This is a genomic window from Vibrio sp. AND4 (assembly GCF_000171815.1).
Lineage (GTDB): Bacteria > Pseudomonadota > Gammaproteobacteria > Enterobacterales > Vibrionaceae > Vibrio.
On record NZ_ABGR01000016.1, the window covers coordinates 1 to 57671 of the forward strand.

50 protein-coding genes, 4 tRNA genes and 1 other annotated feature (1 of these 55 running past the window's edge) are annotated in these 57671 nt (G+C 44.4%); of the genes, 25 read left to right on the plus strand and 29 right to left on the minus strand.

The window, feature by feature from the left end; translation table 11 throughout:
- The 3 genes from AND4_RS14045 to AND4_RS14055 all read left to right on the plus strand — a co-directional run.
- Positions 1–884, plus strand: an 884-nt coding sequence (locus tag AND4_RS14045) for an FtsX-like permease family protein (RefSeq protein ID WP_009843638.1), incomplete at its 5' end; no start/stop codon positions are given.
- A 2-nt stretch (positions 885–886) separates the two neighbouring features.
- Complete coding sequence (locus AND4_RS14050; protein WP_009843639.1) at positions 887–2170, plus strand: ABC transporter permease; 1284 nt, start codon at positions 887–889, stop codon at positions 2168–2170.
- Between the two features lie 19 nt (positions 2171–2189).
- A complete protein-coding gene (locus tag AND4_RS14055; protein WP_043991689.1) occupies positions 2190–2882 on the plus strand; it encodes an ABC transporter ATP-binding protein in 693 nt (230 codons plus the stop codon).
- 80 nt (positions 2883–2962) lie between these two features.
- Here AND4_RS14055 and AND4_RS14060 read toward each other — a convergent pair whose 3' ends face one another.
- Together AND4_RS14060 and AND4_RS14065 are read right to left on the minus strand one after the other, a co-directional pair.
- Positions 2963–3592, minus strand: coding sequence for a 3'-5' exonuclease (locus tag AND4_RS14060; protein WP_009843641.1), 630 nt, complete (start codon positions 3590–3592; stop codon positions 2963–2965).
- Between the two features lie 175 nt (positions 3593–3767).
- Positions 3768–5366 (minus strand): trypsin-like serine protease, encoded by a 1599-nt coding sequence (locus tag AND4_RS14065; RefSeq protein ID WP_009843642.1) that lies wholly within the window; start codon positions 5364–5366, stop codon positions 3768–3770.
- Positions 5367–5944: 578 nt separating this feature from the next.
- Between AND4_RS14065 and AND4_RS14070 the strand changes: the two genes are divergently transcribed.
- The 3 genes from AND4_RS14070 to AND4_RS14080 all read left to right on the plus strand — a co-directional run bounded on the left by AND4_RS14070 (position 5945) and on the right by AND4_RS14080 (position 8526).
- On the plus strand, positions 5945–6286 hold the full coding sequence (locus tag AND4_RS14070) for a DUF1971 domain-containing protein (RefSeq protein ID WP_009843643.1): 342 nt from the start codon (positions 5945–5947) through the stop codon (positions 6284–6286).
- Between the two features lie 206 nt (positions 6287–6492).
- Positions 6493–7467, plus strand: a complete 975-nt coding sequence (locus AND4_RS14075; RefSeq protein WP_009843644.1) for a DUF1852 domain-containing protein — start codon at positions 6493–6495, stop codon at positions 7465–7467.
- Positions 7468–7497: 30 nt separating this feature from the next.
- On the plus strand, positions 7498–8526 hold the full coding sequence (locus AND4_RS14080) for a methionine synthase (RefSeq protein WP_009843645.1): 1029 nt from the start codon (positions 7498–7500) through the stop codon (positions 8524–8526).
- Positions 8527–8770: 244 nt separating this feature from the next.
- Here the strand turns inward: AND4_RS14080 and AND4_RS14085 are convergent, their stop codons facing one another.
- Together AND4_RS14085 and AND4_RS14090 are read right to left on the minus strand one after the other, a co-directional pair.
- Positions 8771–9790, minus strand: coding sequence for a DUF2955 domain-containing protein (locus AND4_RS14085; protein ID WP_009843646.1), 1020 nt, complete (start codon positions 9788–9790; stop codon positions 8771–8773).
- 9 nt (positions 9791–9799) lie between these two features.
- Positions 9800–10864 (minus strand): HlyD family secretion protein, encoded by a 1065-nt coding sequence (locus AND4_RS14090; protein ID WP_009843647.1) that lies wholly within the window; start codon positions 10862–10864, stop codon positions 9800–9802.
- Between the two features lie 113 nt (positions 10865–10977).
- Here AND4_RS14090 and AND4_RS14095 point away from each other — a divergent pair, with 113 nt between their 5' ends.
- Together AND4_RS14095 and AND4_RS14100 are read left to right on the plus strand one after the other, a co-directional pair.
- Positions 10978–11838: a LysR family transcriptional regulator gene (locus AND4_RS14095; protein ID WP_009843648.1), complete on the plus strand. Its 861-nt coding sequence runs from the start codon at positions 10978–10980 to the stop codon at positions 11836–11838.
- Between the two features lie 117 nt (positions 11839–11955).
- Positions 11956–12498: a hydrolase gene (locus tag AND4_RS14100; protein WP_009843649.1), complete on the plus strand. Its 543-nt coding sequence runs from the start codon at positions 11956–11958 to the stop codon at positions 12496–12498.
- Between the two features lie 43 nt (positions 12499–12541).
- Here AND4_RS14100 and AND4_RS14105 read toward each other — a convergent pair whose 3' ends face one another.
- Complete coding sequence (locus AND4_RS14105) at positions 12542–13438, minus strand: 1-aminocyclopropane-1-carboxylate deaminase/D-cysteine desulfhydrase (protein WP_009843650.1); 897 nt, start codon at positions 13436–13438, stop codon at positions 12542–12544.
- A 248-nt stretch (positions 13439–13686) separates the two neighbouring features.
- Here AND4_RS14105 and AND4_RS14110 point away from each other — a divergent pair, with 248 nt between their 5' ends.
- Complete coding sequence (locus AND4_RS14110; RefSeq protein WP_009843651.1) at positions 13687–14919, plus strand: leucine-rich repeat-containing protein kinase family protein; 1233 nt, start codon at positions 13687–13689, stop codon at positions 14917–14919.
- 4 nt (positions 14920–14923) lie between these two features.
- On the opposite strand, the gene AND4_RS14115 is transcribed toward AND4_RS14110, so the two are convergent.
- Together AND4_RS14115 and AND4_RS14120 are read right to left on the minus strand one after the other, a co-directional pair.
- The gene (locus AND4_RS14115) at positions 14924–16201 is read right to left on the minus strand and encodes a HAMP domain-containing sensor histidine kinase (protein ID WP_009843652.1); all 1278 of its coding nucleotides are present in this window, start codon (positions 16199–16201) and stop codon (positions 14924–14926) included.
- The gene (locus AND4_RS14120; protein ID WP_009843653.1) at positions 16198–16875 is read right to left on the minus strand and encodes a response regulator transcription factor; all 678 of its coding nucleotides are present in this window, start codon (positions 16873–16875) and stop codon (positions 16198–16200) included. The genes AND4_RS14115 and AND4_RS14120 overlap by 4 nt, the downstream gene beginning before the upstream one ends.
- 647 nt (positions 16876–17522) lie before the next feature.
- Here AND4_RS14120 and AND4_RS14125 point away from each other — a divergent pair.
- Positions 17523–19619 carry a methyl-accepting chemotaxis protein gene (locus AND4_RS14125; protein WP_009843655.1) on the plus strand — a complete coding sequence of 699 codons (2097 nt, stop codon included), beginning with the start codon at positions 17523–17525 and terminating at the stop codon, positions 19617–19619.
- Between the two features lie 228 nt (positions 19620–19847).
- Positions 19848–20663 (plus strand): TauD/TfdA family dioxygenase, encoded by an 816-nt coding sequence (locus tag AND4_RS14130; protein ID WP_009843656.1) that lies wholly within the window; start codon positions 19848–19850, stop codon positions 20661–20663.
- 162 nt (positions 20664–20825) lie between these two features.
- On the opposite strand, the gene AND4_RS14135 is transcribed toward AND4_RS14130, so the two are convergent.
- The 3 genes from AND4_RS14135 to AND4_RS14145 all read right to left on the minus strand — a co-directional run bounded on the left by AND4_RS14135 (position 20826) and on the right by AND4_RS14145 (position 26653).
- Positions 20826–22685 carry a M4 family metallopeptidase gene (locus AND4_RS14135; RefSeq protein ID WP_009843657.1) on the minus strand — a complete coding sequence of 620 codons (1860 nt, stop codon included), beginning with the start codon at positions 22683–22685 and terminating at the stop codon, positions 20826–20828.
- An 866-nt stretch (positions 22686–23551) separates the two neighbouring features.
- Positions 23552–24034, minus strand: a complete 483-nt coding sequence (locus AND4_RS14140) for a hypothetical protein (protein ID WP_009843658.1) — start codon at positions 24032–24034, stop codon at positions 23552–23554.
- A gap of 303 nt (positions 24035–24337) precedes the next feature.
- On the minus strand, positions 24338–26653 hold the full coding sequence (locus AND4_RS14145; protein ID WP_009843659.1) for a YgiQ family radical SAM protein: 2316 nt from the start codon (positions 26651–26653) through the stop codon (positions 24338–24340).
- 449 nt (positions 26654–27102) lie between these two features.
- Between AND4_RS14145 and AND4_RS14150 the strand changes: the two genes are divergently transcribed.
- Together AND4_RS14150 and AND4_RS14155 are read left to right on the plus strand one after the other, a co-directional pair.
- Complete coding sequence (locus tag AND4_RS14150; protein WP_009843660.1) at positions 27103–27807, plus strand: hypothetical protein; 705 nt, start codon at positions 27103–27105, stop codon at positions 27805–27807.
- A 179-nt stretch (positions 27808–27986) separates the two neighbouring features.
- The gene (locus AND4_RS14155) at positions 27987–28187 is read left to right on the plus strand and encodes a DUF4250 domain-containing protein (protein WP_009843661.1); all 201 of its coding nucleotides are present in this window, start codon (positions 27987–27989) and stop codon (positions 28185–28187) included.
- 22 nt (positions 28188–28209) lie between these two features.
- Here AND4_RS14155 and AND4_RS14160 read toward each other — a convergent pair whose 3' ends face one another.
- From AND4_RS14160 to AND4_RS14230, 15 genes are all read right to left on the minus strand, one after another.
- Positions 28210–29121: a LysR substrate-binding domain-containing protein gene (locus AND4_RS14160; RefSeq protein ID WP_009843662.1), complete on the minus strand. Its 912-nt coding sequence runs from the start codon at positions 29119–29121 to the stop codon at positions 28210–28212.
- Positions 29122–29571: 450 nt separating this feature from the next.
- A complete protein-coding gene (locus AND4_RS14165; RefSeq protein WP_009843663.1) occupies positions 29572–29973 on the minus strand; it encodes a GspS/AspS pilotin family protein in 402 nt (133 codons plus the stop codon).
- Between the two features lie 3 nt (positions 29974–29976).
- Positions 29977–30273 carry a YciI family protein gene (locus tag AND4_RS14170; protein WP_009843664.1) on the minus strand — a complete coding sequence of 99 codons (297 nt, stop codon included), beginning with the start codon at positions 30271–30273 and terminating at the stop codon, positions 29977–29979.
- Positions 30274–30378: 105 nt separating this feature from the next.
- Positions 30379–30789 carry an acyl-CoA thioester hydrolase YciA gene (gene yciA, locus AND4_RS14175; RefSeq protein ID WP_009843665.1) on the minus strand — a complete coding sequence of 137 codons (411 nt, stop codon included), beginning with the start codon at positions 30787–30789 and terminating at the stop codon, positions 30379–30381.
- A gap of 143 nt (positions 30790–30932) precedes the next feature.
- Positions 30933–31505, minus strand: a complete 573-nt coding sequence (locus tag AND4_RS14180; protein WP_009843666.1) for a septation protein A — start codon at positions 31503–31505, stop codon at positions 30933–30935.
- A 243-nt stretch (positions 31506–31748) separates the two neighbouring features.
- Complete coding sequence (locus AND4_RS14185) at positions 31749–31991, minus strand: hypothetical protein (protein WP_043991691.1); 243 nt, start codon at positions 31989–31991, stop codon at positions 31749–31751.
- Positions 31992–32083: 92 nt separating this feature from the next.
- Entirely contained in the window at positions 32084–34633 is a 2550-nt protein-coding gene (locus AND4_RS14190; protein ID WP_043991692.1) for a response regulator, read from the minus strand.
- On the minus strand, positions 34626–35825 hold the full coding sequence (locus tag AND4_RS14195; protein ID WP_009843669.1) for an acyl-homoserine-lactone synthase: 1200 nt from the start codon (positions 35823–35825) through the stop codon (positions 34626–34628). The genes AND4_RS14190 and AND4_RS14195 overlap by 8 nt, the downstream gene beginning before the upstream one ends.
- Before the next feature lie 468 nt (positions 35826–36293).
- A complete protein-coding gene (trpA, locus tag AND4_RS14200; RefSeq protein ID WP_009843670.1) occupies positions 36294–37100 on the minus strand; it encodes a tryptophan synthase subunit alpha in 807 nt (268 codons plus the stop codon).
- On the minus strand, positions 37100–38290 hold the full coding sequence (gene trpB / locus AND4_RS14205; RefSeq protein ID WP_009843671.1) for a tryptophan synthase subunit beta: 1191 nt from the start codon (positions 38288–38290) through the stop codon (positions 37100–37102). The genes trpA and trpB overlap by 1 nt, the downstream gene beginning before the upstream one ends.
- 64 nt (positions 38291–38354) lie before the next feature.
- Positions 38355–39794: a bifunctional indole-3-glycerol-phosphate synthase TrpC/phosphoribosylanthranilate isomerase TrpF gene (trpCF, locus tag AND4_RS14210; RefSeq protein WP_043991696.1), complete on the minus strand. Its 1440-nt coding sequence runs from the start codon at positions 39792–39794 to the stop codon at positions 38355–38357.
- 13 nt (positions 39795–39807) lie between these two features.
- On the minus strand, positions 39808–40818 hold the full coding sequence (gene trpD / locus AND4_RS14215) for an anthranilate phosphoribosyltransferase (RefSeq protein WP_009843673.1): 1011 nt from the start codon (positions 40816–40818) through the stop codon (positions 39808–39810).
- Positions 40819–40853: 35 nt separating this feature from the next.
- A complete protein-coding gene (locus AND4_RS14220) occupies positions 40854–41462 on the minus strand; it encodes an aminodeoxychorismate/anthranilate synthase component II (RefSeq protein ID WP_009843674.1) in 609 nt (202 codons plus the stop codon).
- A 16-nt stretch (positions 41463–41478) separates the two neighbouring features.
- On the minus strand, positions 41479–43044 hold the full coding sequence (locus AND4_RS14225; protein ID WP_009843675.1) for an anthranilate synthase component 1: 1566 nt from the start codon (positions 43042–43044) through the stop codon (positions 41479–41481).
- A 125-nt stretch (positions 43045–43169) separates the two neighbouring features.
- Positions 43170–43273, minus strand: a sequence feature (Trp leader region).
- On the minus strand, positions 43220–43345 hold the full coding sequence (locus AND4_RS14230) for a trp operon leader peptide (protein ID WP_043991694.1): 126 nt from the start codon (positions 43343–43345) through the stop codon (positions 43220–43222). Its footprint overlaps the feature before it by 54 nt.
- Positions 43346–43439: 94 nt before the next feature.
- Here AND4_RS14230 and AND4_RS14235 point away from each other — a divergent pair, with 94 nt between their 5' ends.
- Together AND4_RS14235 and AND4_RS14240 are read left to right on the plus strand one after the other, a co-directional pair.
- Positions 43440–44297, plus strand: coding sequence for a PHP domain-containing protein (locus tag AND4_RS14235; protein WP_009843676.1), 858 nt, complete (start codon positions 43440–43442; stop codon positions 44295–44297).
- 59 nt (positions 44298–44356) lie between these two features.
- Positions 44357–44977 carry an L-threonylcarbamoyladenylate synthase gene (locus AND4_RS14240; protein ID WP_009843677.1) on the plus strand — a complete coding sequence of 207 codons (621 nt, stop codon included), beginning with the start codon at positions 44357–44359 and terminating at the stop codon, positions 44975–44977.
- Positions 44978–45208: 231 nt separating this feature from the next.
- Here AND4_RS14240 and AND4_RS14245 read toward each other — a convergent pair whose 3' ends face one another.
- Positions 45209–45919 (minus strand): calcium-binding protein, encoded by a 711-nt coding sequence (locus AND4_RS14245; RefSeq protein ID WP_009843678.1) that lies wholly within the window; start codon positions 45917–45919, stop codon positions 45209–45211.
- A 342-nt stretch (positions 45920–46261) separates the two neighbouring features.
- Here AND4_RS14245 and rluB point away from each other — a divergent pair, with 342 nt between their 5' ends.
- Entirely contained in the window at positions 46262–47200 is a 939-nt protein-coding gene (gene rluB, locus AND4_RS14250) for a 23S rRNA pseudouridine(2605) synthase RluB (RefSeq protein WP_009843679.1), read from the plus strand.
- A gap of 166 nt (positions 47201–47366) precedes the next feature.
- On the opposite strand, the gene AND4_RS14255 is transcribed toward rluB, so the two are convergent.
- Positions 47367–47687, minus strand: a complete 321-nt coding sequence (locus AND4_RS14255) for an HI1450 family dsDNA-mimic protein (protein ID WP_009843680.1) — start codon at positions 47685–47687, stop codon at positions 47367–47369.
- 2 nt (positions 47688–47689) lie between these two features.
- Positions 47690–48256, minus strand: a complete 567-nt coding sequence (gene yeiP, locus AND4_RS14260; RefSeq protein WP_005445063.1) for an elongation factor P-like protein YeiP — start codon at positions 48254–48256, stop codon at positions 47690–47692.
- 185 nt (positions 48257–48441) lie between these two features.
- Here yeiP and AND4_RS14265 point away from each other — a divergent pair, with 185 nt between their 5' ends.
- The gene (locus AND4_RS14265) at positions 48442–49209 is read left to right on the plus strand and encodes a nucleotidyltransferase domain-containing protein (protein WP_009843681.1); all 768 of its coding nucleotides are present in this window, start codon (positions 48442–48444) and stop codon (positions 49207–49209) included.
- Positions 49210–49247: 38 nt separating this feature from the next.
- Here AND4_RS14265 and AND4_RS14270 read toward each other — a convergent pair whose 3' ends face one another.
- A complete protein-coding gene (locus tag AND4_RS14270) occupies positions 49248–51611 on the minus strand; it encodes a DNA polymerase II (RefSeq protein WP_009843682.1) in 2364 nt (787 codons plus the stop codon).
- A gap of 430 nt (positions 51612–52041) precedes the next feature.
- On the opposite strand from AND4_RS14270, the gene uvrY reads away from it, so the two are divergent.
- The 8 genes from uvrY to AND4_RS14310 all read left to right on the plus strand — a co-directional run.
- Positions 52042–52686, plus strand: coding sequence for a UvrY/SirA/GacA family response regulator transcription factor (gene uvrY, locus AND4_RS14275; RefSeq protein WP_009843683.1), 645 nt, complete (start codon positions 52042–52044; stop codon positions 52684–52686).
- Position 52687: 1 nt separating this feature from the next.
- Entirely contained in the window at positions 52688–54520 is a 1833-nt protein-coding gene (uvrC, locus tag AND4_RS14280) for an excinuclease ABC subunit UvrC (RefSeq protein ID WP_083796293.1), read from the plus strand.
- Between the two features lie 46 nt (positions 54521–54566).
- Complete coding sequence (gene pgsA, locus AND4_RS14285) at positions 54567–55124, plus strand: CDP-diacylglycerol--glycerol-3-phosphate 3-phosphatidyltransferase (RefSeq protein ID WP_005530466.1); 558 nt, start codon at positions 54567–54569, stop codon at positions 55122–55124.
- Positions 55125–55523: 399 nt separating this feature from the next.
- Positions 55524–55597 (plus strand) — tRNA-Cys (locus AND4_RS14290).
- A gap of 36 nt (positions 55598–55633) precedes the next feature.
- Positions 55634–55709: transfer RNA gene (locus AND4_RS14295), tRNA-Gly, on the plus strand.
- Between the two features lie 78 nt (positions 55710–55787).
- Positions 55788–55874: transfer RNA gene (locus tag AND4_RS14300), tRNA-Leu, on the plus strand.
- Between the two features lie 11 nt (positions 55875–55885).
- A tRNA-Gly gene (locus AND4_RS14305) sits at positions 55886–55961 on the plus strand.
- A 664-nt stretch (positions 55962–56625) separates the two neighbouring features.
- On the plus strand, positions 56626–57671 hold the 5' end (the start) of the coding sequence (locus AND4_RS14310) for a pyridoxal phosphate-dependent class III aminotransferase (RefSeq protein ID WP_009843686.1). Its footprint extends 1846 nt past the window's final position; the window shows 1046 of its 2892 coding nt (coding positions 1–1046); the start codon lies at positions 56626–56628; its stop codon lies off the right edge, out of view.

Here is a 57671-nt window from a genome sequence, read left to right on the forward strand (position 1 = left end):
ATGAAAAGGGGCAAAACCTGACCCGTTTCGTCAGTGGCATTGATTCCCACTACCTCTCTTTGGTTAAGCGAAAGCTAGAGCAAGGGTCGCGAGATCTATCGCCCAGTGATATTGCCAACCATACGCGAGTGGTGATCTTAGGAGAGCAAATCGCCAAGATGGGGGAGATCCATGTAGGTCAAATGACCAAAATTAATGGTATACCATTTTTGGTGGTAGGGGTTATGACAGACGAAGATGCTGGCTTGTCGTTTGGTGACAGCCGTAAAGTCTTTATTCCTTATACGACTTACCTTGATATGTGGGATGCTAAGCCGTGGCTGCTGATACTTAACCCTGTCGACGGCATGGATGGCAAAGCCTTCCGACAAGCCATTGCTAATTTTTATGCCAAGCAATTGCACTTTGATCCGATGGACAAAGAAGCTATCCGCTTACCGGACTACAGTGAGGGGGCGGCGGTGATTACAGGGATCTTCCGTGGTATTCAAATTTTCCTTGGTGCAAGCGGGGCGATGACCATGGCCGTGGGTGCTCTCGGTGTGGCAAATATCATGTTCCTATCAGTGACAGAACGAACGCGAGAAATTGGCGTGCGCTTGGCGGTTGGTGCAACGCAAAAGTCCATACTCAGCCAATTTATCCTCGAAGGACTCTTTTTGGTGGCCGTCGGTACCGCATTTGGTTTAATGACGGCTTACTTGGTGGTTACACTGCTCAGTTCGATTAGTTTGCCGGATTGGTTAGGTTTCCCTGTGATTACGTCGGACTCTATTGCTTGGTCGTTATTCGTGACGCTGGTTTTGGCGCTGTTGGCGTCTTACTTTCCGGCAAGGCGAGCATCACGTCTTACCCCCGTGATTGCATTGAGTGCGAGGGCATAAATATGTTGTTACCAATGAGACAAATCTTTCAGGAAATGGCAGCAGAAAAATTGCGTTTGGGTTTGACCATTCTTGCTGTGGCATGGGCGACCTTGTGTATCGCTGCAATGTTGGCCGTGGGCGAGGGCATTCGTCAGGGCGTATTGAGAACCGCACAGAATGGTAACGGTAATCTGATTTACTTAACTGGAGGCATGGCGAGTGTCGATCACGGTGCGTTTCATCAAGGTAAGTTCTTAACTTTAAATGCAGATGATACCGAGGTGATTAAAGTCTTACCTGAGGTGAAAAGTGTCGCGCCAACCGCTGTGTGGGATGAGCGGATTACGGTTGGTGATCGAGGTTCATGGCAAGAACCACTTGCTGTCACGACAGACTTTGCCGCCATGACTAGATTAACCCCGATGGACGGAGGTCGTTGGCTAAACCCCCTGGACCAAAAAGAGATGCGTAAGGTCGTCGTGCTTGGCTACTTGCTTGCGGCGGACTTGTTTAATCCTAATAAAGACTTCAGTTGGTTTACGCCAGTGACACTGAAAACCAATCCTGTAGGGAAAAAAGTGAAGATTGGCAGCGAAGTGTTCACCGTAGTCGGTGTGTTGGAAAAAAACAGTGCTGAAGTTGAGCAAGGTGATCAAATTAATTACGCCAGTTTTGTACCCTTAGCCACGTGGCAACGCTTTCATACCAATGGCGATATCGGAGGTATCAATGTCGAGCCACAAGCTCATGCAGATCGTGAAACACTGGCAAAGACCATTCGTCAGGTGATCGCGCGTAAACACGGCGCCAGTGTGAGTGATAAGCAAGTTGTTCAAGTCAAAGATATGTTCCTTAAACAGAAAAGCATGCAGCAGTTTTTGGTTGGTTTACAAAGCTTTCTCGGCATCATTGGGTTTGTCACGCTTGCCGTAGCGGGCGTGGGGATTGCGAATGTCATGTACGCGACCGTAAAGCGCTCTACTCGAGACATTGGCGTGCGCATGGCGGTGGGTGCTACGCCCACAGCAATTCGTCTTCACTATTTAATACAGTCACTGATGACCATGATGCTTGGTGGCGCTTTGGGTTTGGGAGTCACTTATGCGCTGGTATCAGCAATCCGTGCTATTAACCTAGAAGGCAACACACTCTATGAGCGCCTAGGTAAACCGATCCCTGAGCTATCTTGGGCCGTTATTGCGATTGTGATTTCCACTTTGGTGATCATCGGCGTTGCATCTGCATGGCTGCCTGCAAACCGAGCCGCAAAAGTGAGCCCGTTGGAGGCACTACAAAGTGAATAAGAAGCACCCTGGAGAAAAGATGTCGAACACCCCACTGGTTGATCTGACCAATATTTGCAAATACTACTCAAGCGGAGAGGCAGAAGTACGCGCGCTAGACGGTGTAGACTTAACCATCAATCAAGGCGAGTTTCTTTCGATTCTTGGTCCGTCAGGCTCGGGTAAGTCCACTCTGATGAACATGCTCGGCTGCTTAGATAAGCCAACCAATGGGAAATACCAACTGGGTGGACAAAATGTGGCAAACTTAAGTCCGAACGAGCTAGCGGGTATCCGCAATCAAAAGATAGGCTTTGTCTTTCAAAGCTTTAACTTGTTGGAATACGCGACGGCACTGGATAACGTTGCGCTGCCGCTAGTTTATTCAGGCATCAAAGCCAAAGATCGTCGCCAACGTGCCGCTAAGCTACTTGAACAAGTTGGGCTAGGGGATCGCCTAGACCATAAGCCTAATCAACTCTCAGGCGGTCAAAAGCAGAGAGTCGCGATTGCAAGAGCCTTGGTTAACGATCCGCAGATTATCTTAGCGGATGAACCAACGGGAGCGTTGGATTCGAAATCCGGCGCAGAGATTGAAGCCTTGTTCAATCAACTCCACGCCGAAGGCAGAACCTTGATCATAGTGACGCACGATAACGCCCTAGCAGAGCGCACCAAACGCATCATTACCATTAAAGATGGCAAGGTGATTTCGGATAGAGAGCCGGAATAGACATTTAGGTGGGGTGTTTGAAAATGGCTGACGAACTTGAGTACATATGCTCGTTGAGGAACTACTAGTAACGCCCGGCGTTACTCGAGTGTGATTTGATCGCGGCTTTTAGCGAGCAACTGCTCCACTTTTGCTTTTGGTGTTTTGCTGATCGTCTGCATAAACTTAAAACTTGGCGCGGTAATACCAAGTTGCTCAAGCTCTTCTACCATCAGCAACCACAGCCTTGCGGTGACCTGTGCATCGGCTAACGCGCGGTGGAATACACCGTCGTTTTCGATGTTCTTGTAACGAACCAACTCACCCAACTTATGTGAAGGCGCATCTTGAATCAGACGTCTTGCTACCAATAAAGAACACGCAAACTCGCCTGAATAACCTAAGTTGATTCGTTCCAGTTCCGCATCCAGAAAGCGCTTATCGAACGAGGCGTTGTGCGCGATAAGATTTTCACCTGCGATAAATTCACTGAACGATGCCATCACTTCATCGCAACTCGGCGCAGTGCGCAGCATATTATTAGTAATCCCTGTGTAGCCTTCAATAAATGAGCTTACACGAAAGCCAGGATTCATAAGTTGCTGAAAACTATCGACCACCTCACCATCAACGATCTTAACCGCACCAATTTCAATCGCGCGATCACCCATATTCGGAGACAGACCAGTGGTTTCAAAGTCGAGTACGACAACGGAGTTAGCTTGAGGCATGGAGTTTTCCAACTGAACAATAAGGCGCAAGAGTATCGTTGAAAGTGGTGGAAAAGGGAAGGTGTGTTACCGCTCTAAGAGCGAACATTCCCGATTGTGGTTTGGGGCCTTGTGATGACCCCATGCTTAGATCTATGCCCAAACATCTCAAGGTGATCTGGGTATAGATATTAACTTAACCATTCTCGGAGGGCACATTTAGACGAATGCTAGCACCTGTCATTCTTGGCCCGTAATAGCCCTCCCAGTTTTCGCTATCTTGTCCGCCATCTTCGAAACGAATATATTTTGTACCTTCAATATAGGGGATCTCAAACCTTGCTTCTTGCCAATCTAAATTCCAATTACAGCTTCCATCTAGATATTTATTTCCCGTAGAAACTTTTTTAATTATTTCTTTATTCTCATCGAGAAGAGTGGCACTCATAAAATATCTATCCCCACCACAATAGGTCCGAGTAAATAATTCTGAAACGATGATGTTTGGTTTTAATTTTGCTAGCTCTTTTATTGATAACTCTGTTTTAGCAGACAAGTCAATATCTTGATAGCGTTTGGCGGGCAAATAAGAAGTTGCAAAGAAGCTAGGAACCTTTGGGATTTCCTTTATATCAGCCTGAATTAAGTTCCCATATGGATATTTGTTAATAAGATTTTGTATTTCTTCTGGGACATTTTCGGCTAAAGGTCCTCCGGGTAAAAATTGCTGAATAGCAAGGGTTATCGTGTACTTATGTAGAAAGCTCCATCTTGAGTACTCTTGGTCTGATAAGTAAAAATTGCTTATCTCATTAAATGTCCAGCCTTCACCGTTTACTTTGTCGTTAAACGGATTTTCAATAAGGTTTTTGTGTTTTTTTAGATTAGTATCTCCCGATAAAATACTATTCACAAAGTACCGATATTGGTTTGCTGAGGTGTAGAGATTTGGAGTGTTCTGATGACTACTTTCGTGAGCACATGCAATAGATGCCCCACTCGTTAGCACTCCTAGTACGCTTGGTTTTCCGTCATTAATTTGAATTAATGGAGAACCGCTGTCTCCTTTGCAAACACTTGAAAAAGGTTTTGTACCAATAGTGCAGTAGGAGTTTACAGAGGATGCTAAAGGTGATACGCCAATAGATCTCTTGTCCACACTTGTAATTGCTGAGTTTGCCGCAGAAGCGTGCTGTTTACACTCATCAACATCGATAATGTCAAAAGCAACTTTGGCAAGAGTGTTCCCCTCTTCCTGGGTAGTAATATCTCCTCTAACCCCATACCCAGCACCATAAAATGCTAGGCTATCTTTATTGTAGCTACTGATGTCGATTGGAGTAATACCTTCTACTTCACTCGTAAGTTGTATTAGACCTATGTCGTGGGTAACGTAACTTTGTATATCATAGGTTTGGTATTCTTCCCCATCCTCATCGATACCCGTTGTTTCGAATACCTTTGTGCTAGCAGCATTATATGATGGGTGAACATAAACAGCACTGACAGTGAAAACGTCATTTTGGTTTGAAGCGTTTGGGAAGGTAATTTCAAAATCAGCCAAGGAATTTTGTTTTCCAACTAAGCAGTGCGCAGCCGTGAGGATTTTATTATTACTGATTAGTGTGCCACTACAACTATTTTGTATAGGAGGGGATTCAATTGTTCTGGGAGCATGCGTTATTTTTACTAGCCAAGGGAATTCATCCGGTTGAGCATTTTCACCATTTACAACAGCATAGGCAGGACTTAAAGGTATTGATAATAAGCTAAGTAATATTATTCTTTTCTTCATATTTTTATTCTTCTTCTTAATAATCACTTCTTGAATGAGAATTAATCGTACCAATCAATTAAATTCAAAACAACTAGAAATTTTATAAATCCTTTTAGTGTGACTAATTGATTAAATACTGACTGTTGTCAGTATTAGCTATTTATTGATTTTGCGTAAACACAAATGATTTTTTATAAGAATCGAAGTTAATGCCTGTCATTGAATATTACCTTATTTGTTCCTGTAAAAATGGAGAAGCTTTGTTGCTTAATCTTGAAAGAAGTTATGCTACCCCGAACGCGCTCAACTGTTAAATGACATATTCAGTTTATAGCTTCCCAAGATCTCTAAGCTTTTCCGCGTGGTGCGCTGGATGCTGATTTTATAAATTATATCGTTAGGGTACTAGTAATGGATGAGTTGTTGAGTCGTTGTGCTCGCATAGAAAATGGCTACTTGCTGGAATTTTCCGTTGAGTAAACATGAAGCAATAGCCTAAAAAGGAAAGATTTTAAGCCTATAAATTTTACTTGTAATTGCTTTTGAACGGCGTATGTTGATGAGTGAAGATAGTACGTTTTACAGTGAGGTGTCATATGTCTGCAATTCCGGAAAACTTTGTTAATTATAAATCAACGCCAACTTTCACTCCCGATAATATCCCTAAAATGTTCCTTCATTTGCACAACACACGGGAAGGTGTTTTTGGGAAGATTATCGTCATTAGTGGATCTTTAAAGTTCTATGGATTTAGTGGAAGACGCGGCGAGGTTGAGCAAGAGATCATAATTAATAAAGAAGAATTTGCTGTTTCTCCCCCTGAGTACTGGCACAAGGTTGAATTTTTGTCTGAAGATACAAAGTTCAGAGTGGATTTTTACGCTCACAAAGATTCTGATATCGTGGCTGAAAATCGCTCAGAGCGCAATGACCCTTAGCATCAAGGTATTTATTTTTGAAGCACTTTAGTCGTATAGGTGCTTCCAGTGCTGCTTATTTCCTCCTTTATTCTCCCTTTCAAAATTATGAATTTTCTTCATGCCCTACCTGAAGTAATACCAATGTTATTCAACTATCAAAACAGGTATAAAAAAAAGAGTTAGGAGCAATTCAGCATTTACCTGAAGGAAAGGATACCACTCATATGAAGAACAATTTTAACTTTGCTATTAAGAGCATTCGTTTTGATGAGAACTACCAACCATCAGACAGCACGCGCATCACGACCAACTTTGCCAACCTAGCTCGTGGTGAAAGCCGCCAAAATAACCTTCGTAATGCACTGCGCATGATCGACAATCGTTTTAATGCCTTGGCGCATTGGGATAACCCAAATGGTGATCGTTACAGTGTCGAGTTGGACATCATCTCGGTGGATATGGATATCCAAGGCGGTGGTGAAGCATTCCCTTCCATCGAAGTGCTTAAAACCAATATTGTTGACCGCAAAACTAATGAACGAATCGAAGGCATTGTTGGCAACAACTTCTCTTCTTACGTGCGTGATTATGACTTTAGTGTTCTGCTGTTAGACCACAACAAAGGCCAGTCTCAATTTAGCATTCCAGCTGACTTTGGTGAGTTGCACGGCAAGCTGTTTAAAGCGTTCGTGAAGTCAGAATCGTACCAACAACATTTCCAAAAGCCGCCAGTGATTTGCTTGAGTGTGTCGGACAACAAGGTTTACCGCCGTACTGAAAACCAGCATCCAGTGTTGGGTTTCGAATACCAACCAAACGAATCGTCATTGACCGAACAGTACTTTAAAAAGATGGGCTTACAAGTACGCTACTTTTTGCCGCCAAACAGTGTCGCTCCACTGGCGTTCTACTTCTTCGGTGACTTGTTAAATGATTACTCGAACTTAGAGCTGATCAGCACCATCAGTACCATGGAGACGTTCCAAAAGATTTATCGCCCAGAGATTTACAACGCGAACGCGGTAGCAGGGCAGTGTTACCAACCGAGCTTGAAGAATCTCGATCACTCGTTAACTCAAATCGTTTATGACCGCGAAGAGCGCAGCCAGCTTGCGAAAGAGCAAGGAAAGTTTGCTGAGGAGCATTTCATCAAACCATATCAAACCATCCTTGAGCAATGGTCTGCAAATTACGCGTAATCGAAAACGAGAATCTAGAAGGGAATGACGATGAAAACACTATTACCGACTTCAACGGCGGGCAGCCTACCTAAGCCTTCTTGGCTGGCTCAACCAGAGACGCTGTGGTCACCATGGAAACTGCAAGGTGATGAACTGATTGATGGCAAGCGCGATGCGCTGCGTGTTTCTTTGCAACAACAAGAATTGGCAGGGGTCGATATTGTCAGTGACGGTGAACAAACTCGTCAGCACTTTGTGACGACCTTTATTGAACACCTTAGCGGCGTAGACTTCGAGAACCGCAAAACCGTGACCATTCGTAATCGCTATGACGCCAGTGTGCCAACGGTCGTTGGCCCAGTAAGCCGAACCAGACCTGTGTTTGTGGAAGATGCAAAGTTCTTGCGTCAGCAAACCAAACAACCGATCAAATGGGCGCTGCCGGGGCCAATGACGATGATCGATACGCTGTATGATGATCACTACGGTAGCCGAGAAAAACTGGCTTGGGAATTCGCCAAGATCCTTAACCAAGAAGCAAAAGAGCTTGAAGCGGTAGGCATCGATATCATTCAGTTTGATGAGCCCGCATTTAATGTGTTTTTTGATGATGTGAACGAGTGGGGCATTGCCTGTTTAGAGCGCGCTATCGAAGGGCTAAAGTGCGAAACCGCAGTGCATATCTGCTATGGCTACGGCATCAAAGCCAACACGGATTGGAAGAAAACATTGGGGTCTGAATGGCGGCAATACGAAGAGGTATTTCCAAAACTGCAAAAATCCAACATCGATATCATCTCGCTCGAGTGTCATAACTCGCGTGTGCCTATTGAACTACTAGAACTGATCCGCGGCAAGAAGGTGATGGTGGGCGCAATTGATGTGGCAACCAAAGAGATTGAAACCGCAGAAGAAGTCGCAGAGACACTTCGTGAAGCGCTTAAGTACGTCGATGCCGATAAGCTTTATCCATGCACCAACTGCGGTATGGCGCCGCTGTCTCGTGAAGTGTCAACGGCGAAGCTCAATGCACTCAGCGCAGGCGCAGAGATCATTCGTAAAGAGTTGGCGGGTTGATATCAGAACTTAGGTTCGACGCAACTAACTCAAGTTGGGTCATTCCAGCGAGTCTAGACGAGACTAGGAATCTACTAACCACTCGTTGGGGAAGTGGCGATAACCTCATAACTTCACTGCACTGGGTGGGTAGATCCGAATCACCTCGTTTCTATCTGTTTATATTGACCTTTTCTCAATAAAAATGGCGCTCGCAATAAAGTGAGCGCCATCATCTGTTTCCTGTTTCCCGCCTCAGCAAGAATTAATGTAATTCCACGTTCTTCATCTCAGGATGCTTCAATAACATCATACGAATCCAGTGGTGAACGACCCACATCACCATAGCGGTGAGCATTACTGCCACGAATATCGAACTGAATCGGTATAAAATAGAAAAGAACGCGTCTTTTTGCTCTGGCACTAATGACGTCGTCAGTGGCACGGAAAGCGCAGACATGGCTGAGAACGCGATGGCGGCTTTAACTTGCCCCTTAGTAAGCCATAGACAGAATGGCCCCATAGCAATGGTAAACGCCAGCCAAAAAAGGATCCCGTGGCTAAACCAACTTCCCAAAATTAACTGAACTGCCATCCCAGCAAAACAGCCCAGTGCCGTGCCGATGATACGGATCTTCGCCATGGCCATTGAACCTGCTAATGTCATTGGCGTTAGAATGATAAGTATCGAAGCTTGTGCAGAGAGTGAATCGTATAAATCACCCACTTGAAACACTAAAAAAGCGACCATGGCGACCACCCAGCCCATTGCCACTTGGCTAATGTAATCGATATCGCTTTTCACTGGCGTAGTCATTTCAGTTTGCTGCTTCTTCGAGCTGGGTTCTGGAAACAGCCAATAGGCAAGGGCACAAACAAAAATATTGCTGAACGAAATCACCCAAAGGTTGACGTTGAACTCTTCAATATCTATGAAATTATAGCTTGCGAAGTTAAGCACAATGGAGCCGACCAACAACCCCATGTAGCCAAACAGGTAGGTTTTTGGGTTCATCATCGCGATGCATTTAAACAGCATCATGATACCGACTGCTGCGAACATGAGAGTGGGGTGGAACTGCAAATATTCAAGAATAAAGGTGGCTTGAATCGTAGTCCAAACCGCCGAAAACAGTACCATCAATACCAGTGGCAGACTGAAGTAGTCAATGCGGCTGAGTACGAAAAGAGGCAGCATGACAGCGAAGAAACCGTAAGACCAGCCAAAGATCATGCTCAACGCTATACCTAGTGAACAGCCAAACCAAATACGCAAGGTTTTCATCGTTGCCGCCTAGTAAACAAAGTGGAACCAGCTAGCCAAATAGATTTGAACTTGTGCCATCAGTGTCCAAAACGGACTGTTGTCTGGATAGAGGACGATGGTGGCGCGAGAGCCAACGAACAAAGCGGGGGGCAGTGCATCTTTGCTGGTTAGGTTGACACGCGTTCGCTGTGCATCACGCACCCATCGGTTGTTGACTTCGACTTTGGTTAGCGCACCATTCGGAGTTTGTTGCGCGGCGGCAACGCCATAATCTCGACTAGAGAGGTTGAAATCGTACACAGAACCCGGGTTGGCATCGAATGCTACCAATGCGTGGTAGTCTTGATTCACACCAGCAACGGACTTTTCGCGGAAATCTGCTGCTATCCACATCGAGCCTGTGGGAACAAAGGTAAGTAAAGGCATATTGGTGTTGGCCATTGTGCCAACTTCCAATTGTAGGTTAGTTACAACGCCATCGCTCGGGGCAAGGACTGTCGTATTGGTTAGATCGAGTTGTGCTTTCTCGATGCCATTTTTTGCAATTCTTACCGCTGTGCTTTGACCCTTTTTGTCGCCGAGCTGTGCTTCAATTACTTTTAAATTTTGTTGTTCTGCTTTGAGGGTTGCCTGTGATACTTGGTTTTGTGCGTAAGCGTTGTCTAAGTTGGATTGGGAAATTACTTTTTGTTTCAACAGCTTTTGTAGACGTGAATACTCACTGTGTGCATTGTTGTAAGTTGCTTGAGCGCGTGCAATGTTTGCAAGCGCAGCTTCACGTTGTGAATACAGTGTTGCCTCTTTTTCGTAGGCAGATTGCAGAGAGAGTTCGGCTTGTTCTAGCGCGATCTTGTATTTGCGGTTGTCAATTTTGAATAGCATATCGCCTTTGTGCACCGCTTGGTTATTTCCAATAACTACATCAACCACTTTGCCAGACACTTCTGGAGCGACTTGTACTACATAGCCTTGTACGCGACCCTCGGTGGTGAGTGGTGCATGACGGTCAGCGATGATGATATAGAAAAATAGAACTACGAACAGGACAATAAGTGTTCGCATCCAGTGTTTAAATTTATGATCTGCCGTCATTGGATATTCCCGATTTTTAGCGTTATTGAGCAAAAAAGACAACGAATTATAGAGAAGCTGATCACAATTTAGTAGACTGATTACAACATCATATATGACCTAAAAGTAGGACAATGAACGTAAGTCTTGATGATCTTCATCTATTTAACCAAACCGTAGTGCATGGGGGCATCAGTGCTGCGGCAGAAGCGAACCAGCTGCAGCGTTCTAAAATAAGTCGACGTTTGCAGGAACTGGAGAAAGCGTTGGGTTGCCAATTGTTGATTCGAACGACACGGACGATTGAGCTTACCGAGCACGGGAAGCGTTTGTTTGAGTTGGTAGGGCAACCCATAGAGCACATCCAGCAAGGTTTGAATGTGATGCAAGAGTATCAACAAGAGTTGGCCGGTAAAGTGCGTGTCGCCATTCCCTCTGCCCTAATGAGTTCTCCTGCGTTCAACTGGATCATCAATGAGTACACTACCCGGTACCCAGAGATGTCGGTAGAGATAGAGAACCACCAAGAGAGTGTGGATCTTAAGCGTCAAGCGTTCGATCTCCAGCTCCTCCCAAGTGTTGCCAAAATCTCGGATGACAGCTATGTACAATTCAGCTTGTTGCCTTATCGCAGCCATTTTGTTGCTTCTAAGGCTTACCTCGATGCACATTCGCCGTTAAAAAGCTTGGATGATCTGAGACATCATCGCTTATTGACTAACCGATACAACGCGGGGCTATTGGATCCAGACTTAAACGTAGCGGTAAGGTCGGACGATTTAAATTTACTGCGTTTAATGGCCGTTGCCGGAAATGGCATTGCATTCATTCCGCAAGTGCATTCCAAGCCTGCTTTGGAGGACGGGCAGCTGGTGGAGGTTCTGTCTGAGTTCACCCACCCTAAACAGCATCTGACTTTGATTTATCCATCTAACCTGTTCTTACCGAACAAGGTCAAAGCCTTAATCGAGCTGTTTCGGGAAAAATTCCAATAGCGTGAGCAGAGCATAATTTTGTGAATTTGCTCATCTGAATCATTGGCAGTTCTGATACATTCTCTTTATTCAAACACTTGAGTATACTCACGTTCAAGCCACTCATAGGAGATAAAAATGTTATCGAAAAATTCCACTGGCCTGATTGTTGTCGATGTGCAAGGTAAGTTGGCAACACTTATGCATGAAAGCGAAGCACTGATTGAAAGTACCACCAAATTAATCAAAGGAGCGAAAGCACTTAATTTACCTATCCTATGGTTAGAACAAAACCCACAAGGTTTAGGGCCAACGGTTGAACCGATTCGTCAAGTGTTAGCGAAAGACCATCTACCGATCGCCAAACACACGTTCGATGGTTGCAAGGAGCCGACTTTCAAACTTGCGGTGGAAAACGCCAAGGTAGACACTTGGTTAGTTTGTGGTATCGAAGCGCATATCTGCGTCTTTCAAACGGCAGTATCTCTTCGTCAAATGGGCTATCGAGTGGAACTGGTGACCGATTGTATTTCTTCTCGAACGCCAGCCAATAAAGCCTTAGCGCTGGCGAAACTGACGGCGAATGGTGTTGGTCTGACAGGCACCGAGATGTGTTTGTATGAAATGGTTGAAGATTGCCGAGCACCAGAGTTTAGAGACATCTTGGGATTGATTAAATAACTGATAACCCGCGCTGTCTTCATGCTATAAGAAAAGAGTGAGCTTACTCAAACTCTCGCTGGTATCGTGGCAGCATAGATTCGTTACCTAGTAATCCACCTTGATGGATGTAAATGAGAGTCTTGTCTTTATTTTCTGCCAGCCAAGGTTGTAAGCATTGCCACATGTAGGGATCATAAAGTAGATCAAATTCGAGGTTGGTTTGATCACAGAGTGCATTCCACGTTTCGTAATCGCTTTGGTATAAACGTCCAAAATGATGCTTATCGCGCACCGAGAGAATAGTCGGGTGGTTTTCGGTTTCGAGTGTGTTGAATTGCTCAATCAGGTAATCGGCATTGCCCACACATGCGCAGGTGATGACTTCGATTCCGTGTGGCTTTAGGTGTTTACTCAAATAAAGTGCGGTTGTCCCTGTTCCCGATGGCAAAGCCACAACAAACTGCTTTTTGCCTTCAAGGCGCGTCCAATCTAGCAGCTCTCGGGCCAATTGTTTAACACCGGCTTCGGCAATCCTTGCTTTTCCGCCTTCTGGGACAACCAGAGTTGTATCGTCTAAGCCACGCACTTGTTCAATGTATTCAGTGGGATGAAGAGGGGACTCGATATCTTGCATTGCCGTGATGTTCATCCCTAAGTCCAGCGCGCCTCGGTAGTTGCCGATCGGGGTGTCTTTAAGCCAAGATGGGATATGTTGAACGTAAAACTCAAATTTCCAGCCTTTGATTTGCGCCAGAGCGGAAAGGGAGTACATCGCATTGGATTGAGCAGAGCCATAGCTGATCAGGGTTTTGATTGCGCTATTTTGCGATTCCATCAACGCCATAAACTTACGCGCTTTGTTCCCGGAGAAGTGAGAATGCAGCATGTCATCACGTTTAAGAAAAAAGGTGTGACCGTTAAAACTGTGCTGAGTAATTGGGCTTTCGGAGAATTTCATGCGACTACTGACGTGTGCAATCACGCGACCTTGTCGTTAAAAGGGCGCGTAGTGTAACGCTAATAAACCCAGATAAAAAGTCCATATAACATTCTACTTTTCGATTAGATGCCCACCTTTTTTAAGAACCTCTTTATTTATTCTCTTCCTAACAGTTTTTCTCTGTGAGCACTTTAATGTTCCTCGCCTTTTAAAATTAAGACACGTACACTACGCGGCTTATTTTCGGTGATTTAGAAGGCTTGGTTTTGCAGACTCTGGAACAATTAAAAACAGGACAATTAATTGGAATCAAAAAATTAAAGTTGGCGGAAGGGCTTACGGAGTTTCCGATGGAAATTCTAGATCTTGCCCAAACGCTAGAAGTGTTGGATTTATCCGGCAACGCACTGTCAGATTTGCCACCAGAGTTGGAACAACTGACCAAGCTAAAAATTATCTTTGCTTCAAATAATCAGTTTACTCATTTGCCAGAGGTATTAGGTAAGCTCCCAAACCTTGAAATGATCGGATTTAAAACCAATAAGATCAACCTTGTAAGTGAAATTTCGCTACCACGCCAATTGCGTTGGCTAATCCTAACGGATAACGAGATTGAAGAGCTTCCAAGCAGCCTGGGTGAAAGGCCACGCTTAAGAAAGCTGGCTCTAGCAGGTAACCGCATCAAACAGCTGCCAGATAGCATGAAGAACTTAGTCAATTTGGAATTGATTCGTCTGTCTGCTAACCAACTTGAGCAATTCCCTGATGTGTTGATGACGCTGCCGAAGTTGGCGTGGTTTGCTTTCGCTGGCAACCCATTTTGCAAGCATCCTTCTTCGCTAGATAGCGTGCCTAAAGTGACGACCGGCAGTTATTCGCTTAACCATGTTTTAGGCCAAGGTGCGAGTGGTGTGATTTCACATGCCAATTGGATCGATGCGCAACATGACTTCCCAAATGAAGTTGCGGTAAAGGTGTTTAAGGGTGAGGTGACCAGTGATGGCTTTCCTCATGACGAGCTCGAAGCGTGTTTGCAAGCTGGGCATCATCATAATCTAGTTAAATCCATCGCACGAGTGGATGAAGGTAAAGAACTTGCTTTGGTAATGGAGCTGATCCCAGATCAATACTACAACTTGGGTTTACCACCAACGTTGGAAACTTGTACCAGGGATACGTTTCCACAAGGGTTTACCCTAACGATTGAGCAGGTGAGGTCAATCGTTGGGCAGATGGTAGACGTGTTTCGCCACCTGCATGACAACAAGGTGTGCCATGGTGATTTGTATGCGCACAATACTTTGGTGAATGAACAAGGTAAGATGATCTTCGGTGATTTTGGTGCGGCGAGTATTTACGGCTATTTAACCGAAGAGCAGCAAGCGGCGATCAGAACCATTGAAACGAGGGCGTTGAAGCATTTCATTGAAGATGTGTGTTCTGTTTGTGATGCTTCGAAAGCTGCATTGGAAGCGATGAATCTATTAGCAGCGTCATAGAGCACTACTCCAGATGTTCTGAGGCCAGATTTATTACTGCGTCGCATCCCCCTTCTGGGTGCGTGCTAATCTGAAATTGCCAGCCATAACGCTGGCATAAATCGTCCACAATCATCAAGCCTAACCCGTGTCCTTCTGAATTTGGGATCGTGGAGAAGCCTTCGCCTTGATCACGTACCGAGATGGTGTGTTCATCCATACTGATATAAATAGCGCCCGACGCTGTAGCTGCGATACCGTTGCGAATAAGGTTACCGAGAATAATAGTGAGTACTTCATAGGTTGCTTTGGTGTTGGGGGTGCCATTTACGCTCATTATTAATGCCAGTGACTTTTCATCAGCTTGTGCTTGGCTATAAGAAATAATCCTAGCGAGTTCCCCCTCAGAGATGTTTCTGACGGGAGAGTCATCCTTATTACGCTCGTAGCGGACTAAGCCAAGCAGGGCGTCCACCATGGACGACATCTGTTGTGTTGCATCTTGAATTCGCTTTACTTGGCGTGTTTGGAAGTCTGTATTTGTGCTTCTTGCTAACAAGCTGCTTGAGCCTTTCATTACGGTCAGCGGTGTACGAAGTTCGTGACTTGCGTATCGTGCAAAGGCTTGTTCGCGTTTGATGACTTGGGTAATTTTACGGCGGTACTCGTTGAGTTCTTCAGCCAAAGCCTGAAATTCTTTGGCTGAACTATTTGGTAAACTGAAGGTTTGAGTCGGATCGCCTTGGTGTTGGTCTAGCTGGGTTTTGAGGGTATTAACTGGCTCAATTAACCGTTGAGATAGGCGTAGCAATAGGTCACCAAATAAGAACATCAAAGCGGCGACAATCGAAAGAACTAAACCCACAGCGAGAACGAATTCTTCAGAGGTGATTTCAATTTCATCAATGAGGGAAATAAGAATGATAGGATGTTCGCCGTCCTGGTTAGTGTAAGAGCTCTTATAAATCATGCGTGAATCGGGCTCGTGGCCAATTTCATTAAGAAAGCTTTTTCTACCTATCAGATATTGGCGATATTCCTGCGGAACTAAATCGATATCATTGTATGCTGTTGTCAGTAAATCCAGTTTGATAGTGTTTTGATTAGGATGAGATTGAAAATAAACAATGGCCTCTTTTTTGTCGATCATAATACGGCGTTCGCCTACACGATCCTCTGCCCAGAGTAATGCCCCACTGACGAGTAAAAAGCAAAATAGACCAATAACGACGGACACCAGAGTGAAGAATAGCGCCAAACGTCCAGTCATACTCTGAGTGCTGTTTAACAATCGGTGAATCATGCCTCGGTCTCCAAGCGGAAGCCGATTTTAGGAACCGTGATGAGAATCTGCTGTTTGAAGGGTTTATCAAGTTGGTTACGAAGTTGGTATATGTGGCTGCGAAGCACGTCGTTATTGGGTTCGTTTTCTTGCCAAAGTTTAAATCCGATGTCCTCGCGCGTTACAACGTTGGGTGCGCTTTTGACCAGCATTTCTAGAATGGTATAAGTGGTTGGATTCAGTGCTAGTAGCTTACCTTGGCGATAGGCACGGCGGGTTTTTTGGTCGACAGACACCTCACCGAATTGCAATTTACAACAAGCGACCGTACCACGGTAACGGCGGATCAACGCTGTCATGCGGGCTTCGAGAATATCCAAATCGAACGGCTTTGTCAGGTAATCGTCGGCGCCATGCTGAAAACCTTTAAGCATATCGTCTCGGCTATCGAGTGCGGTGAGCATAAGTACAGGCGTGTTATTGCCAGCGTCGCGAAGCTTATTACACAAGGCTAAGCCATTCATGCGTGGCAGCATAAGATCGAGCAAGATGATGTCGAAGGCGTTTTCCATCGCTAGTTTTAAGCCTAGTTCACCATTATCCGCGTAATCGAGTTCCATACCTGCATACTCAAAGTAATCGAATAGCATGCCTGCAATTTCTCGATTATCTTCAACCAAAAGTACGCGTTTCATGTATTTTACTCCTACTGGACAGGTTTCCGAAATTAGCGTGTTTTCTTAACCGAACATTATGCACTAAGGGCGTGAAAAAGATGTCAACGGCAACGATTTCACTATGCAACCTTTAGATGTATTGCTGCATCGAATACAAGAGAAGAGTACCATGTATTCGATATTCACTTTGCAAGTTTCTCCAAAGTGAACCAATACTCTGACCAAAGGAAGTTTTGTTTTATTTACTCAGCATAAAATGGGTGTTTAGCGAGCGCTAGTTCTTATTTGTTATTTTGATTAGCGAATAACTGCATTGGAATCAGGGATATGATGAAAAATAATTGTGATAAAGATCATGGTTTAGGTAATCTATTACTCAGTAAGGGGCATTTGAAAAATATGGGTCTTTTAAATAAAATTGGTTTTTTTTGTAAGGTTTATATTCTATAAATACAAAGGTTTAAGTCTTAATTTTTAGAGTTTTATTTATTGTCTCTTTCATGTGCTTAAGATATAAATCTCATCTTGAATTTCGCGATATTAATAATTTTAAGTTTTCTGTTAACTTTCTTTTACTTCTTGATATCTTCTGTTCATATATGTTGTTTAAACTCCATTAGGTTTTTGAAAATAATGACAATCTATCATCAGTTACAGAGGTGACTATGTTTAACAGTATACGTACGCGCATCGCAGTCAGTGCGGGGGGCGCAATGGCCTTCACATTATTGATCGCAATGGGTATGACAACCGATGCATTTACTGACGTGAACGAGCAAGTGAATGAGAAGGTAAAAGCGCAATTGACGGATGCGACCAGTACCGATCTGCAAAATACCGCGATACAGCAGGGTCTAGATACTGCCAACCAACTTGCTCCTGTGCTGGCTAATTTGAATCAATTGCGTTCAATTATTGAATTGAGTGGAGAAACTAACGCAAGTGCAGACCTTATTGTTAAACAGTTTACTGCCGCGCTAGAGGCGCAAAACAAAGCCGTATTTGCAGGATACATGGTTTGGCAAGATAAAACATGGCCACAACAGCTGGCGTTTAATCCAGAGGATGGCTTTAACAGCCAAGGCTACCTCGCACCTTTCTTCTCACCCAACGATCAAAATAGCTTTGATGCTGTGGCAATGGAAAGTTTCAGCAATACAGAACTTAACAGCAGTGGTGAGCGCAAAGACGATTGGCACTTGATGCCATATGAAACTGGCAAAACGTTTGTAATGGAACCGTACTTTTATACGGTTAGAGGCAAACAAGAGCTGATCACTACGATCAGTCAACCGATCAAACAGGATGGTAAAATCATCGGTTCACTTGGTTTTGATTTGTCTCTTTACGAGTTGCAAAGCCAGAGTGAGCAATCCGCTCGTAACTTGTTTGATGGTGAAGGCAAAATTCTTATCACGTCTTGGAAAGGTATCACGTTGGCGAACAGCAGTGCTGAGGAAATGGTGGGCAAGAAGGTTTCTTCCGAACTAGCGGCTGAGTGGTCAAACATTCAGTCGATTGCTAAGCGTGACGGAGCTGGCCTTATTGCTTTTGGTGGTGATGAGTATGCGATCACTTCTATCGATACCAGTGATGCGCCATGGGTAGTCATGGTGTCGGTTCCCAGTAGTCACCTCACAAAAAGCGTCGACGAATACCAGCAATGGAGTGATGGCCAGAGTTCAGAGGCGCTTAAAAAAGGTGTCTGGGCGGGGATCATCGCTGTTCTTTTAGGTATCGCAGCAATGACCTTTATTGCTAACTCCCTTGGTAAAGTGTTGAACAACTTAGTTGAACGTTTTAAAGATGCAGCACAAGGTGAAGGGGACCTGACTTACCGTATAGAGGTGAAAGGCAAAGATGAAACCGCGCAATTAGCGCATTGGTTCAATACCTTCTCGTCTCGTATGCAAGAAATGTTGTTGACCGTAATGACAACGGCAGATCAAGTGGATAAGAACGCAACAGAAGGCCAAACACGCTCCGCGGCTTGTCGTGACCAATTGAACAATCAGATCAATGAAGTTAATTCATTGGCTACCGCTATCAATGAAATGAGTGCAACCGCGCAAGAAGTTGCGAACTCGGCTGTTCAAGCTGCTGCGGCCGCAAGCCAAGTACAAAGCAATAGCCTGAATGGCATGACTCGTATGGATAACGCTGCGACTGCGGTGGATAGCTTGGCTGTTCAAGTGAATGATGCGCAGCAACAAACGAAGAACTTGGTTGACTCCAGTACGGCAATTCAGGGTATTTTGAGCGAAATTGGTGGCATTGCTGAGCAAACGAACTTGCTAGCGCTAAATGCAGCGATTGAAGCGGCGCGAGCTGGTGAAGCGGGTCGAGGTTTTGCGGTCGTTGCGGATGAAGTTCGTAATCTTGCAAACCGTACGCAAGGATCAACGGAAGAGATCCGTGCAATGTTGGCTCGATTAGAGCAAGAGACACAATCGATCGTTGTGCTGATGCAACAGAGCCAAAAACAAGCGGTTGACACCAAGGGAGAGACTCAAGCCGCGCATCTAGCGTTGTCTGAAATCAACCAAGCAATCGAAGTCATCAACGACATGAACAACCAAATTGCCTCGGCAGCAGAAGAGCAAAGCTCAGTATCGGAAGAGATAAACCGTAATGTGGTCATCATCAACGATACGGCGGTAGAAGTGATGGACACTATGACATCGTCGGTAGAGATCAGTAATGAGCTCACTGTAAAGGCGGGCGATCTGCATGGTGAATTGAGTAAGTTCAAGTTATCTTAATCTGATAATACGCATGCTAATAACAAAGCCGAGTGCGTCATGTACTCGGTTTTTTCGTTTCTGTCGTTTTCAATTATTTAAGTTGGCCTTAATAAATTTCCCACAAGCGTGCTCAGTGTGAATGTTACCTTGTTGCAAGGTCGGGGTTTTCTATCTATTTAATTGAAAGTAATCGTAGCGAACCGGGGTCTTTGTACTCTGATAAGAAGATACATCAAGAGAGTTATAATGATAGAGATTGAGAAAATCACTCCGAATATCGGTGCTTGTATCCACGGCGTGGATTTATCAACCTGTAAAACAGAAGATCTGAAAAAGGTGTATCAAGCCCTCATCGATCATCAAGTTGTCTTTTTTGACAATCAAAGAATATCGCCTGACCAGCAATTAAACTTGGCTAAGTTCTTTGGTGAGTTAGAACCAGCCCATCCATTCTTTCCTAGAGTGGAATCCACACCTCAAGTCAGTATTATCGAAACAACTAAAGGCAATGCCCCCCTCGAGAGTTACTGGCATACCGATTTAACTTGGAGAGAGAATCCATCAAAAGGGGCGATATTACACGCTAAACACGTTCCAGATGCTGGTGGAGATACGATTTGGGTTTCTATGACCTCGGTATTCGACGCTCTTGATGACGCTATCAAAATGAAGCTCAGAAACTTATCTGCAACCCATTCTCTTACTGCCTTTGAAGATGTCGATGAAGAAGTTATCGAGCTTGATTGGCATCACAGGTTGCGTGAAGTTTCTCATCAACAGCGACCTGTCATACACCCTGTTGTGAAAGTGCATCCAGAAACTGGCAAAGAAACCTTGTTTATTAATGAGCAATTCACACGTTGTATCAATGAGATGAGGCATGCTGAAGGAAGTCGGTTGTTAAAAGAATTGTTTGCTGTTGCACGTCAGCCAGAACACCAAGTTCGGTTTAAGTGGCAGAAGGGCTCTTTAGCTATTTGGGATAATCGGACGACTCAACATTACGCCGTTATTGACTATGGCGACCAGCCAAGGAAGATGCATCGCGTCACCTTTGTTTAGTTCACAAACTTCCCGTCTGGTTTTTAAGGTGCCAAGCTCGACAGTGTCTTGAGTCAGGAATGTGGAAGTTATTTAGATATAGGTGCAGATATAGATACAGGCAAAGGTATATAAGGAGTTATAAGCTGGTCTGGCATTCAGACCAGCTTATTGTTGGGTTAATTACTCAACACGAGCAGTTAATTGGTAATTTTTAAAGTTAAAATACCCTCTTACTAAGATTAGGTAAACGCCAGCTTCCGGGTTGGTGAAGCTGCATTGCTCTTTGTTTTCATAGGTCTTCGACTGACACTGCGCTTCAATTGAAGTGGGTTTTTCACCAAAGCTAACGAACAAGTCCGCATCGTTATCACTTTGGTAATCTGAGCGCTCTAAATCGATGACAAGCTTACTCTTGCCCGAAGGGACTGATACGGAATAGTAATAATCTTGCCCCTTATACCCCTGTAACCCTTCAAGTGGTATTCCAAGTTCCAGTTCAGTAACTTCTGGTGGTAGTGCACATATTGCATTGACACCAACGCTATAAAACGCATCAATAACATCCTTTTGTTCAAGCTTTAAGTCCTTGGCTGCACGTTTTACACCGCAAGCGGCATGGTTAAACGTCGATTGTTCATGCCAGTAAAGCTGATTGGCTAGAGCAAAAGCCTGAAACGCATCTTTGATGTCCCACTGGTTTCGAGTGACCAATAGGTAGAATGCTTTGTTAAAAATGCCACTGCTCAAATGAACATTCATTTCATCATGGTAATCACGAAAGTGTCCAATAGAGCGACCATCCCTCTCAGGCTGATCAAAGTAGCGTAACCCGCCTTCACCCTTTGAAATATCTGCTCCAACAATCCAGTCAACAGAGCCCTTCATATAAAACTCTGCAGCCTCGCCTGCAATGTCAGAGAATGCTTCGTTGATCCCCCCAGACTGCTTATGGTATTCAAGGTTAGAGTTCTGTTCTGTAAAGCCATGGCTGATTTCGTGGGTACTAACATTGATGTCGACAAGAGGGTAAAATGTGGTGTTACCGTCCCCAAAGGTCATGGCCTCTCCATCCCAAAACGCGTTTTCAAATTTATAACCGAAATGGACACGCATTTTGAGCTTAAAGGTCAATGGAGCGGTATTGAGCCAATCTTGATACAAACGGTATACCACATTCCCAAAATAATGAGCATCATTGAGCGCAGAATAAGCGCCGTTTACGAAGCGTCGATCATTGGTATTTGTCTCGTCATCACAAAGATAAGAGTATGGCTTTTGTTCCTTTTCTAAATTCCAGCTGTAGCGCATATCAACGGTCATTACCTTGTCATTATCAAGGTAACAGCGGTTGCCTTCTTTAGTAATACTTAGATGATCGAAGTCTGTACCATAACGATAAGATTGTGTTTTCTCATTGCCACCAATACCATTACCGAGAGCCGGGGCCATAGCATGGTGCATACCTTCCCATTCCCGTATTAAGGTGCCAGTTTTAGCATCAATAACCAAGAATGGTCGGCTTATTGAATTGTTTTCAACTTTAATAAAATTTAATTCGTAAACGTACTTAGCTTGTTGGTGTGTATCAAGTTCGATGAGTCGCTTAAGCTTTATTGAGTTTTGTTGTTCTTGACTTAGATTTCGACGAGTTATCACAAGATCTTTAATAGCATCTGGCTCAATAAGAGAGGTTTCTTCAGAAAGGTCTTGAGCTAGGCCTTTGACGACTAAGCCATGTGCTTCTAAGAAGCGGTTTGGCATTTGAGGGTCGACATGGATCGTCACAATAGCTGATTTGATGTCGGTATTATTATACCGTTGGCTAAACTTTTTTTTCGTTGTGCCATCAGGGAGTTCTTGTGTTAGCTCTAAATTTAACTCACTGGACGGTTCAAGAGATAATAAACTTTTTAGCTGCGAAATTTCACCAGTTTCAATATTTATTTCATCTAAGTCAATTATTTCAGCCGAGAAAGATGTCGATGGAGAGAGATAGGCGATGCCAAATAAAGCGTTGGTAAGAATAGTAAGTTTTTTCATAATTCAACCTTATTAGTGGGTGAATTCACACTATAGGAAATTACAAATCAGCTGCAATTAAATGTTGCAGAGATGTAAATTGTCAGTATTTTAATGTTTTGTCTTTTTATTCAGGGCTGAAAGTGAAATATAGAAGAAAAGTAAAGAATATAGCTGGGAGTAACTGCTGTTGAGTTTTGTAACACATATCTATCTGTTTTGTTTGAATATAAAATGTTGCAATAAAGTTGTATCTTTGTGACGTTTGTCTGTTTGTGAATCTATATGGCTACTAAAAAATGGAAGTTATCAGCATATGTTTTTATTTTTCATTATGTCAATTAAGTGGTGGGTGTGACTTGTATTTACTTTGATAAAGATAGTTGGTTAATTATCAGTAATTTGTGGTTAGGGGTATAAATTGAAAGATTTATTCAGGAGTAATGAGTCATTGATTCTTACTTTAATAAAGTGATCAATAAAAATAACTTTTTGGCTGTTGTTAATTAAGACTGAGTTTTGAATAATATATAAACGTTTTGGTATGCCTTCTATTCTTATGGTAGGGAAAGTTCTATTTCTTAGTGAACTATTGGATAACGTAGGGGTCAAGTGGTCGGGGAAAGTCTGTTCCGAAACTTTGTTAGTTTTTTCTTTGAGGAGCTCTAGCTAAAATTGTGTTGTTGGTTTAGTTGGAGTTTCTCCTGGCTAAAAAGGCGCCCGATTTAGATCAGGAGCCATTTTAGGTGCTTTGAACCAGAGGGAAGCGATTCTGTGCGGCCTATTCGGTCTTTCTGCCAACAAAGGTGAAAAGAGAGCTTGTAAAGTTGAAGTTATCAGGTCTGTTGCGATTGATTGCACTCGAGTCGTCAAAGATTCAAAGTCGTTCAGTAATTTCTGGTCATTAGACCGAGAATGGAAGCGCTATTTTCATCAAAGTGCAAAGTGACCGACTTTGTTTCCCCTTGAGCGAATTTACCACCTTGCTCTATTGAAGAAGGAGACAAGTACTCTTGCCCGCCAAAGTACGCTTTGATTTGAGATGGCTTGAGCTCAATACCACCACCAGAGTTATTGGTGACAACGGCTTGAATCATACTTTTGCCTGAGGGACTGCGAAAGATGTCGTAGCTCTCTATCACAAAGTAACTGTAGGATGGCATATCACTGCTGTGCTCTGGTTCTGGTACAAATGTTGAGCCAGAAACGTTTCTTTCGAACTGCATGGTGTCCTGTGATTGAGAAATGCTCTCTTGGATATCACCGAGCTTATTTTTTATGTTGTTGATGTGACCGTTGTTTTTTGCACTCACATTCGAGGAAAAGGCACATAACAATATTAACGCGGCGACATAGTTTTTATTTAACATATCTATACTTCCTGTGTGGATCGTTCTAGAACACAAAATAATTTTGATTCACATCAATTGTGTCAATATTTTGTGAATTCGGGATTGTCGCTCTACTATCGTTTGTATGATATTGATATTAAAAGCTTGTTTATGTCCCATTTGATTATAGAAAGGGCTACTCTGATGATCCAGCCGGATGCCTTCAAAGCGTTTTGCTTATAATGTGTTCGGGAATAGCGAGGAATATTCTTATGCTCAGACAAAACAAAAGGGCTCCAGAGGTAAATCTGGAGCCCTTTTAGTATTAAGGTTCGATTGAGTTTACCGGCGTTTTGGTTTGCGTTGACCTGCGGGTTTGCCTTGCCCCTGTGGACGACCTTGACCTTGTGAGCCAGCGCCGTTTGAGCGGTTCTGGCTTCCACGACCTTGACCGTTTTGGCCGCCTTGTGCTTTACCTGAACCGTTGCGGCTGCCAGATGGTTTGCCATCACGTGAGCCGCCTTCAGAGCGTTTATTCAAGTGGCCACCGAAGCCCGGCTGGTTCTTGGTGTGTTTGGTTGCAAAGCGGTTTGCGCCATGGCGACCAGACTTACGACGTTGCGCCGGTGTCTGCGCATCAATGTCTTCTGCTGGCACCAGACAGTTTGGTTTATCACCAATCAAATGCTTTTTACCCATGCTAATGAGGGCTTCACGAATCATTGGCCAGTTTGCAGGGTCATGGTAGCGAAGTAGGCCTTTATGCAGGCGACGTTGACGTTCACCTTTTGCTACTGGGATATCTTCACGTTGTTTGTACTTCACGCGTTTCAGAGGGTTGGTCTCTGAGTAGTACATTGACGTTGCGTTACACATTGGTGACGGGTAGAAGTTCTGCACTTGGTCACACTCGAAGTTGTTCTTTTTCAACCACAGTGCCAAGTTCAGCATGTCTTCGTCTTCGGTACCTGGGTGCGCCGAGATGAAATAGGGGATCAGGTATTGTTTTTTACCTGCTTCGGCGCTGTATTTCTCGAACATCTCTTTAAAGCGGTCGTAAGTACCCATACCCGGCTTCATCATCAGATTCAGTGGGCCTTTTTCTGTGTGCTCAGGTGCAATCTTTAGGTAGCCGCCTACGTGGTGCGTTACAAGTTCTTTCACATACTCCGGTGATTCTATCGCAAGGTCGTAACGCACGCCGGATGCGATCATGACTTTCTTCACGCCTTCTACTTTACGCGCGGCACGATATAGGTCGATGGTGTGCTTGTGGTCGGTATTTAGCTTGTTACAGATGCCAGGGAATACACACGATGGGCGACGACAGTTTGCTTCTGCTTTTGGATCGCTACAGCCAAGACGGTACATGTTTGCTGTTGGGCCGCCCAGGTCAGAAATCGTACCGGTAAAGCCAGGCACTTTGTCGCGGATCTCTTCCAACTCATTGATGATGGATTCTTGTGAACGGTTTTGAATGATCCGACCTTCGTGCTCGGTAATCGAACAGAAAGAACAGCCACCAAAACAGCCACGCATGATGTTAACCGAAGTCTTGATCATGTCGTAAGCAGGGATCTTTGCCTTGCCGTACATAGGATGTGGGACGCGCGCGTACGATAGGCCAAATACGTAATCCATCTCTTCTGTGGTTAGAGGGATTGGTGCTTGGTTTACCCAAAGTTCACGGTCACCATGACGCTGCAGCAGAGCACGACCTGAGTACGGGTTGGTTTCTAAGTGCAGTATACGGCTGGCATGTGCATAAAGAATGCGGTCATTGTGCAGTTTTTCGAAGGCTGGCAGGCGTACCGCTGTGTTCGCTGCATCATGACGTGATGGGCGAATCGTGATTGGCTGTGCAACAGGCTCTTCTTTTTTGGTATCGCACTCGGTTTCCACTTCGTAAGGGTTTTTCGGTACAAAAGCTTCCTTACGAGGCTTCTCAATACGAGAAGAGTCAATAACGGTGTAACTTTCTGGCGCTGCGGGTAGGTTAACCGCAGTACCGCGAATATTGATCATGGTCGAAATGTCTTCACCATCAGCAAGACGGTGCGCGACTTCTACTAGGGCTCGCTCAGCGTTACCAAACAGAAGAATGTCCGCTTTTGCATCGAATAGAACAGAGCGACGAACTTTATCAGACCAATAATCATAGTGGGCGACACGACGCAAACTTGCTTCGATGCCGCCAAGGACAATAGGCGTGCCTTTGTAAGCTTCACGACAGCGTTGTGAGTACACCAAGGTGGCACGATCAGGGCGTTTGCCGCCTTCGTTGTTTGGTGTGTAAGCGTCATCGTGACGAAGTTTTCTGTCCGCTGTGTAACGGTTGATCATCGAGTCCATGTTACCCGCGGTGATCCCGAAGAACAGATTTGGTTGACCAAGCTGCATGAAGGCATCTTTGTTGTTCCATTCTGGCTGAGCAATGATACCGACACGGAAGCCTTGCGCTTCTAACAAACGACCAATGATAGCCATACCAAAGCTCGGGTGGTCTACATAAGCGTCACCCGTGACAATGATGATGTCACAACTATCCCATCCTAGGGCATCCATTTCTTTGCGGCTGGTCGGCAAGAAAGGTGCCGTACCAAAACACTCCGCCCAGTATTTTTTGTACTCGTGAATAGGAGTAATGTCGTTGGTCATATTTTGTTCTCTGTTCCAGGGAGCGCGAATTATAGCGATTTGATGATCAGGTATCTATACCCAAGTCCCCATATCAAGCCTTGTTGAGTAAGTTTTATTATTAGATGAAAATGACTCGCAATTAGGTTGGTGGTTTTCAGTGTTTTATGTCCTTCAAACCCTTATGGTTATTGGTTTTGCTTGGATTAAAACACCATGCTTAGTTGATGCTGCAATTATTCAGCGTAATTTTTGTGACTTGGTGAGGTGAGCGCTATTGTCGTTTCTGCGCTTGGGAGCAAGTCAATTTAAATTTGACGCGTGTGATGAAAACTATTTTTTGGTCGTCAGCACAAAAAGACATTTGGAGTGCTTGGTGAACCAAGTGATGAACATTCTTTAGCGGTCGAATAGCGATGTTGGTTTCGGTGGTTTGGTGCTAGGCGATTTGCTATTATCGCCACCCCAAAATGACTTTTGAGTTTGCATTTAACATGATTCAACAACTGCTGTTAACTTTTCCTCCAATGCTGTTTGGCGCACAAGCGCTGTTGACCTTGGTTTTAATTAAGGGCGATATCTGTCCGGGTCAACGTGGTCGTCTGCACAAGATGTTGCCATCAATTGGTACACTCTGGTTGGCAGTGGCTTCTTTACGTATTGAAGCTTTTTTGACCGTGTTCGCGATATTTTATTTTTTCTCGCAAGTGCAAACCAAAAAGACGCGTGAAAAGGGGCCGTTATGGGCACTGCATTTGGCGAATGGTTTGGCGTTTGTCTACGTGACTATCCAAGTATTCGAGCAACCGCATTGGGCGTCTTCAGCTGTAACGGCACTAATGGTCCTCTTTTTGGGGGCGGTTTTTGCTCATTTGCTTCTTGTTATCGCACGTAGCCGTCTGCAAGCTTTCCATCGTATTTTACCTGTGACTGGCGTGGTATCGGGTATGTTATTGGTTGTGATGATGTTGTTCTCGGCTTATCAATTGGATGAAGCAGCACTCAATTCGGTCACGCAACCTATCTTAGCGTCTCTGGCGATGCTCATTACGGCGATTGTGGTTTGGTGCTGGCACATTTTTACTCATCAAGCGCCGAACAAAGTTCAGCTCGCAACGGCGCTGTTTTTTGCTCTTGCTTCAATGGTCAGCCTTCAAAGTCTGCTTGGCGCATAGGCCGAAGGACACAATAGCGGTCAGAACTTTTCTGGTAGGTTAAGGATTAGACCAAGCTCACTTTCAAATCATTCGATTAAGTCTAAGCTTTAGGTATCGCCTTTATTCTTGGGAGCACGCCAAGATACGTGAGTTCAACACTATTGGGGGCGAACACCTTGTTTTAGAGGAGTGTTGTTATGGATTTAAGTAATGTGAGAAATTGGGATAGCATTATCCTGTTAGGTATCGTTAATGAGAAGCTGCGCTTGGAGTGCGATAGCTTTGAAGAACTTGTTTCTATGTACGAGATGGACGTGGAATCGGTGGTAGGTAAGCTGGATATGCTCGGGTATCAATACGATCCACTTACGAATCAATTCAAATCTTACCAACGCTGACTACGTCGCCTTCTCCCAATCTTTAAGTCATCTTGATACCGTCAAGGTGGCTTTTACACTGTTGGCGCGCGGTTGCAAAGAAAGCTTGCAAGTAACGCTTATCCTTTTCTGATTTACGTATCGCAGCAAACAATCGACGCCATAACCCTTCATTTAAAGGTTTACTCGTGATAAGCCCTTGGCGAGAAAACTCAGATATTGCCCAATTTGGCAATGCCGCCACTCCTAGGCCTGCCGACACCATTTGAATCAACATCAAGGTATTGTCGGCTTGTTTCCATTTAGCGGGTTCAATCCCCGCAGGTTGCAAAAAGTGCTTTACGACATCTAATCTCTGTTTCTGAACAGGGTAGGTAAGCATGGTTTGGTCGGCAAGATCGATAGGCTCAATGACGTCTTTATCGGCAAGCGGATGGCTGGTTGATGTGATCAGTCTCATCTCGAAATCGAATAACGGCTCATAGTAAACTTCTGCGCGTGCTTGTATGTCTGATGTGATGACTAAATCAAGTTCTCCAGCAAGTAAGGCTGGAAGTGGTTCAAAACCAAAACCTGAGGAGAAATCGAGAGCGACGCTTGGCCAAGTGAGTTGATATTCTTTTAGGGCTGGCATTAGCCATTGGAAGCAAGAATGACACTCTATCGCCATATGTAAACGGCCGTTTACGTCTTCTTTGAGACCAGCCAGTTCGTTCTCGGCTTTAGCGAGTGTTGGCAATACTTCATCGGCGAGACGAAGCAGGATCTCTCCCTCCGAAGTGAACTTCACTGGGCGAGTTTTTCGTAAAAATAGCTGCCCACCGATACGAGATTCAAGGTCCTTAATTTGGTGTGAAAGTGCGGATTGTGTTAAGTGTAACGCAGTCGCTGTCGCGGTCAGTGACCCCGTATCTCTGAGCGAGCTCAGGGTGCGTAAGTGCTTGAGTTCTATCATTAATCCCTTTCATCCTTGTGTATCTCGGGCTCTGTTTATACCAATCGTAGTAAGTAACGCGTCATTCTAGTTGTTATAACGTTCAATCATTGCTTAAAAATTTAGCCTTATTTTAAAGCATGCTCTCTGCGCTAACTTTGCTCACTGTTTTACTCTGATTTGTCTAACTTACAGAGAAAAAATAGATATGTAAACGTCTAGACGTCCGCATTATTTAGTCTTATGCGACTGAGCTCAACATCCCAGTGCTGAATATGAACAAGATGAGAGGATATAGGCGAGTAACAAGTGCAAAAATCAGCAATAAAAATTCAGGCAATAATACTTATCGCTGAGGCTAGGTTTCTTGTTGAAATGCGTTATCGGACTGATACAAAAAAGCGAGGATACTTGTGTGTCCTCGCTTTTGTATTTAAGAATGTGACTAACTCAATCTTCTTGAGTGATGTATTACTTTGCTTTGTTACCAGCGCTGCATGTTTGTGAAGAGACCAGCTCATCCGCCATTAATTGGCCACGCGAGTTGCGGACTTTGATTCGGTACATTAAACCCATATCAATTTGTTCACGCACCGCAGGCGTATTACAGTACGTGTATATACTGGTGTTCAAGACTTGTTTTAACGGCTTCGCTCCGAGCGCGCTGTCGTTATAAATCATCATCATTTCAATCACATTTTTGTTTGAAGAAACCCGCAAGATTTTTAACGGTCCATATTCAACGGGTAAACCCGAAGAAAGAGCACCCGCGCGGTTAGAAGCCATTAACTCAAGTTGATGTTGCTTGTCATCACTTGATGAACAACCCACTAACGCACCGAGCACGAGGCAAAGACACAAAAATTTTTTCATAAATTAAAACACTTTCTTGAATGGTTTTACGATGACGTTTTCGTAAACTCCCACCGCGATGTATGGGTCGGAATTTGCCCATGATTGCGCTTCTTCCAAAGAAGCAAAATCTGCTATGACGGTCGAGCCAGTAAAGCCCGCTTCACCTGGATTATCAGAGTCAATAGCTGGCATTGGACCTGCTGTGAGTAAGCGACCTTCGTCTTGGAGTTGTTTCAAGCGCTCAATATGTTGAGGTCGAACACTCAGACGTTTTTCCAGTGAGTTTTCTACGTCCTGAGCAAAGATAACGTACCACATAGCATAGTTCCTTAATTGGTAAGGTAAAACCTTAATTTAACGCGTTTTTTGTTCTACTCACAAGTGAAAATGAAAAATTGCGACCTTCTTCCTAATTCATTATTGCTATTGATTTATTTGCCACTTGCGAATGGGGCGAGGTTTACCGTCGCTATCAATGGCAACGTAGTTGAACGTGGCGTCACAGACCATGAAACGATCTTCGATTCCGTGCTCTTTGATTGGCTTCACCCAGACTTCTAAATCGATACTCATTGAAGTGCGGCCGATCTTCGTACACTCACCGTAACAACATACAACATCACCGACTCGGACAGGCCTTTTAAAAGTGATGCCTGATACTGATACTGTTACGATTCGGCCAGAAGAGATTTCCTTGGCGAGGATACCGCCTGCTAAATCGAGCTGAGACATGATCCAGCCACCGAAAATATCACCGTTAGCATTGGTATCGGCAGGCATAGCAAGGGTACGGAGCAGCAGTTGGCCGCGAGGGGATTGAATTTCCTGACTCATTATGACATCCATTAAATCTAGCAACGCCGTCTGAGAGGGTTGAAATAAGGCAACGCCAAAAGCTCAGACAGCAAGAACAAAACAGCGACCAAAAAGGTCGCTGTGAATAATCAATACATGTGAATTATAGCAAAATTGAGTTTTTAATCATCAAGCGATACATCGGATGAGTTCCCTTTTTGCTTTTCCTGTTCTTTTGGCATGTGTTTGTATATGTATAAGCCCGTCGCAACCATGTAAGCAAGCATTGCGAATAATAGACCAAACACTTTGAAGTTCACCCAGACATCTAATGGAAACTCGTGAGCAACATAGAGATTCAAGCCTGCACAGAACGAGAAGAAAGCCACCCAAGCCCAGTTTATTTTGGCCCAAATCGCATCAGGTAGCGTTATTTCTTTACCGAGCATAGCTTTGATGGACGATTTACCCATGACGTGACTGATGGCTAAGCCAGTCGCGAAGATTGCATAGACAATGGTCACTTTCCATTTAATGAAGTTCTCGTCGTGCAGTAAGATGGTCATACTGCCGAAGATGGACACCATAGCGAAAGTGATTAACTGCATTTTTTCTATTTTTTTGTACAGTATGAACGTAACGATCAATTGAATTGCTGTAGCGACAATCAATGCGCCAGTCGCAACGTAGATATCGTACATCTTGTATAGGGCAAAAAAGATGATAAGGGGGATAAAATCAAGGATTTGCTTCATTTGGCAAACGCTACCTAGTTGTTGAGTAGCTGATAGTCTAGCGAAATCTTAGGCAATGTGAAAATATATATCCAAGCAAAACTGAATTGCTGCGCCAAACAACATAGAAAGAACTCGCTATTCCACTTTGTTGCTTTCTGTGAGCTCGGGTCACTGACGATACTTTGAGCTTAGGCTATAAAACCACGCGATTATCTAACAATCAAACGATCTCAAAGCGGCAATCTCTGATGTCACTGGAGGTTAAACGATGTTTTGGTAGCGGGTGATCAACGTTTTAACGTCTTCGAGGTAGCCTTCGCGTAACAGGCTGTCAACGGTCGCTTCAAGCTCGTTATGTGACATGGTAAAACACGTCGACTTTCCGGTCATTGAATTCAGATACTGGTGATATTCTTCTTCCGTGTAATGACCTACGCGATCGAGCAACAGTGTTTTGATGCCGTGATGAATCAAGCCATAATAGGTGTGTCTGTGAAGCATCATATTCACTCCTTATCAAGTGCCTTTCATCTAGAAGAGGAATTAAGTGTGCGTGTAATCTAATTTGTCCTAAAGAAATGCATATCAGGTGCCAACTATTCCTTCTGGATTTCAGATGAGATAGATTCAGTGCTTTTATTTAACCAGTTGCCTAAAACACAACGCAAAGCGCTCAATGTTGTAGGCTTTTCTAGTCGGCCGTCCATTAGCTTTTGAATCATGTTTAATTCATTTTCCCCAGACTCTCCTGAGAGCGCAATGATTGGGGTTTTAGGTGATAACTCTTTGATCTTTTGGCAAGCATCAAAACCATTCATTATAGGCATTTGCACGTCCATCAGAATCAAATCTACCGGGTTAGTTTTGAACGTTTCGACGGCATCCTCACCGTTTTTGGCTTGTAAGCTATTGACACCGAGTTGCTTCAAATACATTTCAACCAGCGCACGTTGTACCTCTTTGTCGTCAACGATCAGCACGGTTGGTGTGGGGTTATCCGGTTGCAAGTTGTCGATAACTCTGTGTTCGCTGTTTCGCTTGCTCTGCCTCCAGTCATTAAAGTACGGCGTTCGGAGTGTCTCGGCTTTTGGTGCATTCGGAACCACTGGGAAGTATAAATGAAACTCCGTGAACTCACCGAGTGTCGACTTGCACTCGATTCTGCCGCCAAATGAACGCATTACACGTTGGCAGTACCCTAAGCCCAAGCCGCTACCACCACTCTTTTGGTAAGAAAAAAAGTCATCAAAGATTTTATGAGAGATCGTCTCGTCGATCCCCGGTCCGGTGTCACGAAAAATCAAAATATTCTCGTAGTGGCCGGTTTTTGTACAGATCTCAATTTGACTGTCTGGATACGAGTCAAAATAATAAATAGCGTTACGAATCAAATTGAAGATGACAAAGTTAAATAAGGTCTCGTTGAGTTTTGCCACAAAATCAGATTGCTGTGGCAAACAAATCCTTTCAATTATTTTCTCATTTTCAAAACCGTAGTGACTTACTGCTTGGTCAACAGCTTTGTGAATAGAGCTCATTGCGATAGGTTCATGTTCTAGGGAACTGTCACTTACCTCTCGTAAAATAATATTGATGAGTTGGCGACCACGCTGAATCGAGGCTTGGCCATTCTCTATATCAAGTCTGAGCTGTTCTGTGGATGCCTCATTTTCAATATGCTGTTTCAATGCTTCAAACTGCAACTGAACTTGAGCAAGAGGATTACGCATCTCATGAGCAATGGAGTTGGCTAATGCACGGCTTTGTCGGATTCGTCGATCTGCTTCAATTGTACTTTGAACTCGAGTTAGTAGGGTCTGAAGCGCAGATATTTCCTCGTTCGAGAACATATGGTTGTTACTCTTATGAGGAGAAACTAATAAATGCGTAACCGATTTACCTTGTCCGAACAGGGGCATAACCAAAGCCGTGTTGTTTGAACTCATTTTGTCGTAGAGCGCCTTTAAAGAGCGCTTTGAGGATACTTTATACTCGAGCTCTTCAGAAAGTTCATCAAACACCAACACCGATCGCTTCGATGAAAGGTATTCTTCATAAAATGTTTCATCGTAGTTGCTGGCTACAAGCTTAAGTTTGTCATTTGGAATTTGCAGTAGCTGACCCAGACGACGCATAGCATCATCGATAGATACTTTGAAATCCTCTTCTAATACCAATATTTTTTGTACAGGTGTTTTTTTACTACCATAAATTAAAAGTGCAGCGTAGACCCCGACTTGTTTGTATAGCATATGCCACGTCACGCCAATTAAGGCACATATAGGGGCGGCTGCCAACCATTGAACATTGTCAGGCATTGGGATAAATATTACCCCAAGAGGGATCGCAATCATCATGCAGGTGAAAAATACGCATGATGTTAGATAAATAAGGTATTTAGCACTGTAAAACCTGGATGTTAGCAATGCGTAACCCATAAATAACATTTCGCTGATTGACAATGCCGGAGGGAGCCAAGTAAGGGAAAAGTCTTTTAGGAAGTATGTCACGCCTATGTGTAAGACCACAGTGGATAGCATGTATACGAGTATTCCAGCTATCATGTAACTAGTTTTGGCTAAAACAAGACGGTTACTATACTTGCGCATGCTAATTAGATTACTCAGATAGAGCATCATTAAGCATAACATAGTGAAGAAAAAGTATGGTGTTTGACTGCCAAATTCAATTGTGAATTGACTGGGACCAATTATGTCGATACTTTCTACAGTTAGTCTCGGTGTTATGTTTACATATAAAGAGTATAAAACAGCAAAGATGATGAGACATCTTTGCCATAAATATATCCGACTTTTCCTCTGTTCTGCAGACAGTTGACATGAAAAGTAATAAGCGAAACAGAAGGCTAATGATGTAGCTATGTTGGCTACCCTTGCCATGATTACACCTACATGACTACCTAAATCTGGCAAGAAATTTGTGTGGAAGTAAGCATTACTAAGAATCCAGCCAATAATACATGTAGAATAAGCTATGTATGAAGAATGGTAGGTGCCTAATATCCTTCCAACATTGTGCTTTAAATGTATACAGTAATAGGCAAGCCAAACTGAAACAAATAGAACTATCAATAATAATGCCGCTGCTTTTGGGTACAATATCACATCAACTATTATTTCAGACATTTGTACCTCTTCTTACCCACTTATCTTCTTTTTTGTTATTAACCAAATTGATGTAGTCATAAAAAGATAATTTATTAAACTCTGCGTTGAGATTGGTTATATTCCAGAATCCTCGATAAGTTAACGTTTTGTTGTTGTTTAAATCACAAAACCCTAAGCTACAGTACCCTCCCTCTTTGAGGTTGGAGTAAAAATCAAGAATAAAAGGTTGATCTATTACGGTAAAACTAACTTTATATCCGTGAGTATACAATACTTGAGCGAGTTTTTTTTGAGTAAGGTATATAAAAAAAAGCTTTTGGCGTGTATTGCCACTGATAGCTAACCTCAGTATTTCGCATACTTTGTGTTTATCTTTTAGTGCTTTTTTGAATGTGTTGTCAAACTCTTCAATAGACTGAATATTTAAAGAGGTAATTGATTCTAAAACTCCCAAGTGTTCGAGATTTGAACATTCCAAGTTTGTAAGGCAATAGTTCCACTTTGAATTACTAAACTGCGGGGCATGGCTTAACCAAGAATCTCGATTATCCCAGTCCTGAACAAGCATGGAAGAGACAAGGACATTGGCTTCTTCTGAGTTGACCTTTTTAAGCAATACAAAATGCTTTCCTGTTTGCGACATGGATAGGAGAGGTAGCATCTCATACCATTTTTTACCTTTGATAAAAAGTTCGAGGTTAGTTAATGTTACAGCGTCGCTTATTGACATGATATTTGCGTGACTTGGTGTACGTACCATCATATCGGAGTGTTCGAGTTCATCAATTAAGATGCCATAATATGCTTCGTCTTCGAGTGGAAGACTCAGCTGCGATATAGGCTGATTGTTTATTAAAGATTTTTGTTTGATTGCTCGGATTTCACACTCGCACCAGAATTCTAACCAATGCATAAAGCATTGTGAGACCACGATTTCCAATGCAGCAATATATGGAGAGAAATTAGAAGGGTAATTTTGTATCAAATCACGATAGTCCATTAATTCAAATAAGACCGACAAGCTTTTAGCTTTATGCTCTGGGAAAAGCGCAATGAGCTGCTTTTTTCTATAGTCGGTCACTGACTGGAATATAGCTTTGCGTTCTTGTGTATTAAAATCATCAAGGATCGTATCGATAATCGCAACCTGTTTACTTTCAATAGACATACTGTCCGTAGACAACACTTCAAAGCAAGACATAAAATTCATTAGACAACCTAGCCATATTTTTTGTTTATTTATTTAGGCCGCTTTTATACCATTTCAAAATAAATATTCCACTAGTTTATTTTATTCGTCGAAATAATTCATGGTGAGAATAAAAGTTACTCAAAAGATCGGTTGGTTGAAAATAGTTTTTTATTGGGCTTGTTGTGTTGAAACTCAGGTAGCTGTGCTTTATTCTTCAGCGTCTACAATCACTGAATATACGGCGTTTCCTGTGATGGGTCGTACGGTAAGGATATATATCGAATCTAGATTCAAGAACGAAATTGTTCGTGGAATGCCCCTAATAAATAGGACTATTCACTCTTTGTTGGAATAGCAATTCTTCCCACTTGTTTGTGTGACTTAAACGGTGTGCTGGTTTGATTACTAAAGGAAATGTTAATAAAAAAGATCGATTCCTGATGGTTAATAAAGAATCGATCTCATATTTATCAAATTAGTGATACGTTATTTTTGTGTTGCAGCTTTCATTGCAGAAACGAATTCACCTAGCTTATCGAGCATGATTTGTGGTTGCTCGACGTTCGCTTCGATAATTTTTACCACGGCAGAACCAGAAATCGCACCAGCGGCACCAGATTCTAGAGCTTGTTTTACTTGTGCAGGCTCTGAAATACCAAAACCAAGCAGCGCTGGTGGTGCATTGAATTGATTCAGTTTATCTAACATGTGGTCAACAGGCATGTTTGCCTTGGTCTCAGCGCCAGTAACACCTGCACGAGAAAGTAGGTAAGTGTAGCCGCCACCGAGTTCGGATACGTGCTTCAGCGTTTCATCACTTGCTGTTGGTGGGGCAATGAAGATTGGGTGAATTCCAAACTTCTCTGCTGCTGCAACAAATTCTGCGCTCTCGTTGGTTGGTACGTCTGCAATCAAAACAGAATCGATGCCCGCTTTTGCACAACGCTCGTAGAAGTTTTCGATACCACGTGAGTACACAAGGTTCGCGTACATCAGAAGACCAATAGGTAGCTCTGGGTACTTCGCTCGGATCTTACCAATCTGCTCGAAACAGATATCCGGTGTTGCGCCTGAATCGAGCGCACGAATGTTCGCACCTTGGATAGTCGGGCCATCCGCAAGAGGATCTGAGAATGGAATACCAAGTTCTAGAGCATCAGCGCCTGACTCAACTAATGTTTCCATGATCTTGTAAGACTGCTCTGCGTTGGGATCGCAAACCGTTACGAAGGGTACAAACGCGCCTTGGTTTTTCTCGTTTAGGCGCTCAAACATCTTTGCATAACGGCTCATTAGATCGCTCCTTTTTCTTCTAGGATGGCATGTACAGTGAAGATATCTTTATCACCACGACCTGATAGGTTCACAACTAATAATTGTTCTTTTTCTGGATTCTCACGAGCCATACGCAGTGCATGTGCCACAGCGTGAGAGGACTCTAGAGCTGGGATGATGCCTTCGTGACGCGCAATTTCTTGGAACGCCTCTAGCGCTTCATCGTCCGTTACGTTGTCGTATTCAGCACGGCCGATTGCGTTCAGATGTGCGTGCTGTGGACCAACTGATGGGAAATCAAGACCTGCAGAAACAGAGTATGATTCTTCAACCTGACCGTTTAGATCTTGCATCAGTGGCGCTTTCATACCAAAGAAGATACCCGTTTTACCATGTTTAAGTGGCGCGCCGTGTTGGTCGGTATTGATACCTTTGCCTGCTGGCTCAACACCAATTAGGCGAACACTTTCTTCTTCGATGAAGTCAGCAAACATGCCGATAGCGTTTGAACCACCGCCCACGCATGCGATAACTGCGTCAGGAAGACGACCTTCACGTGCCAAAATCTGATTCTTCGTTTCTTCACCAATCATGCGTTGGAAATCGCGTACTATGGTTGGGAATGGGTGAGGACCTGCCGCTGTACCTAATAGGTAGTGCGCGTCTTCATAAGTTGCAGACCAGTCGCGGAGCGCCTCGTTACATGCGTCTTTCAGTGTTGCAGAACCCGAGTGGACAGGGAGGACCTCGGCACCCATGAGTTTCATACGGAATACGTTCGGGCTTTGACGCTCAACGTCTTTTGCACCCATGTAAACGCGGCACTTAAGGCCAAGCAGTGCACATGCTAGTGCGGTTGCCACACCGTGTTGACCTGCACCAGTTTCAGCGATGATTTCGTTTTTGCCCATGCGTTTCGCAAGTAGCGCTTGACCTAACACTTGGTTAGTCTTGTGGGCACCACCGTGAAGCAGGTCTTCACGTTTTAGGTACAGTTTGGTTTTCGTACCTTTAGTTAGGTTACGAGTTAGCGTCAAAGCCGTTGGGCGGCCCGCATACTCTTGAAGAAGCGTCATGAATTCGCTGCGGAATTCTGGATCTTCTTGTGCGTCGATAAACGCTTGCTCTAGTTGCTCTAAGGCTGGAACTAGAATTTGCGGAACGTACTGACCGCCGTATTCGCCAAAGTAGGCATTCAGTTTTGCCATCGTTATATTCCTTCTCGTATTTTTCGCTACGAATAGCGTTAAATTTTTTAGCTGATATCCAGCTTTAGTAGTTGCGAATGGCGCTGAAGGCCGCGAGCAACTTCTGTGAATCTTTTTTGCCTGGTGCGCTTTCTACGCCAGAGTTTAAATCTAATCCCAAGCAACCTAGTGTCGCTGCTTGTTGAGCATTTTCTGGCGACAGTCCGCCCGCTAGCATAATTTGGCTTGGGTCGCCGATCAGTGACCAGTCGAACACTTGACCGGTTCCACCTGTTTGAGTGCCGACTTGCGCATCTAATAGGTGACGGTCAATGTTATCTGCAAGCAGTTCTGGCTTCGCATCTGTCACACCGTAAGCTTTCCAGATTTCAACACATGCTGGCAGCTCGGCTTTTAGCTGGTTAACGTAAGCTTGGTCTTCTTGACCATGCAGTTGAGCTGCTTTCAAACCCAGAGAGGTCACAACGGAAGCAACAAAATCGATGTCGTGATTTTGGAACACGCCTACATAGTTCAGTGGGGCGCCGCTCATGGTTAAGCGCGCACCTTCAAGATCAACGGCGCGTTTCGACTTCTCAACGAAAATCAGGCCACCAAATACCGCACCAGCTTGATACGCTTTCGCTGCATCATCTGGATGAGTGAGACCACAGACTTTGTTTTCGCCCAGCGTCACTTTGCGTACGGCAAGTTCTAGGTTGTCTTCTGCCATCAGCGAACTGCCAATCAGGAATCCGTCTGCGTATTCGGCTAAATCACGAACTTGTTGATGCGTATAAATGCCAGATTCTGAGATTACTGTTGCGTTAGGGGCCAGTTCACGAATTGTCGGTGCCAGCTCTTTGGTTCGATTCAAATCGGTGCTTAGGTCGCGAAGGTTACGGTTATTGATGCCGATAACGCGAGCGCCTAGCTTAACGGCACGGTGAAGCTCTTCTTCGTTGCTGACTTCGGTCAGAATACCCATGTTCAGGCTGTGTGCCGCTTCCTCTAGTGCTTTGTATTCTTCGTCATTCAGGACAGACAGCATCAGTAATACAGCATCAGCACTATAATGACGCGCAAGGTAAACTTGGTAGGTGTCCACCATGAAGTCTTTGCACAGAACGGGTTGTTTGACTTGACCGCGTACTTGAGGAAGAAAGTCAAAGTCACCTTGAAAGTACTTCTCGTCTGTTAGGACTGAAATAGCATCTGCGTGGTTGTTGTAAACCGATGCAATGTAATCCAAGTCGAAGTGATCACGAATCAAACCTTTAGAAGGAGATGCCTTCTTACATTCGGTGATGAAGGCCGTCTTTTCTCCACTCAGAGCATCGTAGAAGCTGCGGTCCGATGGCAGCAAATCAGACTGAAATGTGCTTAGCGGTTGAGACACCTTACGGTCTGCTACCCACTGATATTTGTCGCGGACAATTTTCGCCAGTACTTCTGCCATTTCTGCATCTTGTTTAGATACGTGCTCAGAGAGGTTGTCAGCGAGCTCAGTCTTGGAGTCAGTCATCATCGTCAATTCCTTAAGCGTGCGCGGCAAGTTGTTGTACTAATTGGTACGCCTTGCCTGAATTCATTGCCTCAATCGCTTGTTGCGTGTTGGCTTTTAAATCTTCGTGGCCGAATAGACGCATTAGCAGAGCGACGTTCACTGCCACTGCGCCCAGTTGGGCATCAGTCCCTTTACCCGTGAGGATATGGGTAATGATCGCTCTGTTTTCTTCTGGATCACCACCTTTTATTGCTTCTAACGGGTGCGCTTCTAGACCGAAGTCTGCAGGTGTTAGCTTGTATTCTGTGATCTTACCGTCTTTGATCTCGGCAACGGTTGTTTCACCGTGGATTGCTACTTCGTCCAAACCGCTACCGTGCACTACAGCTGCTCGCTTCATACCCATTTGTAGCATGGTTTCTGCAATAGGACGAACCAGTTCTTCACTGTATACGCCCATCAATTCGATGTTTGGACGAGCAGGGTTAATCAGTGGACCGAGAATGTTGAAAATAGTGCGTGTTTTCATGGTTTGACGTACGGGCATCGCATGGCGCACACCACCGTGGTATTGAGGTGCAAATAGGAAAGCAACACCGATGTCGTCTACCGCTTTGCGCGTATCTTCTGCGCTCATAGCTAGGTTGATACCAAATGAATCAAGAAGGTCAGAAGAGCCCGATTTACTTGAAACACTGCGGTTACCGTGTTTCGCTACTTTCAGGCCACATGCCGCAGCAACAAACGCCGCTGTCGTTGAAATATTGATGGTGTTGTGGCCATCACCGCCAGTACCTACGATATCTGCGAAATCGTAATCTGGGCGAGGAAATGATTTAGCGTTTGCTAACAATGCTTTTGCCGCGCCTGCAATTTCATCCGGCGTTTCGCCTTTGATTTTTAGTGCAGTCAGTGCTGATGCCATCAAAATTGGGTCTAGTTCACCACGGATGATGACGTCGAACAGCTGTTGGCTCTCTTCCTGAGTAAGCGATTCTTGATCGTAAAGTTTGCTAATAATAGGGTTGATGATTGCTTCCATATTTCTCTCCTAAATTTCTTATGTGCCAGTGCTTTTTAAGCAGTAAGTGGGTTCGCTGAAGTTTGTTCTTCAAGTGCCCACTCAATGGCATTGGCCAACAGTGTTGCTCCGTAGGTCGTCATAATAGATTCCGGGTGGAACTGGAACCCGCAAACTTTATCTTCTTCATGTACAACAGACATCACCAAATCGTCTACTTCTGCTGTGATGGTTAGGCTCTCAGGAACCTTGGTCGCAACCAGCGAGTGGTAACGTGCAATCGCAAGTGGTGATGGTAGGTTTTGGTAAATCGCATGGTCTTGGTGCTCCATCATAGAGACCTTACCGTGAATGATTTCGCCTGCGCCAGCAACGGTGCCGCCGTAAGCTTCAACAATCGCTTGGTGACCAAGACAAATGCCGACCATCGGCACTTTGCCTTTCATGCGTTGGATAAGCTCAGGCATTGAGCCTGCTGCTGAAGGAGCACCAGGGCCTGGCGATAGCAGAATCACTGGGTTTTCAAGCTCGTTTATCGCTTGTTCGACGGTTTCTGCTGGGATGTTGTTTCGGTAAATCTTGACTGAGTGACCTAGCGAGCGGAACTGATCCACAAGGTTGTAGGTGAACGAGTCAAAGTTATCGATAAAAATGATATTAGCCATCTCTGAACCCTATTTCTTATTGTGACTTATGCGCTGCTTGGATAGCAGAGATTACCGCTTGCGCTTTACCGCGCGTTTCGTCTGCTTCCGCTTGCGGATCAGAGTCAAATACCACGCCAGCACCGGCTTGAACTTGAGCAATGTCGTTTTCTACGTAAGCAGAGCGAATGACGATACACGTGTCGAGTGTGCCTTCACCAGTAAGGTAACCCACAGCACCGCCGTAGCTACCGCGTCGTGCGCCTTCCACATCGCGAATCAACTGCATCGCACGAATCTTTGGTGCACCAGTGAGCGTGCCCATGTTCATACAAGCTTGGTATGCGTGTAGTGCGTCTAGATCGTCACGTAGCTGGCCAACTACGCGTGATACCAAGTGCATTACGTGGCTGTAACGGTCGACTTTTAGTAGGTCTGCAACGTAGCGAGTGCCAGCTTGTGCAATACGAGCAACGTCGTTACGTGCTAAGTCAACCAACATCATGTGTTCTGCGTTTTCTTTCATGTCGGTACGCAGTTCAAGTTCGATGCGGCTATCCAAGTCGAAATCGATCTCGCCGTTAGGGCGCTTACCACGGCGACGAGTGCCTGCGATTGGGTAGATTTCAATTTGGTTAGTATCGGTTTCGTACTTAAGCGCGCTTTCTGGTGATGCGCCAAACAAAGTGAACAGCTCATCTTGCATGTAGAACATGTAAGGGCTTGGGTTACTTTGTTTGAGTTCTTTGTAGGCTGCCAATGGAGAAGGGCAAGGTAGAGTGAATCTACGAGACGGTACGACTTGGAACACATCGCCTTTCACTACGAACTCTTTTAGGTCACGAACGATTTGGCAGAAGTCAGAATCAGACACGCTTGGTTCTATCGTGATGTCGGCGATTTGCTCTGCACTTGGCAGCAGTTTTGGTGCCGCGCATTGAGCGCTGATTTCTTCTATACGTGTTTCTAGCGTTGTTTTCTCTGAGTCATCGACAAACAAAGTCGCTTGCAGTTGGCAAGATTCGGTTTGATGATCCACTACTAACAGCGTTTCTGCTACATAGAAAACGTAATCTGGGCATTGGTTAGTTGTTTCTGCATTGCCAAGTGGTTCGAAGTTAGCGACTAAGTCGTAAGCGAACAAACCACCAAGGAAAATCGCGTGCTTATGTTGCTCTGAAATATCGAAGCTGTGTTGCACCAAACGCAGCGCATCAAATGAAGAGGCTTCACGTAGACGAGAATCTTCATCGAGCGTGTCATGCGGTTGAGTGAATTCCAAAGTTAGGGCTTTGCCATCAAACTCACTCTTGACCACACCACGAATATTTTGGCTTAAATGAGAAAGCAGGTTTTTACCGTTGTTGCTTAACGCATGCATACTCACCGTGTGGCCGTAACATACAATGCGCACCGCTGAATCAACAATTAGCAGAGATTTTAAATTTTGTTTTGAGTCGATCTCGGCAGACTCCAGCAATAAGCTGTCAGTTTTGTTCGCACATAGCGTATGGAACAAACGAGTTGGGTCTTGATTATATGGCACGGAAGCCGTAAGCACTTCAAGCTGCCCGAGATTTTTAATTTCAATGGCCTTGTTCACAAGACCTCCTTAATGCTGTTTTTATCTTCCTGTCGTACATAGTCGCACAAAGCAAACGTTCACCCAATCAAGATTTGGTCAGAACCGATGAATGTTTAGTCAGTTAAATGTGAGATGGACGACAAAACAAAAAGCCCGCTGAAGAAGCGGGCTTTGTGACATTTAGTTCTCTAAACTAGAAATACACGTTTGCCCACCAAGAACTTGACCAAGTGCGCCACCAAGCAAGATGTGCAGAGCTTATCTTATTCAGACGAACAGCAACTTTCGCTTTCTGGTTTGGGTTAAATTCTTGTAACATGGTGGGCCTTAATTAGGTACTTTGTATTTGTGTACTAGTTAACTAGTGCGGAAGTGAAAAGTCAACCCCAAAACAGCATTAAAACGACAAAAAAATGAGAATTGATTTACACAGCCACACCACAGCTTCAGATGGTCGATTTACCCCCCAAGATTTGGTGGATAGGGCGCTGAGTTTTGATATCGAGGTTTTGGCGATCACAGATCATGATACGGTTGACGGCTTAGCTCCGGCCAAGCAATACGTTGAAGAGAACAATCTCCCGATCAAAATCATCAATGGTATCGAGATTTCGACCGTTTGGCAGAACAAAGATATCCATATTGTGGGTTTGAATATTGACCCGGCCAGCCCAGCACTGGCTAAGTTAATTCAACAACAGAAAACGCATCGGGTCGCGAGAGCGCAGTTGATTGCAGAGCGTTTACAGAAAGCCACTCGTGAAGGTGTGCTAGAAGAGGTTCAGCAAATTGCCGGCGATGCACCGATCACTCGCGCGCATTTCGCAAAGTGGTTGGTGGATAATGGTTACGCTAAAAGCATGCAGATGGTGTTCAAGAAGTTTTTGACGCGCAACAATCCGGGTTATGTACCACCAAGTTGGTGCTCGATGAAAGACGCTGTTGACGCTATTCATGCTGCTGGCGGGCAAGCGGTCTTAGCACATCCGGGGCGGTATCAACTGACCGCAAAGTGGGTGAAGCGATTACTGGCTGCTTTTGTGGAAGCGGGCGGCGATGCAATGGAAGTAGCTCAGCCCCAACAAGCGCAACAAGAAAGACGCAGCTTGGCCGATTATGCGATACAATACAGACTATTAGCTTCTCAAGGCAGTGATTTTCACTATCCATCACCATGGATGGAACTGGGAAGAAATCTCTGGTTGCCTGCGGGCGTAGAACCAGTTTGGAAAGATTGGGGTATTGATCCTTCGTTGAATATTGCTCAATAAGGCGAAGCTGAGAACCCGTAAAAGTATAGAGCCGAGAGGCTCGATAGTGAGGAATTAAAATGAGCCAGTTTTTTTACGTTCATCCCGAAAACCCCCAGGCTCGCTTGATCAATCAAGCAGTCGCTATTATTCGTAACGGCGGTGTGGTGGTATACCCAACCGATTCGGGTTACGCACTAGGTTGTCAATTGGAGAACAAACAGGCGCTAGAACGAATCTGTCAGATCCGCCGTCTAGATGATAAGCACAACTTTACCTTATTGTGCCGTGATTTGTCAGAGCTTTCTCTGTATGCGAGAGTAGATAACTCGGCATTCAGATTACTGAAAAACAACACACCGGGTCCTTACACTTTTATCTTCAAAGGTACTAAAGAAGTGCCGCGTCGTTTGATGAACGCAAAACGTAAGACTATAGGTATCCGTGTCCCTGACAATCGTATTGCACTAGACCTGCTTGAAGCGCTTGGTGAGCCAATGATGTCTACGTCGTTAATCCTGCCGGGTAGTGATGTAACGGAATCAGACCCAGAGGATATCCGTGACAAACTCGAGCATGCAGTAGATGTGATTCTTAACGGTGGTTACCTGGGTGAGCAGCCAACAACGGTTATTGACTTCAGTGAAGGTGAGGCAGTTGTTGCGCGTGTTGGCTCCGGTGACCCTGCGTCATTTGAGTAACTCGTTTTACTTTCGATTAAATGATTAAGGGAGGCTCTAACGCCTCCCTTTATTCATTCAATTTGCCCCAATTACTGCAAAATGCGTAACTAAAAGGATTGTCATTGATTCGCCCTACAAGAAAATAAAGCCGCAGAATGGCCAACTTTTTTCATGTTGACTGCTAAATTGTTCGTTTAAGAGAGTACGTGCTTTAGAAAGGTGTTCTCAAATAACTCGTAACCAGACGATTTATGCGAAGTCAAAGATGTCAATATCGTAGTATTCGACGTAGTTCATTTGGCAAGCATCAACCCCCCACAAAGTGACATCGACATTAAACTCATCACTGGAGAAGACAGCAAAGCCAAAATTGTTGTAAGAAAGCGTTAAATCATCTGCAGAGTCTAAGAATGTATCACGAATGCCGTCATTGTTGGTATCCATCCCCATATCAAATACCAATTTATCCTGACAAATGTTGAAATCGAGAATATCTGCTTTTACTTCGATGTCGTTTGATGAAACTGGCTGATCCGGAACGTTAATGGCAAGTCGATTAGTCATAACAAACTTATCTGCGCCACAACCGCCCGCGATGGCAGAATGACCATCACCAACAACCACGGTATCGTTCCCCCAACCCGCATCGATGAAATTGTTACCAGAGTAATCGAAAATAGTGTCGTCTCCACAACCTCCAAACAGAGAATCATTACCTAGGCCGCCTGATAAATAATCATCACCATGGCCACCGACCAACTGGTCGTTACCTCTGCCGCCGAGCAGTGTATCGTCACCGCAACCACCAAAAACGTAGTCATTGCCACCAAAGCCAACAAACTTATCATCGCCACCAAAGCCGAAAAAAACATCGCTCGAATTCGAGCCCTTAATACCCGTCATATTGTCGTTTTCAGAGGTACCGAATATCCAGTTTAGGTCAAGATTTGCATGTGTCATTTATTATACCTTTTCATTTATATAAGTAAGTTAGCAAGCGATAAGTTGTTACTTATCACTTTGGCAATTCTATCAGTCAGGCCAATGTTTTTGATGTTCTCTCCCGACCCATAAAAGTGGGGTTCTGTTCTTGGAACCTCTAGTACTAAGTGGGAGGAGTGATGAGTTAAGTGTGAAATTTCGGACATAATTTGCTGCGGCAATATGGACGATTTCACTTACATTAAAATAGAGAATCCCGTATAATGAGCGACCGAAAAAATTCCCAATAGGTTGGGTAACTTGCACAATGAAGACCAATCTTGGTCTCGACGTCTGTGAAGACGACACATAGGTAGATAAATGAGCGAAAAGTTACAAAAAGTATTAGCACGTGCTGGACACGGTTCTCGTCGTGAGATTGAATCGTTTATTAAATCTGGTCGCGTTAGCGTGAACGGAATCGTAGCTAAACTTGGTGAAAGACTAGAAGATGAGAACAGCGTGGTTCGTATCGATGGTCACGTTGTGTCTGCGAAGATACAAGAAGAAGTGATCTGTCGTGTTTTGGCTTACTACAAGCCGGAAGGTGAACTATGTACTCGTCACGACCCTGAAGGTCGTCGCACTGTTTTCGATCGCCTGCCAAAGATACGTGGTTCTCGTTGGATTTCAGTTGGTCGTCTTGATGCAAACACATCAGGTCTACTGTTATTTACAACAGATGGTGAATTGGCAAACCGCCTAATGCACCCAAGCCGCCAAGTCGAACGTGAGTATCTTGTTCGTGTTTTCGGTGAAGTTACTGAACAGAAAGTCAAAAACTTGGTCCGAGGTGTTGAGCTTGAAGATGGTATGGCTCGTTTCGAAGATGTAGTGTACGCGGGTGGTGAAGGTATGAATCACACGTTTTATGTTGCCATCAACGAAGGTCGTAACCGTGAAGTACGCCGTCTTTGGGAATCGCAAGACACCACGGTGAGTCGCCTAAAACGTGTTCGTTACGGTGACATCTACTTGGATAAGAAACTGCCTCGTGGCGGTTGGATGGAGCTTGATCTCAAAGAAGTAAACTACTTGCGTGAGCTGGTAGAACTTCGTCCAGAAAAAGAAACCATGCTTGATCTTAACAAAGACAACACCTCACGCAAACGTGAACGCGCACGTAGCCAAAAAATCCGTCGCGCGGTTAAGCGTCATGAAGAGCGTGTAAACACTCCAAAAGGTCGCAGTAACAACCCCTCTCGCCGTAAGCCGAAGAAGAGCGCTGGTGATCAAGGAGCACGTAACAAGCATCGTTAATTGATATCAAAGATAACAATTGATAGTAAAGGCTTGCCCACTTGGCAGGTCTTTTTCTTGTCTGGTACTTAAGAGGCTATTGTGCTTCTACTCCACTTATTACACGTAGCTTTCAGACATAAAAAACACCAGCAAAGCTGGTGTTTTTGAGCTGATATGGGAAGCGTTAGTCACGTTTCCAAAGCATATGGCAGAACTTATGTTCTGGGTCTCGACTGATTAGCATGCGAGCAAAAACGTCATCAAGTACGTCATTTTTCTCGTTTACTAGACCAATTCTAACTTCTGCATACACTTCTTTGTCGATATCGAAGCCAACATGCTCAATCCAATCATCACCAGTTTCAACAATTTCGGCTGCACCGCGGTCTTCAAATTGCGCAGTAAACAGAATGACATCAGCAGGCTCTAGGTTGTCTGGGGCCATCTCAAGGAAGATGTCGTATGCAGCATCGATAATGTCATCGTAAGAAATCAAATCAGACATGCTTATGCTCGGCTCATGTATTTACGTTCTGTAGTGTTAATGATCACGCGGTCACCCGTCGCAATGTACTCCGGAACTTGGATTACAAGACCTGAAGCAAAGCGTGCTGGCTTAGTTCGTGCAGATGCAGAAGCCCCTTTGATTGAAGGATCAGTTTCTTCAATCACTAGTTCAACAGAAGAGGGTAATTCGATGCCCACAGCAGCACCGTTCACAAGGATGATATGGATACCTTGTGTGTCTTCGTTGATGAACAGCATGTCGTCTTCAACTTCATTGTGCTTGAATGTGTATTGTGAGTAGTCTTCGTTGTCCATGAAGATATGCTCATCGCCGTCAGCGTATGAGTAAACGACTGCACGTTTATTCATTTCTACTGTTTCTACGACGTCGTCTGACTTGTAACGCTCGTCTACACGTGCGCCAGTGTTTAGATCTGTGCAACGCATTTTGTAGATTTTAGCGCCGCCACGACCACCAGGAGTGGTTACTTCGATGTCTTTAACTAGAAGAGTTTTACCATTAGACTCGATTGCGAAGCCTTTTTTGATTTCACTTGCCTTTGGCATTGTATTTTCCTATTCACATTTGTTAAGCAAAACTTAGTGATTATAGCGCTAAGTTGCTCGCCTAGCACCAAAATTAAACACGGTAAATTCAGCATCAATATGAGCTGAATCGCTTGATCCAAACGCAAGGCTGGTGGATCATATAGCGTATCTACTGTCAAAATCTCGAGATCACGTTTTCTTCAATGTCTCTCCCTGTTATCGATCCAAAACAGCCTTTCCAACCCGAATTTGAACCTCTGCTCAGAGAGGTGTTGGCGTGCCTCAAAGGTGGGCTTGGTTCTAACTTACATAGTGTTTATGTTTACGGGAGTGTGGCACGTAAGTCAGCCATGGCAGGTAAATCCAACCTTGACTTGGTGGTCGTCACAAAGTCTGGTTTCGAACACAATCGCGCCACATTATTAAATACCATTAAATGGCGAGCGCAACAAAGGCATCCACAAGTAAAAGGGGTATCTATTCGTACCGCATTAGTTAATGAGGTCGCGAATCTTGATAGCATCTTTACTTGGGGTTTTATGCTTAAGCATTGCTGTGTGTGCATTTATGGCGATAACTTAGCTGATTGCTTTGGAGATTATGTACCCAGTTGGGAGATAGCTAAACACTGGAATATGGATGTGGAAGAGTGGGTATCAGTCTATCGTACTAAGATAGTTCAAGCACAACGTATTGAAGATCAACTCAGCGCCCAAGTGGTTATAGCCAAGAAACTGCTTCGCGCTTCCTACTCTTTAATCATGTATCGTGACAAACAATGGTTTGACGACCCAACAGAATGCGGCAAGGTGTTTTTGAACTACCATCCAGAAAAGCAACTTGAGATAGAGCGCCTTGGTATCCTGCTTACAGGACGACCGATTCCAAAGCGTTCGGTGCTTGGGTTGTTAGACGGTTTTGGTGACTGGCTGGTGATGCAGTATAAGAAAACCGAATTCCGCATCGGTTAAGCTCACTTGCGTAAGCCTGTTCTAAATCAGAGTCTGATTTAGAACAGGCCCATTTGTGGTGCAGAGAGTCGCTCAAAGTCTTTGCCAATAAACGGCAAAATCGCGTCCGCGATCGGTTTTAACTGTTTATCAATGTAATGTTGATAATCGATAGGGCTATTGCGATATTCGTGCGGCTCTGGCCCGTTAAGGGTAATCAAGTACTCAATTCGACCGCGGTTTTGATATTGTAACGGCCTGCCTAATTTGGCATTGATGTCATCGGCCAAGCGTGCCGCACGCACTTGGGGGGGGATATTCTTTTGGTATTCATTTAGCTTGCGGCGTAAGCGTTTTTGATACACCAAATGATCATCAAACTCACCATTATTGGTTTTCTCAACCATCTCTCGCACGTAATCACTCGGGTCTTCGCCATGGAAGATCATTTGGTACAACGTGTTTTGGAATCGCTGTGCCAGCGGTGTCCAGTCGGTACGTGCACTCTCTAATCCTTTGAAGATAATGCGCTCTTGTTCGCCTTCACCAATTAAACCTGCGTAGCGTTTCTTAGAGCCCGTTTCTGCACCACGAATGGTTGGCATCAAGAACTTGCGATAATGGGTCTCGTACTCAAGTTCAAGAATCGAGTTGAGGTTGTATTCACGGCGTAAGTGTTCACACCACCATTGGTTGATGTAGTCGACTAACTCATTACCAATCTTATCTGCATCTGCTTGATCAAATGCGCCGTTTAAAGAGACAAAAGTTGAGTCAGTATCACCATAAATAACTTGATAGCCTTTGTCTTCGATCAGTACCTTGGTCTGCTTCATGATTTCGTGCCCACGCATAGTGATGCTCGAAGCAAGGCGGGTATCAAAGAAACGACAGCCAGAAGAGCCAAGCACACCATAAAAAGAGTTCATGATGATCTTGATTGCTTGTGAGAATGCTTTTTCATTGTTCTTTTTGGCGACATCACGTGCCGCCCAGAGGTTTTCGATCATCTCTGGCAAAAAATGCTTACTACGATGGAACTGACCGCCGCGAAACCCCGGTACCGCTTCATTATCGGCTTTGCCGATTTCAAGCTGTAAGCCTTCGACTAAACCCATAGGATCGATCAAGAAGGAGCGAATAATAGAGGGGTACAGGCTCTTAAAATCGAGGACCAATACCGAGTCGTAAAGGTTTGGGATGGAGTCCATCACATAGCCACCAGGGCTGGCAATCCAGTTTTCTGGGTGCAAGTTTGGCGCGATATAACCAGCACGATGAATTTGAGGCAGATATAAATTGGTGAACGCTGCTACCGAACCACCAATGCGATCAAGCTCCACACCCGTTAATCGAGAGCGCTCAATGGCGAAATCGAGTAGATGAGTATGGTTAAAAATCTTGTTGACCAACACACAGTCTTGTAGGTTGTATTTGGCAAGAGCCGTTTTGTCTGTACGGAACATGCGATTGATTTCATCCATGCGATCATGCACGTTATGAATCTCTTTTCCTTCGCCAAGGAGTTCTTGCGAAACAGACTCAAGTGACCAAGATCGGAAATGATAAGTGGCGGTTTTTAGTGTATCGATACCATCTAGCACGACGCGACCGGGGATCGATATAAAGCCCTGCTGGCTCTGCGCGGAACTGCGAAAGTAGCTGGGTTGGTCCGCGCGACCTAATACCAGCTTCATGTTGTGCCATTCTGCACGCTTATGGAGCAAGCGGAAATCAAAGTCGATAACGTTCCAGCCAATAATGACATCCGGGTCAAACCGTTTAAACCAAGCGATCAAAGCATCGAGTAATGCCTTTTCATCTTTCACCCATTGCATTGGTGTATCTGCTGGTTCAGGTTCACCAATCATGATGACCCGTGAGTCAAAAGGACTATCTATACCAATCGAGTAGAGAACCCCTTTTTCTGAGCATTCTAAATCAAGGGAAGCGATATGCAGCTTTGGCTGATATTCACCAGAACGGCACTTTGCATTTTGGATACGCTGGAAGCCATTGAGTGATTGCAAATTACCCGTAAATTCAATGCTGCCCTTGATAAACCGTTCCATCAAGTATCGGTCAGCAAGACGCACGTCACCTTCGAAATGAACAATGTCATGTTGCTTGAGCTCATCTTGTAGGGTGAACGCGTCTTTTGACGTTTGCGTGTAACATGCCGCCAATGGCGTGAGTTGAAAGTTCTTTAATTCGAGCGAACGTATATCGACAGAAATTTGCTTGGCAGTTGCGATCTTATAGATTTGATCTGTTCGCGCTTGTTCAATAAAGAAGACTGGTCTTTCTCCTTGAATCAACAATTGGGTTGGGCCACTCTCGGTCGAAAGCCAAAGCTCAATTTGAGTTTGACCTTTGATGTCTCGGGCTTGTCGAGTGAGAAGGAAGCCTTGTTGGATTTTCAATAGAGAAACCTTGTAAACCAGTGGAGCACGAATTCTATCATTAAGAACTGTAAAAATAACCAGTAAAATACCTATGCTCAATTTTACGGACCAGTGCTAGTGTTACGAGCGTACAAAACCGCTGAGCTTTTGCTTACAGAATAACCATTTAAGGACTATATTCCATGTGAAAGAGCAAAGTGAAATCTAGTTGCTTGATTTCTCGGAGTATATGTTGTTAATTGTCTTGTCTTAAAATTTGGCGTTGCATGATGTACACTGAAATAATGATGTAGTTTATGAATAAGTTCTTGCCAAATTTTGCGTTTGAGCACATATTCAAATGAAGCAATCTATTGCCTAATACGGTATTATATAGGCACTCATACTGATATCCATGTAACTAATAGTTATGTGGGAGCAGAGCCGATAAAAGTGTGGAGATACAAGTTTGATAAATGTTTTCCTTGTAGATGATCACGAGCTGGTTCGCACAGGGATACGACGTATTATTGAAGACGTCCGTGGAATGAACGTAGCAGGAGTAGCTGACAGCGGTGAAGAAGCAGTAAAATGGTGTCGCAGCAATCATGCTGACGTTATTTTGATGGATATGAACATGCCAGGAATTGGCGGCTTAGAAGCCACCAAAAAGATTCTTCGTGTGAATCCTGATGTAAAAATCATCGTATTGACCGTTCATACGGAAAATCCGTTCCCAACGAAAGTGATGCAGGCAGGAGCTTCTGGTTATCTAACCAAGGGTGCAGGCCCTGATGAAATGGTCAACGCAATTCGTGTGGTTAATAGTGGGCAGCGCTACATCTCCCCAGAGATCGCGCAACAAATGGCCTTGAGTCAATTCTCACCTGCTTCAGAAAACCCATTTAAAGATCTCTCTGAACGCGAACTCCAGATCATGATGATGATCACTAAAGGGCAGAAAGTCACAGACATTTCTGATCAACTGAATTTAAGTCCAAAAACGGTCAACAGCTACCGCTACCGTCTGTTTAGTAAATTGGACATCAATGGAGATGTTGAGTTAACACACTTAGCGATCCGACACGGAATGCTGGATACCGAGACCCTTTAGTGTGAATCAACCCTTCGATTCGGCTTCCTTTCTCAAGACAGTAACTCATCAGCCTGGCGTTTACAGAATGTACAACGTCGAGGCTGTTGTCATTTATGTGGGTAAAGCCAAAGATCTCAAAAAACGTCTCTCAAGTTACTTTCGCACCAAAGTAGATAGTGAGAAGACTCGTGCCCTAGTAAGTAATATCGCAAAAATTGATGTCACGGTAACTCACACCGAGACGGAAGCGCTTATCCTCGAGCACAATTACATCAAGCAATATTTACCGAAATACAACGTACTTCTGCGTGACGACAAGTCGTATCCATACATTTTTATTAGCGGTCATAAACATCCGAGATTGTCTATGCATCGCGGGTCTAAAAAGCGAAAAGGTGAGTATTTTGGCCCGTACCCTGACTCAGGGGCGGTGAGGGAAACGTTACACCTTTTGCAGAAAATACTCCCTGTTCGTCAGTGCGAAGATACGGTTTATTCCAACCGCACACGCCCTTGTCTGATGTACCAAATTGGCCGTTGTGCGGGGCCGTGTGTGAGCACGATTATTTCTGATGAGGAGTACGCAGATCTAGTCGGATTCGTGCGTTTGTTTTTGCAAGGCAAAGATAACCAAGTACTTGAACAGCTAATCGAGAAGATGGAAGTGGCGAGCCAACGACTCCATTTTGAAGATGCCGCTAAGTTTCGTGATCAAATCCAAGCGATTCGACGTGTACAAGAGCAACAATACGTCTCAGAAGATAGCATGGATGATATGGACGTACTGGGTTTTGCGCAAGAGAACGGTATTGCTTGTATTCATATCTTGATGATTCGCCAAGGTAAAGTGTTGGGTAGTCGTAGCCATTTCCCTAAGATCCCGCATAATACCAGCCAGCAAGAGGTGTTTGATAGCTTTCTCACTCAGTACTATTTGAGTCACAATGAAGCCCGCACTATTCCAACGCGTATCATTTTAAATCAAGAACTGGGTGGTGATATCGAACCTATTCAGCAAGCTTTGAGTGAAGTGGCTGGTCGCAAAGTTCAGTTCCACACCTCACCAGCAGGGGTGCGAGGTCGTTACCTCAAACTGTCGAATACTAATGCATTAACGGCAATCACCACCAAGATCAATCATAAAATGACCATCAACCAACGCTTCAAAGCACTACGAGAAGTCTTGGCGATGGAGACTATCTCGCGAATGGAATGTTTCGATATTTCGCACACGATGGGAGAGAGCACCATTGCCTCCTGCGTAGTCTTTAACAGTGAGGGCCCAGTTAAGCAAGAGTACCGTCGTTACAACATCACCGGTATTACTGGTGGCGATGATTACGCTGCGATGGGGCAAGCTCTAGAGCGTCGTTATTCGAAGCAGCTTGATGTTGAAAAAATACCAGAGATTATCTTCATCGATGGTGGCAAAGGTCAGCTTAATCGAGCTCATGAGATCATTTGTCAATATTGGGGAGATTGGCCCAAGCGTCCGACCATGATTGGTATTGCCAAGGGTGTTACCCGCAAGCCGGGTCTTGAAACCTTAATTACCGTAGATGGTGACGAATTTAACTTGCCAAGCGATGCACCAGCCTTGCATTTGATTCAGCATATTCGAGATGAAAGTCATAATCATGCCATTGCTGGGCACAGAGCGAAACGTGGAAAAACGCGCCGCACCAGTGCTTTAGAGGGAATTGAAGGGGTAGGGCCTAAACGTCGTCAAGCCTTACTTAAATACATGGGGGGCTTACAGGAGTTGAAGCGTGCAAGTGTCGAAGAAATAACCAAAGTACCGGGAATTAGTCACTCTTTGGCAGAAATTATTTTCCAAGCATTGAAACAATAAAGAAAATCCCGCACCATTAAGCCGCAATGTGTAAGAGAATAATAAAATGCGTTTGAATATCCCGAACATTCTATCTCTACTAAGACTATTCTTAATCCCAGTTTTTGTGGTTGTCTTTTATTTACCATACTCTTGGGCTCCTTTTGCTGCGGCAATGGTTTTCTGGGTCGCAGGTTTTACTGATTGGCTAGATGGCATGCTTGCTCGTAAGTTAGGTCAAACATCTCGCTTTGGTGCTTTTATTGATCCTGTAGCGGACAAGGTACTGGTTGCTACAGCATTGATTTTGATTACAGAGCATTATCATAGCATTTGGGTGACTATCCCCGCAGTGACGATGATAGCGCGTGAAATCATTATTTCTGCGTTGCGTGAATGGATGGCTGAAATTGGTAAACGAGCCAGTGTTGCGGTTTCTTGGGTCGGTAAAGTTAAAACTGTGTCCCAAATGTTCGCTCTTTGGGTACTCATCTGGCGTTATGACGATTGGATGGTTTGGCTGGGCTTTGGTGCCTTGTACGTTGCAACCTTCCTAACTTACTGGTCAATGGTTCAGTACTTAGCTGCGGCGAAAGATGATTTGCTCAATGAAGAGCACCATTAATGAATCCAATGCAATAGTATTTTAAAAAGCAGGCAATTTAGCCTGCTTTTTTTATGTGGATTGCTAGACGTACGAGATTAGCGTGATCTAAGTCTTACTTTCTTCTGCATCATTCCTTGTTCATATCTGTTCCGTTGATTATCTGCAGTTGAAATAGAGAAGAACACCGATGAGTGGCTAAATGAAATGCCCTAATATCCATGATAAACCAGAGTATTTTGGGTGTTCTCAGTAGCAAAACTAATCAATTTACTGCCTTTCGCACAAAATCTGGTCAAACGATTTAAAAAAATAAAAATAGTGTTGACTCGATTGCTCGAATCCGTAAAATGCACGTCGTACCCAAGAGAGCACAGCTCAAAAGGGGGGTGATAGAAGTTATAATTCTTTCACAAATGAGGCGCCTTGGCAGAGTGGCTATGCAGCGGATTGCAAATCCGTGGACCTCGGTTCGACTCCGGGAGGCGCCTCCATTATTTTTTGAAAGTGAATGGCTTTCAGGAATAAATGCGACACTAGCTCAGTTGGTAGAGCGCAACCTTGCCAAGGTTGAGGTCACGAGTTCGAACCTCGTGTGTCGCTCCAAATTAAAATGATATGGCGTTTAGCGATATCTGATGGTGTTTTACTTTTCTGTAAAGGCATCACAAATTAAATTTGTGTGCCCTGGTGGTGGAATTGGTAGACACAAGGGATTTAAAATCCCTCGACGTTCGCGTTGTGCCGGTTCAAGTCCGGCCCGGGGCACCATCTCAAAATTTGCGACACTAGCTCAGTTGGTAGAGCGCAACCTTGCCAAGGTTGAGGTCACGAGTTCGAACCTCGTGTGTCGCTCCAAATTTTAAAGCCCAGTATTTATACTGGGTTTTTTGTTTTTGAAGTTTCACTATTCCCATCTCAATCAATACTGCCAGATTTAAGGCGTGCCCCCTCTTATCTCACTTCTTGTTTGGGGTGACTTTATGCGATATATATCGAACTTACGTTGTGCTAGATGAGTAAACGTTTGCTTCTGATTGTGATCTAAATCAATATGCATCGACGAAAATAGTTTGTCAGAAGATTTTATTTTGTGATAAGTTTTTGCGCAATCTCGGAGCGTATTATTACGACTTTGATTCTCTGGGGGATACGCGTAGTGATCATTCAAGCTGACGGTGATACTACGTAGGGTAGGTATCGGCAAAGCCTTGTGTCGATAGAAGGGATACTAGTGCTGTAAAAAGCAGCATGCTAATGGGAAACCCAACATTGAAATCTTTAAATACATACACATCAATCAGCTTCATATTGCCAAAATGTCCCGTTTTACAAAACGGATGCATTACGGAACCTTGATTCGTCTCCAGACATACTAAAAGTCACGCTCATCGTGGCCGATTATCCGTGTTTGTCGTTTAAATAACGATGAAGGCGGAGGTATATCTATATTCCTGACATTCAATACGAATAAGAATAAATACAGGAAAGAGAATCATTATAATCCAAGGACCTACGCAGTATGAGTACTGTTTTTGAAGTCGATGACACTATCGCAAATTACTTTTCCTCCCAAGTTCCTGTTGTCGAAGGAAAGTATGATTTAACACCGGACCAAGTCCTTCTCGAGCAGGCTGAGCATGAATCTGAGGTTCGCTCGTACCCACGTCGTTTACCCATCGCAATCAAGCGAGCTTACGGTTGCTTGGTTGAAGATACACGAGGACAAATCTTCCTAGACTGTCTTGCTGGTGCGGGCACATTAGCTCTTGGTTACAACCATCCAGAAATTAACCAAGCGCTAAAAGCACAGTTAGACTCTGGTTTGCCATACCAGACTCTAGATATCGCGACATCTGCCAAAACGCATTTTATTAAATCTGTTAAGGGCTTCCTTCCCCAAGAATTGAGTGACAACTGCGTGATTCAATTCTGTGGTCCTTCAGGTGCAGATGCCGTTGAAGCGGCCATCAAATTAGCGAAGCAAACCACAGGTCGTAATACTATGTTGGCTTTTCGTGGTGCCTACCATGGAATGACGAACGGCACCATGGGCATGATGGGGAACTTGGGCACCAAAGCTCGCCGGACGGGTTTGATGTCAGACGTACACTTCATGCCTTTCCCTTACAACTTACGGTGTCCGTTTGGTCTAGGCGGAGATGAAGGCGCGAAAGCGAGCATTCGTTACATCGAACGTCTACTGAACGACGACGAAGCGGGTATCATGAAGCCAGCGGCAATCATTGTGGAACCAGTGCAAGGCGAGGGTGGCGTTATTCCTGCGCCTGCGTTCTGGCTGCGCGAGTTACGCCGGATCTGTGACGATCAAGATATCTTACTGATTTTTGATGAAATTCAATGTGGTGTTGGGAAATCCGGCTACAACTTTGCATTCGAAGAAGCTGGGATTGTGCCTGATATATTGTGTTTATCTAAAGCGATCGGCGGCGGCTTACCAATGTCACTATTGGTGATCAACAAACAGCACGACACGTGGAAGCCAGGTGAACACACTGGCACGTTTCGAGGTAATCAATTAGCGATGGTATCAGGTGCGAAAGCGCT

Coding starts and splice junctions, on each gene's coding strand:
- AND4_RS14050 (WP_009843639.1), top strand. CDS start 887: ATGTTGTTACCAATGAGACAAATCTTTCAGGAAATGGCAGCAGAAAAA.
- AND4_RS14055 (WP_043991689.1), top strand. CDS start 2,190: ATGTCGAACACCCCACTGGTTGATCTGACCAATATTTGCAAATACTAC.
- AND4_RS14060 (WP_009843641.1), bottom strand. CDS start 3,592: ATGCCTCAAGCTAACTCCGTTGTCGTACTCGACTTTGAAACCACTGGT.
- AND4_RS14065 (WP_009843642.1), bottom strand. CDS start 5,366: ATGAAGAAAAGAATAATATTACTTAGCTTATTATCAATACCTTTAAGT.
- AND4_RS14070 (WP_009843643.1), top strand. CDS start 5,945: ATGTCTGCAATTCCGGAAAACTTTGTTAATTATAAATCAACGCCAACT.
- AND4_RS14075 (WP_009843644.1), top strand. CDS start 6,493: ATGAAGAACAATTTTAACTTTGCTATTAAGAGCATTCGTTTTGATGAG.
- AND4_RS14080 (WP_009843645.1), top strand. CDS start 7,498: ATGAAAACACTATTACCGACTTCAACGGCGGGCAGCCTACCTAAGCCT.
- AND4_RS14085 (WP_009843646.1), bottom strand. CDS start 9,790: ATGAAAACCTTGCGTATTTGGTTTGGCTGTTCACTAGGTATAGCGTTG.
- AND4_RS14090 (WP_009843647.1), bottom strand. CDS start 10,864: ATGACGGCAGATCATAAATTTAAACACTGGATGCGAACACTTATTGTC.
- AND4_RS14095 (WP_009843648.1), top strand. CDS start 10,978: ATGAACGTAAGTCTTGATGATCTTCATCTATTTAACCAAACCGTAGTG.
- AND4_RS14100 (WP_009843649.1), top strand. CDS start 11,956: ATGTTATCGAAAAATTCCACTGGCCTGATTGTTGTCGATGTGCAAGGT.
- AND4_RS14105 (WP_009843650.1), bottom strand. CDS start 13,438: ATGAAATTCTCCGAAAGCCCAATTACTCAGCACAGTTTTAACGGTCAC.
- AND4_RS14115 (WP_009843652.1), bottom strand. CDS start 16,201: ATGATTCACCGATTGTTAAACAGCACTCAGAGTATGACTGGACGTTTG.
- AND4_RS14120 (WP_009843653.1), bottom strand. CDS start 16,875: ATGAAACGCGTACTTTTGGTTGAAGATAATCGAGAAATTGCAGGCATG.
- AND4_RS14125 (WP_009843655.1), top strand. CDS start 17,523: ATGTTTAACAGTATACGTACGCGCATCGCAGTCAGTGCGGGGGGCGCA.
- AND4_RS14130 (WP_009843656.1), top strand. CDS start 19,848: ATGATAGAGATTGAGAAAATCACTCCGAATATCGGTGCTTGTATCCAC.
- AND4_RS14135 (WP_009843657.1), bottom strand. CDS start 22,685: ATGAAAAAACTTACTATTCTTACCAACGCTTTATTTGGCATCGCCTAT.
- AND4_RS14140 (WP_009843658.1), bottom strand. CDS start 24,034: ATGTTAAATAAAAACTATGTCGCCGCGTTAATATTGTTATGTGCCTTT.
- AND4_RS14145 (WP_009843659.1), bottom strand. CDS start 26,653: ATGACCAACGACATTACTCCTATTCACGAGTACAAAAAATACTGGGCG.
- AND4_RS14150 (WP_009843660.1), top strand. CDS start 27,103: ATGACTTTTGAGTTTGCATTTAACATGATTCAACAACTGCTGTTAACT.
- AND4_RS14155 (WP_009843661.1), top strand. CDS start 27,987: ATGGATTTAAGTAATGTGAGAAATTGGGATAGCATTATCCTGTTAGGT.
- AND4_RS14160 (WP_009843662.1), bottom strand. CDS start 29,121: ATGATAGAACTCAAGCACTTACGCACCCTGAGCTCGCTCAGAGATACG.
- AND4_RS14165 (WP_009843663.1), bottom strand. CDS start 29,973: ATGAAAAAATTTTTGTGTCTTTGCCTCGTGCTCGGTGCGTTAGTGGGT.
- AND4_RS14170 (WP_009843664.1), bottom strand. CDS start 30,273: ATGTGGTACGTTATCTTTGCTCAGGACGTAGAAAACTCACTGGAAAAA.
- yciA (WP_009843665.1), bottom strand. CDS start 30,789: ATGAGTCAGGAAATTCAATCCCCTCGCGGCCAACTGCTGCTCCGTACC.
- AND4_RS14180 (WP_009843666.1), bottom strand. CDS start 31,505: ATGAAGCAAATCCTTGATTTTATCCCCCTTATCATCTTTTTTGCCCTA.
- AND4_RS14185 (WP_043991691.1), bottom strand. CDS start 31,991: ATGATGCTTCACAGACACACCTATTATGGCTTGATTCATCACGGCATC.
- AND4_RS14190 (WP_043991692.1), bottom strand. CDS start 34,633: ATGTCTGAAATAATAGTTGATGTGATATTGTACCCAAAAGCAGCGGCA.
- AND4_RS14195 (WP_009843669.1), bottom strand. CDS start 35,825: ATGAATTTTATGTCTTGCTTTGAAGTGTTGTCTACGGACAGTATGTCT.
- trpA (WP_009843670.1), bottom strand. CDS start 37,100: ATGAGCCGTTATGCAAAGATGTTTGAGCGCCTAAACGAGAAAAACCAA.
- trpB (WP_009843671.1), bottom strand. CDS start 38,290: ATGGCAAAACTGAATGCCTACTTTGGCGAATACGGCGGTCAGTACGTT.
- trpCF (WP_043991696.1), bottom strand. CDS start 39,794: ATGACTGACTCCAAGACTGAGCTCGCTGACAACCTCTCTGAGCACGTA.
- trpD (WP_009843673.1), bottom strand. CDS start 40,818: ATGGAAGCAATCATCAACCCTATTATTAGCAAACTTTACGATCAAGAA.
- AND4_RS14220 (WP_009843674.1), bottom strand. CDS start 41,462: ATGGCTAATATCATTTTTATCGATAACTTTGACTCGTTCACCTACAAC.
- AND4_RS14230 (WP_043991694.1), bottom strand. CDS start 43,345: ATGTTACAAGAATTTAACCCAAACCAGAAAGCGAAAGTTGCTGTTCGT.
- AND4_RS14235 (WP_009843676.1), top strand. CDS start 43,440: ATGAGAATTGATTTACACAGCCACACCACAGCTTCAGATGGTCGATTT.
- AND4_RS14240 (WP_009843677.1), top strand. CDS start 44,357: ATGAGCCAGTTTTTTTACGTTCATCCCGAAAACCCCCAGGCTCGCTTG.
- AND4_RS14245 (WP_009843678.1), bottom strand. CDS start 45,919: ATGACACATGCAAATCTTGACCTAAACTGGATATTCGGTACCTCTGAA.
- rluB (WP_009843679.1), top strand. CDS start 46,262: ATGAGCGAAAAGTTACAAAAAGTATTAGCACGTGCTGGACACGGTTCT.
- AND4_RS14255 (WP_009843680.1), bottom strand. CDS start 47,687: ATGTCTGATTTGATTTCTTACGATGACATTATCGATGCTGCATACGAC.
- yeiP (WP_005445063.1), bottom strand. CDS start 48,256: ATGCCAAAGGCAAGTGAAATCAAAAAAGGCTTCGCAATCGAGTCTAAT.
- AND4_RS14265 (WP_009843681.1), top strand. CDS start 48,442: ATGTCTCTCCCTGTTATCGATCCAAAACAGCCTTTCCAACCCGAATTT.
- pgsA (WP_005530466.1), top strand. CDS start 54,567: ATGCGTTTGAATATCCCGAACATTCTATCTCTACTAAGACTATTCTTA.